Genomic DNA, 56,311 nt, shown 5'->3' with positions numbered 1-56,311 from the left:
CTTCCGTTCCTTCCCGTTCCTCCCACACGACCGCGAGACGCATACCACATGAGCACGGCCCCCCGATAACTGGAATCTAACATGTGGATTTAATGGCGTCGTGCGCCGCCGCCAGGAGCAAGGCCACTTCTCGCGCTTGTGGATCCACCGGATGCCGGTACAGTCGCCAGTGCCGCTAAATCGCGGGGCAGTTGAAGGGGGCGGCTTATGCGCGCGCTGGTGGGCGGCCGGTGAACCGAGCGCGATTATGGTGGCGCAGCCGCCGGGTCGCCGACGGTCTCGAACTGCCGAGCCCTTTCGACCCGGTCGCCTTCGTGGCGCTGCTGGCCGAGCGGCGGGGGCGCCCGATCGAACTGCTGCCGATCACCGTGCGCCATTCCCTGCCCTGCGGTCTGCTCGCGACCACCGACCGGGCCGACTACATCCTCTACGCGGCCGACACCACCGCCCTCCACCGGCAGCACATCGTGCTGCACGAGACCGCCCACCTTCTGTGGGGACACGAGGGCACGGCCGACCCTGCCTCGCTGGGCCTGCTGACGCCTCATCTGACGGGCTCCCTGGTGCGGCGGGTGCTCGGCCGGACCGTCTACACCCAGCCGCAGGAGCAGGAAGCCGAGTTCCTGGCCTCGCTGATTCTGCAGCGGGCCCTGCGCAACGACCGGGGTCCGAGCCCGTCGAGCCCCGGCCAGGCCCCGCTCGGCTCGCTCGTCGGGGCGCCGCCGGAACGGCCGGCGCCCCCGGGCGGACGGGCCGGGAAACCACCGGCTGCCGGCCGTGACCATGGGTGATCTGCTCGGCTACCTGCCCGCCGCCGCGGCGATGGCGGTGGGCTGGTACGAACTCCGGCTGGCGCGCAGACGCCGGTTCGCCCCGGGCACCCGCCAACTGTGTCTGTTCGGGGTGTGCATGGGGGCCGCGATGGCGGTTCTCGCCCCCGCGACGGTGACGGCCGCCGGCCGCGTACTGCCCGCCGCGGCGGAGGCCTGGCCCCATTGCGTCGGCCGTGAACTGGAGATGGCCGCGCTCGCCTGGCTGGCCCTGGCGGCGATGGCCCTCGACCTGCCCGACGCGCGGCACATCCCGGCGCGGTGGCATGTGCGGGTCACGGTGACCGTGTGCGCGGTGGCCGCGGTGTGCTTCCTGGCCTCGGGCGCGGTTGTCGAGGAGGGCGAGGTCGTCGCCCCCGGGGCGCAGGGCAGGGTCGGGCTGGTCGCGTTCGACGTGCTCTTCACGCTGTACAGCCTGTGGAGCCTGACCCTGTTCGCGCTGCCGGTCCACGCCCAGATCCGGCGCTCGGGCCCGGGCCCGTTCCGTACGGGGCTGCGGCTGGTCACCGCGAGCGCGTGTGTCGGCGGGCTGTGGGCGCTGTGGGGGCTGGCGGGCGTCGCGAACATGGCGCGGACCGGCCGTCAGGGCGCGGGCACGGACCCGGTCGCCATGGTGCTGGCCGCCTCCTGCCTGGTGCTGGCCTGCCTGGGCGCGACCGCCGCCTGGTGGCGCGGGGCCCTGACGGCGCCCGCCCGCTGGCTGCGCGCGTACCGCCGCTACCGCGCCCTGGAGCCGCTCTGGTCGGCGCTCCACGCCGCCGCCCCCGGGATCGCCCTGCGCGCCCGGACGCGCCGGCTGTCGTGGCTGCCGCCGCGCAGCGCGGAGTTCGCGCTGTACCGCCGGGTGATCGAGATCCGCGACGGCTACCTGGCGCTGCGCCCGTACGCCGCACCGGCGGGCCCGGCGGCCGAGGCCGGGACGGCGGACGGCGGGAACAGCGGCGAGGACGCGGGCGTGGTCGGCGAAACCGAGGTCGAGCAGGCCCGCGCCGCGGAGGCGGAGGCCGCCGCCGTCGCGGCGGCGATCGTGGCGGCGAGGAGCGGCGTACGCCACGGCGGGCCGGCCCCGGCCGGCGCCGCCACCAACTCCGCCACCACCTCCGCCGCCAACTCCGCCGCCAGCCCCACCTCCGGTCCTGCCGTTCGGCCGGTCCGGGGCACGGTGGAGGCCGAGGCGGCCTGGCTGGTACGGGTGGCCGACGCGTTCGCCCGGTCCGCGGCGGAGCGACCCGTACGCGCCGGGGTGCCCGCCGAGCTCCGGCTCAGCCGGGGGCGGGAGCGGGCACCGGCGTCGGCGCCGGGGCGGAAGGGCTGAGCGCGGAGGCGTCGGTCGTGTGGTGCACCCAGGTGGCGATCTCGACCCGTGAGGAACAGCCCAGCTTCCGCATGGTCTCCCTGATGTGATTCACCACCGTCCACTCCGATATCTGCAGCCGCCGGGCGATCTGCTTGTTGCTCAGACCGAGGGTGATCAGGGCGGAGACCTGGGACTGGCGGGGAGTGAGCGGGTCACCGCGCAGCGGGCCACCGCATCCGAGCACGGGCGGGGGCCGGTCGCCGTCGGGCGGCCCCGCGTACGCGCGGGCGGGGAGGTCCGGGCGGGAGCGGGGGGCGGCGGGTCCCCGGGGGCCGGGGCCGCCGGGGTCGGGGGTCGCGGCCGTGGAGCGGTCGTGGGCCGCGGGCCTCAAGGAGCTGCGGCTCATGCCCGGGTTACGGTCCGGGTCGGCGTCCGGGCCGGGGCGTAACAGTGCGCGACGGGCCGCGAACTCCTTGACCAGGTCGGGCAGCGGCGTCCCCGCCCCGTCCGACAGGGCGGCGAGAAAAGCGCGTTCGCCCAGGTGGCGCCGCATATGCCCCTCCAGCCGCCCCACGGTGAAGTCCGGGTACCCGGGCTCGTCGAGCAGCCCGTCGGCGCCGCGCGCCGCGTGGCAGCCGCCCAGGCATCTGACCACGTCGGCGGCGCGGGCCGCGGTCCTGGGCAGCAGGGGCGTGCCCAGCACCGCGAGCAGCGCGCCGAGCACGGCGGGGGCGCCGAGGGTCCGCAGACCGGCCACGGCCCGGTCGAAGTAGCCGTCCGCTTCGGCCTCCCGGCCCCGCGCGGCGGCGAAGACGCTCAGCTGGAGCAGAGCGGTGCCGGAGACCAGCGTGTCGCGGCGCCGGGTGGCTCCCGTCAGGGCCTCCACGGCCAGGGCCGTGGCCTGCGCCAGGCTGCCGTGAAGGAACTCCGCGAGCGAGGCGTCGAGCATGACGCGGTGGAGCGCGTGTCCTTCGCCGGTGTGCGACCGGTGGCCCGCCACCGCCGTGCGCAGGGCGGCCAGCGCCTCACCCGGCCGGTGCGGAGCCTCGGCGAGGCCTCTCAGGTGCAGCGACCGGGCCGCGAGCAGGGCGCCTTCGGGGTCCTCGGCGGCTCCGGCCATCTTCCCCCGCTGCCCCTCGGTGCCGAGGAGGGTGAGGGCCGCCTCCGGCTCCCCGGCCCGGATCGCCGCTTCGGCCAGCAGCAGGTTGAGCCGGGTACGGCGGGGCGTGCCGACCGGCGCCTCCGGCAGGGCGGTCAGCTGATCGGCCCAGGTGAACGGCGCGCCCGAGGCGTACCAGTACGTACGCGCATGGTCGACCAGGGCGATCGCCTCGTCCGCCGCGCCGAGGCCGATCAGCGTGTCCAGGGCGCAGCCGATGTTGCGCTCCTCGCTCCGGAAGGCCGTGATCCCGGCGTACTGGTCGCCTTCGGCGATGCGGCGTGCGGCGGTGCGCGCCAGCTCGGCGTAGTAACGGGCGTGCGCAAGGCGTGGGTTGTCGGGGGCGGTCGCGGAATCCGGTCCGGCGCCGTGGGCGGACGGCTCGAACGGGATGTGCAGCCGGGTGCGGGTGAAGCCGTCGAGACGGCCCGACGGAAGGGCGGACACGCTCAGCAGACGGCGGCCGAGCAGGGTCTCGAGCGCCGCCGGGAACGCGTTGAGGGGGACGCCGGCGATCCGGCGCAGCGCCTCGGGGCCGGCCCCGCCGCTGAAGATCCGGGAGCAGGCGAGCAGTCGGCGTTCGGCGTCGCCCAGTTCGGGGTGGTGCCGGTCCCGTACGGACGCGCCCGGGTCCGTGGCCGGGGCGCGGGGCGAGGGAGCGGCGGGGGCCGGGCCGCCGTACGCGTCGAGCAGCCGCGCGAGGCTGCCGCTGTCGCCTCCGGCGCCCGCGGGGCGCTCGGGCCCGGGGTCGAACCGCCCGTCCAGCGCGGCCCAGAGCACTTCGGGCCCCTCCAGGGCGGCGATCCGCGCCGCCAGCACCAGGGCACCGGGGATGCCTCGCAGTTCGGCGCAGGTACGGGCAACCGCCTCCTGGTTGTGGTGCTGGACGCGGAACGCGGGGTTCAGGGCACGTACGGAGGCGACGTACAGCCGCACGGACGGGATGCGGCACATGCTGTCGAGGTCGAGCGCCGAACAGTCGAGCGGGACGGGCAGCGGCCCGACCGTACGGTTCACAAAGCCCGCAGAGGCCGCGGCGGCCAGGGGCTCGCGGGCAGTAACGATCAGTCTGACGCCGGCGCGCGCCACCGCGGCCGGCACGCCCTCGTGGCCGGCCGGGGCCAGGCCCTCGGCCAGGACGAGCGGCGGCGCGCCCGCTCCGCCAAGACCCCCGTCCCTGGCGGCACTCGGGCGCTCGCGCAGGCGCTCGACGAGCCGGATGAGCTCCGCGCCGGGGTCCTCGTACGCGGAGCCGTCGAAGCGGAACGTCTCGGCCCCGCTCGCCGACGCGTACGCGGACGCGACCGCTCGGGCCAGCCGTGTCTTGCCGATGCCGGGCCCGCCGGAGAGCACCACGCCGGGCGGGGCCGTGTCCGTCAGGAGGGCCAGCAGTTCGGAGATCTCACGGTCCCGTCCGAAGATCTCGCGGTCGGGCGGATCGGTCATGGACGGCTCCACGAGTGTGTGAGCTGAGATGAATGTTGTGTGGAAAATCCTGCACAGCAGCTTGGCGGCCTGTCAACTAGAATGAATGGCGGCATGTTGAGGACCTATGTCTGCTGCCGCCCGCCGCGCAGCCGCGGCGGGCGCGAACGAGAGAGGTGCGCCGTGACAGGGGAGGAGCCCACGCCGTCGGCGCTGGCCGACAAGATCGACACTCTCTTCAAGGTCGTGCGCCGGCCCGACCGCCAGCAGTACAGCCATGAGGAAGTGGCCCGCGCCTGCCGCGAGGCCACCGGCGAGACCTTCTCGGCCACCTATCTGTGGCAGCTGCGCACCGGGCGGCGGGACAACCCGACCAAGCGCCATCTGGAGGCGCTGGCACAGTTCTTCCAGGTCCCCCCGGCCTACTTCTTCGACCACGAGCAGGGCGCGGAGATCGCCCGCGAGCTCGAACTGCTCGGCGCGCTGCGCGACGCGGGCGTGCGGGACGTGGCGCTGCGCGCGGTGAACCTCTCGCCCGAGGGGCTGGGCACGATCAGCGATGTCATCGACGCGATCGCCCGGCGCGAGGCGGAGGCCGCGGCGGAGGCGGAGAAGGGCGGAAGGCGCCGCCGCGACCGCGGTTGACGTCGGCGTGAGACGACCAGGGGCCCCGCCGACGCGAACGTCGGCGGGGCCCCTGGCTCTTCCGGTCTCGGCCTCCTGACCTTCTGGCCTCCTGGCCTCCTGGCCTCTTGGGTCAGTCGCCCTTGGTGATGGTGGTCAGCAGCGAGAGCGTGGTGGTGATGATGATGGTCGTGACGGCGGAGGCGTCCGGGTCGTGGACGGTGCGGGTGGTGGCGAGTTCCGCGACGGTGGCGTCGGGCGTGGTGTAGGCGGCGTAGCCGCCCATCAGGTCGATGGCGCTCATGACTGCTGACTCCTCGGGTCGTGATGTCGCGGGCGGTGTCGAGTACGCACGGACGGGCGCGGGTCCGCCCCCGGCCCGCCTCCCGTCCGTCCCCTCGATCCCAGCAGCCGTCGCCCGGCCCGGACACCCGCAGGAAACTGGCCCAACCCCGGGGGGCCGACGGCAGTCGGCGCGGCGGCGCCGGCCGGGGAGCCCCCGCCACCGCCCGAAACTGACAGGGTCCTGCCCCCTGGCACGGCTTCGCGGCCCTCGCGGGGGTCCACCGGCGGGGATCTGCCAGGCGAAGTCCTGCCACTTTCCGCCTCTTCGCAGCCATGCCTAGCGTTTCGGGCATGACAGCGACGATTCCGGAGGATGTGTACGGCGCACCGGACGCCTCACGGCACGATCTGGCACCCGTACCGCTCTCGGAGGCGCCCGAGGTGGCGCTCACGCTGACGCGGCTCGCCCTCCCGCCGCTGGTGCCGGACGGGCTCATCAGCCACCCGGGCCGCAACGACAACTGGGCGGGCCGCACCGAGGACGGCACGCGGGTCTTCGTCAAACGGCTGGACCGGCGGACGCACGACGCCACGGCACGCTTCGACCGGGCGTACGCCTTCCAGGTGGTGCGGGCCGCGGCCGGGCCGTTCAGCTGGAGCGCTCCGGCCTTCCTCGGCGGCGACCGCGAGGCGCTGGTCCTGGTCTACGCCCTGCTGGAGGGCGCGGTGTCCGGGGCGGTGCTGGCCGAGGAGAGCCGGTTCGACGCCGCACTGGCGCACCGGGCCGGGCGGGCGGTGGGAGAGCTGCACTGCTTCCACCCCGCCGGGGTGCCAGGGGCGGGAGCCGGTCAGGCGCGGGGCCTGGCCTCCCGGCTGTCCGCCCTGACCGTGGCGGAGTACACCCGCAGCAGCGCGGCCGAGCTCGCGTTCTGGGCGCTGCTGCAGCACGACGACGACCTCAAGGCCGCGCTGCACGCGCTCGGCCGGCGCTCGGGCGCCGCCGCGCCGACCCCCGCGCACGGCGATCTGAGGCTGGATCAGTTCCTGCTGCACGGCGACGAGCTGCATCTGTGCGACTGGGAGGAGTTCCGCCTCGCCGATCCGGCCCGCGATGTCGGGGGCTTCGTCGGGCAGTGGCTGTTCCGCGCGGCCACGCTGATGTTCACCGAGTTCGAGCCCAGCCCACCGGACAACGCAGCTGGCGCGGCCGACCCGTCCGGCGCCGACGGCGGTGTCCACGCGTCCCTGGTACGCGGCGGCGCCGACCGGCTCGATGCCGTACGGCCGCTGATCGCCGCGTTCTGGCGGGGGTACCGCGAGGCCCGGCCGACGGCCGACCCGGGCCTCGCGGAGCGAGCGGTGGCCTACGCCGGGTGGCATCTGTTCGACCGGGTGCTCGCCACCGCCACGCACAGCGCGCGGCTGACGGCCGTCCAGCGGGGGACGGCGGGCGTGGGGCGCGCCGCGCTGCTCGCGCCCGCGCGGTTCATCGACGTGCTCGGGCTGGGGGGCGACGCATGACGGACACCTCCGGGCGGGCCGGGACGGGCCCGCTGTCGCCCGCCCTGCGCGCCGCGCTGACCCATCTGCGCCTGCGCGGGATGCGACCTGACGGGGTGCCTGACGTATGGCTGGAGGAGCGCCGCATCCCGGGCGACACGGCGCGGGAGGTGCGGCTGGCCCTGGCCACCGCGCTGTACGAGCGGTGGCACGCGGGAACGGCGCTCGAGCCCGACGCGCCGGCCCGGCTGCCGCGCCGCGACCACGCCTTCGAAGCGCGGCTGATCGCCGCGACACCGCACGCGCACGCCCCCGTCGAGGCGGTGGTGCACACCGCCGCGCCGCCCGGCGGCGGTGCTCTCACGGCGGAGCTGGGGCGGGTGCGGGTGAGCCTGCCCCTGGACGCGGTGCGGGGCCCTGCCCGGGCGGACGACGAGGCCGCGACACCGACGGCTGTGGCACCGGGCGGGCGGGTGGTCGCGGACCTGCCCGCCGTACGACCGGCCCTCTCCCCGGGGTTCCTGCTGGTGGACGGGGCCGACGGACGGCCGGCGGACGGGGCGGACCGCGAGGTGCTGCGGATGTATGTCCATCTGCGGTACCCGGACGCCGCCCCGCGGGTGTGGGGTGCCCTGCTGACGGAGCTGGCCGCGCGGTCCGTGCCGTACCGGGCCAAGGTCCTCTCGCGCCCGTGGGCGTATCCGCGCCGCGACGCCCTCGTGGTCTACCTCGACGCGGACCGTGCGGACGTGGTGTTCCCGCTGACGGCGGCCGTGCGCCGGCTGCCGGGCATCGGCGCGGACACCTCCGTCTTCGCGCGGCGGCTGCTCCCGGGCATCGCCGTCGCCTGGGAGCCGCGGGACTCCCGGCCCGGGTGGCGGGGGCAGAGCTTCGGCCAGCACCGCGCGGCGGCGGTCGCCGAGGGCGTCGTACGACACGCGGTGGACCGCGAACGCACGGATCTGGCCCGGGAGATCGCGGTCTCGCTGGGCGGCGCGGCGGCGGACCCCGCCGAACCCGCCCGCAACCGCTCCTCCCCCGGCCTGCCCGCCGCCGCCCTGCTGACCCTGCGGTCGGCCTCCTGTCCGTCCTGAACCGAGGTGATGACCGCCCAACCCGCTCGGCGCCGCTCAGTCCCGGGTGTCGCCCAGCGACTCCAGGAGATTCCGGAGCGTGTCGGCCAGGGTGTCGTGGTCGGCCTTGCCGAGGGCGGCGAGCAACCGGCTCTCGGTGGCGAGGTGGTCGGGCAGGGCCCGGTCGATGAGCGCGCGGCCCTCGTCGGTGAGGGCGACATGCACCACCCGGCCGTCCGACTCGCTGGGCGTACGGGTCACCAGGCCACGGGCTTCGAGGCGGTCGAGGCGCTGGGTGACGGCGCCCGAGGTGACCATGGCCGCGCGCATCAGGGCGGCGGGGGTCAGCCGGTACGGCGGCCCGCTGCGGCGCAGGGTGGCGAGCACGTCGAAGGACGCGGGGTCGAGCCCATGGGCGCCGAACGTACGGCGCGTCTCGGCCTCGATCAGCCGTGAGAGCCGTTTCAGGCGCCCGATGACCGCCATCGGCGACACATCGAGATCGGGGCGCTCCGCGCCCCACTGCTCCAACACCAGGTCCACGTGGTCCGTCACACCCCCAGCCTAGTCAATTCCTTAGCACTGAGATACTTTGTCTTAGTGCTAAGAAATCGGATCGGGGTCGTCCTGCTGACCGCGCTCGCGCCGGGCGTCTGGGGGACCACCTACCTCGTCACAACGGAACTGCTGCCTCCGGGCCGCCCGCTGCTCGCCGCGGTGGTCCGCGCCCTGCCGGCCGGTCTGCTGCTCGTCCTGCTCACGCGGCGCCTGCCGCAGGGGATGTGGTGGTGGCGCGCGCTGGTGCTCGGAGCCCTCAACATCGGCGCGTTCTTCGCCCTCCTGTTCGTCGCCGCCTACCGGCTGCCCGGCGGGGTCGCCGCCACCGTCGGCGCCCTGCAGCCCCTCCTCGTCGCCGTCCTCGCCTCCGGCCTGCTCGGCGAGCGGCTGTCCCGGCGCACCGCGGTCGCCGGGGTGGCGGGCGTGGCCGGAGTCAGCCTGCTGGTCCTGCGGGCGGACGCCCGCCTGGACGCCCTGGGTGTCGCCGCCGCGGCAGGGGGCGCGCTCGTCATGGCCACCGGGGTCGTCCTCAGCAAGCGGTGGACCTCCCCCGCGCCCCTGCTGGCGACCACCGGCTGGCAACTGGTCGCCGGTGGCCTGCTGCTGCTCCCCGTCGCCCTCCTCGCCGAAGGGCCGCCCCCGACGACGCTGACCGCCGAGAACCTGGCCGGCTACGGCTATCTCTCGCTCGTCGGCGCCGCCCTCGCCTATGCCCTCTGGTTCCGCGGGATCCGCGCCCTGTCCCCCACCGACGTCACCTTCCTCGGGCTGCTCAGCCCGCTGGTCGCCACCGTGCTCGGCTGGCTCGCGCTCGGCCAGCGACTCACCGCGTGGCAGGCCCTGGGCGGGGCGGTGGTCCTCGCCGCCATGGTCATGGCCCAGATCCACCCGGCCCGCCGCGCCGATCGCGTCCGCGTACGGCCGGCCCTCCCCCTCAGCGATCTCGCCGTCCGCCGGACGGCCGAGCCGAAAGGAAACCGATGACCATGCGCATCACCGTCTTCGGAGCGGCCGGGAGCGTGGGCAGCCGTGTGGTGGCCGAGGCGCTGTCCCGGGGCCATGAGGTCACCGCGGTCGTACGGAACCCGGACCGGCTGGGCGCCCTGCCCGCCCGCGCCACGGCCCGGGTCGGCGACGCGGCCGACGTCGCGGACGTGGTCCGGCTGAGCACCGGCCAGGACCTCGTGATCACCGCCACCCGGCCCGCGCCCGGCAGCGAGGACGAGCTCGTCACCGCCACGAAGGCGCTGCTCGCCGGGGTGGCGAGCAGCGGCGTCCGGCTGCTGGTCGTCGGCGGGGCGGCCACCCTGACCGTGCCCGGCACCGGCGGCACGCCGGTCGTCGACGCCCCGGACTTCCCCGCCGCCTGGCGGGGCATCGCGCTGGCCTGCGCCGAACAACTCGAGGTGTGCCGCGCGGAGTCCGAGGCGGACTGGACCTATCTGAGCCCGGCCGCCCTGCTCGAACCGGGCGAGCGCACCGGCACCTACCGGCTGGGGGCCGACGAGCTCCTGGTCGACGCCGACGGCGTATCCCGTATCTCCATGGAAGACCTCGCGGTGGCCCTGCTGGACGAGGCCGAGCACCCCCGCCACCACCGGGTCCGGTTCACCGTCGCCCAGGCCTGAGCGCGCCCTCCGGCCCACGGGAGGACCTTACGCCGGGGCCCGCGCGGACCGGCCCCGGCGTAAGGTCTCTCCATGGGCGAGTTACTTCCGTTCCTGGTGGTCGTCGGCTGCCTCTCCGTGGTCATGGGCTTCTTCACCTGGCTGGCCGTTCTCGTCCGGCGCCGCGGCGTCGCCGGGTCGGCCGTCCGCTCCATCGTGGACGTCTACGACCAGGCATGGCACGCGACCGGACACGATTCCCACTACGAGATCCAGGTGCAGGCGGAACGCAAGCTGCCGATCCCGTCGCCGGACGACCCCTGGCGCCCCGACCGCGGCGTGGCCGCCCGGCCGGGAGAGCGGGGCGGGCGGCCGGTCCCGTCGCGCCCCCGCCCCGGACGCCGGGGGCCCGGCCGCCGGGGCCGGCGGCTGTGGCACCGCCGCTGACCGGACAACCGCCGCCGCCGCGGCTCAGCCGGCCTCGGGTCCGGTGGTGGTCCACCCCGGCGCCTCGACGCGGTGGGTGAGCGTGTCCCGGGACGCCCGCTGCCCGCAGGCTCCGCAGCACACGACGGGGTCCAACTCGGCGCCGCAGGAGTGCTCGAGCACCACCGGGGGCCGGTCGGCGAGATGCCGGTCGCCCCACTTCATCAGCATCAGCAGCACCGGTTCGAGCTCCCAGCCGGCCTGGGTGGGCCGGTACTCGAAGCGCCGGGGCCGCTCGCTGTAGGGGACCTTCTCCAGCACACCCGCCTCCACCAGGCGGCGCAGCCGCGCCGCGAGGATGTCGCGCGGCGCACCGATGTTGCGGACCATGGCGTCGAAGCGCCGCACCCCGAGGAACACCTCGCGGAGTACCAGCAGCGAGTGCTTCTCCCCCACCACGGCGAGCGAGTCGGCGATGGAGCAGGGCCGCGGATCCTTCATACGCGCAGCGTACGGGCGCTGCGTTTGGTTCTCAAACCAAGGGGTCGGGCCGGAACCCTCCGTCGCCTCAGCGGCGCCCAAGGGGGCTAACCGCTCGCTAACAGCCTCCTAACAGCCCGCCAACACGGCTCGCCCGGGTCTCGGGGACAATGGACACCGGCCCCGAGCACGGCATACGGCGGTGTTCCTCTCACGGCAGGAGATCAGGCACGTTGTCCCGCGAGCGCGAAACCCCCTCGGCCGCCACTCCCGCCGCCGGCCCCGACCGGCTCTCCCTGCGGGCCGACTGCGCGAACTGCTTCGGACTGTGCTGCGTCGCCCTGCCCTTCGCCGCCTCGGCGGACTTCGCGGTCGACAAGGCGGCCGGACGGCCGTGTACGAACCTTCAGGCGGACTTCCGCTGCGGCATCCACACACAGCTGCGCGAGCGCGGCTTCTCCGGCTGCACGGTCTTCGACTGCTTCGGGGCGGGCCAGAAGGTGTCCCAGACCACCTTCGGCGGCCGGGACTGGCGGCAGGCCCCCGACACCGCGCCCCGGATGTTCGAGGTGTTCCCCGTCATGCGGGCCCTGCACGAGTTGCTGTGGTACGTGACCGAGTCGCTGGCCCTGCCGGCGGCCCGCCCGGTCCACGCCGACCTCCGCCGGACGCTGACGGACCTCGAAGGCCTCACCCACGGCAGCGCCGAGTCCCTGGCCGGGCTGGATGTGGCGGCGCTGCGCCAGGAGGTGAACGCCCTGCTGCTGCGCGTCGGCGAGCTGGTGCGGGCCCGGGTCCCGGGCCGTAAGAAGAACCACCGGGGGGCCGATCTCATCGGCGCCCGTCTGAGGGGTGCCAATCTGCGCGGCGCCAACCTGCGCGGGGCCTGTCTCATCGCGGCCGATCTGACCGGCGCGGACCTGCGGTCGGCGGATCTGATCGGGGTGGACTTCCGCGACGCCGATCTGACCGGCGCCGACCTCACCGGAGCCGTCTTCCTCACCCAGGCCCAGCTCAACGCGGCCAAGGGTGACGCCACCACCAGGCTGCCCCGGGCGCTGAGCCACCCGGCCCACTGGCCGTCCTAGCGTTTTCGGACACCTTGACCCGGCAGGATCGGAGGAGACTGCTCCGCGACCGGTGAATGATGCACGGGAACGGCCCCTGGAGAGGTATAACCATTGCCAGAGCGGTGAGTTGACGTATCGACGAATCGAGACAGGGGCCGGGCTTGGGCCGAGGACCTCGGAGGTAACGGGTGCGGTATCGGGTCCTGGGCGCGCTTGAGCTGTGGGACGGCGGCCGATGGGTCTCCCTCGGCCCCGCCAAGTGGCGCATGCTGCTCGCGGTGCTGCTGTGCCACGCCAACCGGACCGTGCCCACCGAACGGCTCATGGACGAGCTGTGGGGCGAGGAGGGGCGTCCGCAGAGCGCGGGCAAGTTGCTGCAGACCTATGTGTCGCGGCTGCGGCAGACCCTGGGCGACGAATCCGGTGAGGTCCTGATCACCGACAAGCAGGGCTACAAGGCACACGGATACCGACTCGCGGTGGAGGCGGCCGAGTTCGACGCGCACCGGTTCGAGCAGCTGGTCGAGGAGGGTCGGCGCGGCCTGGACCGGGACGCGCCCGAGGCCGCCGCCGAGCGGCTGCGCGAGGCGCTGGGGCTGTGGCGCGGCGCGCCGTTCCAGGACGTGCCCCCGACCCCGGCCGTGGAGGCGGAGGCCGCGCGGCTGGAGGAGTGCCGCCTCGAGGCCGTGGACGCGCGGATCGAGGCGGATCTGCGGTGCGGCCGGCATGCCTCGGTGCTGGGCGAGCTGGAGGCCCTGACGGCCGAACACCCCTTCCGGGAGGACCTGCGCGGCCGCCAGATGCTGGCGCTGTACCGGTCCGGACGGCAGGCCGAAGCCCTGGCGGCGTACCGCGATCTGCGCGGGGCGCTGGCCGATGAGCTGGGCGTCGAGCCGACCCCGGCGCTGCAGCGACTGCACCAGCGGATCCTGACCGCCGACGAGACCCTGATGCCGCCGCCGGACCGCGCGGCGCAAGGGGCGGCGCCCGGCGCCGGCCCGGGGACACCCGCCGCGCCCCCTGGGGCCGCCCGCACCCCCCGCGGCCCCCGCCAGCTCCCGCCCGCCAGCCCCGCCTTCACCGGGCGCCATGGCGAGGTCGCGGTGATACGGACGCTGATCGAAGAGGCCGAGGAGCACGACGGCTCCGGGGCCGCCGCGGCCGAAGGCGGTGACGGGGGCGCGGGCGGACGGCCCGTGGTGATCGCGGCCATCGACGGCACCGGCGGGGTCGGCAAGTCGAGCCTGGTCATCCACGCCGCGCATCAGCTCGCCGACCGGTTTCCCGACGGTCAGCTCTATGTCGATCTGCACGGCGCCACCGCCGGGGTGACCGCCCTGGACCCCGGCGAAGTGCTCGGCCGGTTTCTGCGCGCGCTCGGGGTGGACGGCTCCAGCGTGCCCAGCTCCACCGACGAGGCGTCCGCCCAGTTCCGTTCGCTGGCGGCGGGCCGGCGGCTGCTGGTGATCCTGGACAACGCCGCCTCCGTGGAGCAGGTCCGCCCGCTGCTGCCCGCCGGGCCCGGCTGCACTGCGCTGGTCACCAGCCGCGAAATGCTCACCACCCTCGAAGGCGCCACCCATCTGCACCTGGACGTCCTCCCCCGCGACCAGGCCGTGGCGCTCCTGGAGCGGATCGTCGGCGCGGAGCGGGTCCGGGCCGAGCCCGAGGAGGCCGAGGCCATCACCCGGCTGTGCGGCGGTCTGCCGCTGGCGCTGCGGATCGCCGGGGCCCGGCTGGCCGCCCGCCCCGGCCGGCCGCTGCGCACCCTGGTGACCAAGCTGACCGACGTGCGCGGCCGGCTGGACGAGCTGAGCTTCGGCGACCTGGCCGTACGGACCAGCTTCCAGGTCAGCTACGACGGCTTCCGCGAGGGCCGGCGGTCCGACGACCAGGACGCGGCGCGGGCGTTCCGGCTGCTGGGCGCGTTGCCCGGGCCGGATGTGAGCCTGCCGGTGGCCACCGCCCTGCTGGGGCTGAGCGCGAGCCGGACCGAGAGCGCGCTGGAGCGGCTGGTGGACGCGCAGCTCCTGGAGAGCCCGGACTCGGTCCGCTACCACATGCACGACCTGCTCCGGCTGTTCGCCTCCGAGCGGGGGGAGCAGGAGGATTCCGAGGCCGAGCGGTCGGCGGCCGTGGCGCGCGGGCTGTCCTGCTATCTGGCCACCGCGCAGCACGCGGTCACCCTGCTCGATCCGCTCCGCCCGCGGCCCGGGCACCCTGTCGACGGCGCCGGCGACGGCTACGTGGTCCCGCTGGGCGACAGCGCGGAGGCGGATGCCTGGCTGAAGGCCGAACTCCGCAATCTGCTGGCCGCCGTCGCCCACGCCGTGGAGCGGCCGGAGCCGATCGCGCGCCTCGGTGTGCGACTGGCGGAGTCGCTGCAGTGGTTCCTCTATCCGCGGGCGCACGCCCAGGACCTGCAGTCGGTCAACGAGCTGGCTCTCCAGGCCGCCCGCCGCCTCGGCGATCTGGAGGGCGAGGCGTGGGCGCTGGACCACCTCGCGGGCGCGCACTGGCTGCTGCGCGCATACGACGACGTCCGGGAGTGTCTGGAGGCGGCGCTGGAGGTCTGGCGTGAACTGGGCCATCACGAGGGCGAGTTGCGGTCCCTGTGCAACCTCGCCGACGCGCTGTGCGAGCTGGGGCTCCACGAGGAGGCCATCGATGTGCAGAAGCGCCAGCTGGCCCTGGCCCGGGAGACCGGCGATCTGGCGGCCGAGGTGATCGGCCTGGGCAACCTCGGCCGGGCCCACCGGGGTCTCGGCCGCCCCGAGGAGGCCCTGGCCTGTTTCCGTGAGGCCCTGGAGGGCGCGCGGCGGACCGGCAACATTCACCACCAGGGGTTCGCCCTGTACGAGATGGGGATCACGTACATGGAGCAGGGGAGGTTCCCCGAGGGGCGGACGCATCTGGACCAGGCCCTGCCCGTGTGGAAGCGGCCGGGCACCTACGAGAGCTGGCGCGGGCACACCTGGAGCGGGCTCTTCCCCGCCTGTATGACGCTGCAGGTCGGCCCCGGCCCGCGCTGAGACCCGGCCCCCAGGCCCCTGCGCCCGGCCGGAGCGCCTGCGCCCGGCCGGGGTTCCTCAGGCCTGGTGGGGACGCGTGCCGTGGCGGATCCACACATTGGGTTCGACGTAGACCGCGCGGTCCTGGGCGGTGTCGCAGCGCACCGGCACCAGTCCTCCGGGCACCTCGACGTCGCCGTCGCGGTCGAAGGGCAGACCGGTCCACTGGCGCCACTGCGCCAGGGATCCGCTGACGGTCATCGAGGCGGGAGCGACCTTCTCGAGGGTGCCCCCCGCCTTGACGTGCACCCGTAGCCAGGGGTCGCTGGGCAGTCCGTCCGCCCGCCGTGCGCGGATGTACTCGGCCATGGGGACGTGCGGACTCAGGTGTTTGGCCGTCGGGCGCACCGGGGCCAGGAGCGTGTCGTGGCCCTGCCGCGCGGCCGTGGCGCGCAGCGCGCCCAGCATGCGGTAGGACAGCCCTCGGCCGAGGTAGTCGGTGTCCACCGTGATCTCGAGCGCGCTGGCCACGGTCGGCGGATGTCCGCCGCGCCGGTCGCGGAACGCCCATGTCACCACGCGGTCCCAGCCCTGGTCGGGCGTCTCCTCACGGCCGTCGAGCTCGGCGTTGAAGGGCACGGCGAGCCCTCGTGCCACCACCCGGTCGCCGTCGGTCGCCACCACGCAGTACTCGGGGAACTCCTCCACCACCCGGCTCAGGAGTGCGCTTGAGACCAGGTCATGGGTGATGAACTCGGGCCAGGTCTCGCTGATTTCGTACACGCGGCCGATCAGCGAGGGGCGGTCGGCGAGCGGGGTGATCCGGATGGTGTCGCTGTGTGTCACGACGGGCACGTTGCCATAGCCGCACCGCACGGGCCAGCCGATTTCGCGGTCACGGCCTGTGGGCGGTCACGGCTTGTGGGCGACCCCGCCGTAGGCCCAGACGCGGGACGGGTCGTCCTCGGCGCCGATGCCCGGCCGCCACAGCGGCAGCTGCACCAGTCCGGGGGCGAGGAAGTCGAGGCCGGTGAAGAAGTCCAGGATCTGTGACCGGTCGCGTGCCCCGGACACGACGGGACCGGTGAACCCGGACCAGTCACGGTACGGGTTCTGGGTGAAGTCGCCGGTGACATGGGACAGGATCAGACAGCTGCCCGGCGCGGCCCAGTCCATGAGCCGGGCGACGAGCCCCCAGGGGTCGTCCGCGTCGTCGATGTAGTCGAGGACGAACGCCAGCACGATCGCCACCGGCTGCTCGGGGTCGAGCAGCCGGCACAGTTCGTCGTGGTCCAGGATCTGCTCGGGGGCGCGCAGATCGGCCCTGAACGTCGTGGTGCCTGAGCCGGCCAGCAGCGCCCGTCCGTGGCTCACCGCGATCGGGTCGTTGTCGACGTAGACCACCCGGGCCCGTGGATTGACCGCCTGCGCGACCTCGTGCACATTCGGGCTCACCGGCAGGCCCGCGCCGATGTCCAGGAACTGGGCGATGCCGTCCTTGGCCACATGGCTCACGGCGCGGGCCAGGAAGCGGCGGTTGGACAGCGCGGTGTCCCTGACCTCGGGGGCGACGCTCAAAAAGCGCTGGGCCTGCTCGTAGTCGGCGAGGTAGTTGTCCTTGCCGCCGACGAGATAGTTGTAGACCCGGGCCGGATTCGCCTCACGCCCCTGGGGGCGGCCGTGTCCGGCGTGCTGCCGGATTCCCGGTGTCCTGAGCCCGATGCCGGCCCCGCTGCTGTTCATCCCGAATTCCCCTGCCACGAGCACTGCCACCGCCTCACCACATGCCGTTACGGGTCACTGTCCGTGCGGCGCGAGACCGGGCCGCCAGGTGACCGTCTCCCGCGGCCCCGGTTCCGCCCAGGCGAGCGGGGCTCGGGACCACAGATGGAAGGGCAGATCGACGTCGGCCCGCACCCGGCTGAGCTGCCCCCAGGAGTACACGTCCGAGTGGACCGCCGCGGCCTGCAGCGCCGCTTCGAGGCAGGCGCGTGCGGTCTTCTCCGCGCGGCAGGTGCCGCTCGGGCCGGATCCCTCCACTCCGCCGGAGACCTGGTAGGTGCTCCAGGCGTAGAGGGCATCGTGCTCGGTGTGCTGTTGCTGTTGCTCGTCGACGTTCACTGGCCCTCTCCAGACGCATCCCTACCGGGCGGCTGTAGCGATGTGCCCAGCATCGAAGAGGGCGGGGTAGCGGCGGTATAGCGGCGGTAAACCGGGCGGCGGGCCCGGTATACCGGGCCCGCCGCGCACGCCGCTGTCCACTCTTCCCCCGGTGGCCGGGGGATAACCGGGCCCCGGGTAAAGGGGGGTCTGCTCACTCGGCCAGCCAGGCCAGGACCTTCCTGTTGATGGCCTCGGGCCGCTCCAGGTGCAGGAAGTGTCCCGCCCCCTCGACCAGGTCGACGCGCGAGCCGGGCGGGAGGTGGTCCTTCGCGCTGCCGACCACGTCGGCGCCGATGCATCCGTCGGCCGCGCCGTGCAGATAGAGGGTGGGCCGCTCCCCGGTCCGGGTGATGGCCTCCTGCTCGGCGGCGTACTTCTCCAGGTGCCGCGAGGGGTCGAACAGGGCGCGGTAGTAGCCGATGGCGGCCTCGAGGTTGGCCGGCTCCCGCAGGCTCTCCTTGACGTGGGCGATGTCCTGCTCGGCGTGGTGGTAACCGGGCGACCAGTCGCGCCACAGGCCGTCGATGAGGGCCATGTCGTGGGCCGCGGCCCCCGCCTCGGCCAGCGGCGTCTGGAACAGGAAGATGTAGAACGAGCGCTTGAACTGGCCGTAGTCGAAGCCGAAGAAGTCGGCCAGCACCCCGCCCAGCGGGGGGACGGCCATGGTGACGGCCCGTCGCCAGCGCTGCGGGGCGTGGGCGGTGGCGCCGTAGGCGGCGATCGCGCCCCAGTCGTGTCCGATGAGTACGGCGTCGTCGCCGCCGCCGAGCGCGTCGTGCAGCGCGTTGGCGTCGGCGGCCAGCGCGCCGGCCTGGTAGGCGCCGTCGGCGGGTACACCGGTGGGCGCGTAGCCCCTCAGGAAGGGGGCGACCGCGTGGTAGCCCGCGTCGCCGAGGGCGGGCAGCAGATGGCGCCAGGTGTGTGCGGTGTCGGGGAAGCCGTGCAGGCACAGCGCCAATGGCGCATCTGCGGGGCCCGCTTCGAAGTAGCCGAACTCAAGTCCATTGGCGTTGACGTATTTCAGCTGTGTCACGCCGGGATGCTATGCCACCCCTCAAGGCGCGTCCATGTGCGCCGGGCGCACCTCCGCCGTCGCCCGGCCCGGTCCCGTCGTCGCGCAACGCCGTTGTGTTCAGGCATTGTTCAATGGTGAGGGCCCCCGTGCGCCGCACGGGCGAGGGTGGCAGACTGCGCATCACACCGTCCGGACTTCTTAAGTCGCGGACCCGTGTGCGATTTTCCGGCGCAGCGTGAGGGAGGCCCTATGTCCGGCCAGAGCAGTGGAGTGGCGGAGCACCGCGCCTCCATGGTGCACCGTGGATTCCTCTACCGCGGCGAGGAGGAGGTGGTCTCGGTGGGCGTGCCGTTCCTGCGCGCCGGGCTCGAGGCCGACGACGCCGTCGCCGTGGTCGCCTCCAAGTCGAATATCAGCGCGCTGCGCGACGCCCTGGGCCAGGACGCCTCCTCGGTGCAGTTCGAGGACGCGCTCCACTGGTACCAGCACCCGGTGCGCACCATCGCCGCGTACCACGCCTATGTCGAGGCCGAGAAGCCCCGCCGGGCCCGGCTGGTCGCCGAGCCGGTGTGGCAGGGGCGCACCCCGCTCGAGGTCGTGGAGTGGGCGCGCTACGAGTCCATCGTCAACGCCGCGTTCAGCGACTCGGGGGCGCGCGTGATCTGCTGCTACGACCAGCAGGCACTGCCCTCCGAGATCCTCGACTACGCGCGGCAGACCCACCCCGAGATGATCGACGGACACGGGCCGCGCAAGAGCGAGGAGTACACCGACCCGGGCCCGTTCATCGCCACCTGCGACCGCCGGCCGCTCCCCCGCGCCCCCCGGCTGGCCGAGACGATGCCGGTCAACACGGCCGATCTGGACGCCCTGCGCGTTTTCGCCACGGAGCGGGCCGATCGCCATGGGCTGGCGGGGGACGCGCTGCGCGACATGGTCGCCGCCGTGGTCGAGGTGGCCACCACCGCCGCCCGGCACGGGAGCGCGCCGGCCGCGCTGCGGATGTGGACCGACAACGGCGATCTGGTCAGCGAGATCTCCGGCCCCGGCCACTGGTACCCGGACGCGCTGTGGGGCTTCGCCCCGCCGGCCGACTCGGAGCCCGCGTTCGGGCTGTGGGGGGTGCGCATGCTGTGTGACGTGGTGCAGATGCAGACCGACGCGGACGGCACGGTCATCAGGCTGCGCACCCGTATCTGAGCGCCCCGGCGCCCGCCTTGCGGCCGGCCTGGTGAGGGCGACGGCGCGTGTTCCGGAGGTGTTCACGCACCGTCGCCTCCGTCGGTCCGGCCACGCCGCTACCGTGCCGGTCATGAACGGACTTCAGGTGTCACGCCGCGCCGTGCTCGGCGGGGTCTTGGGAGGGGCCGCGGGCCTGGTGCTCGGCGGTGCGGACGCGGCCGTGGCCGCCGGTCCCGTGCGCGGCAGGCCGCTTCGGGTGCTGGTGGCCACCAATGAGCCCTGGGGTACGTACCATGTCAAGCCGCTGCTCACGGAGGTGGCGCGGCGGCGCTGGCAACTGACCCAGCTGGTGCCGGACCACACCCGGATCACCCCGGGAGACCCGGTCCCGGTCGCCACACCGGCCGACGCGCCGGAGGCGGATCTGCTCGTCGTCACGGGCGCCGGGGACTGGCCGGCGGACTGCGCCGCCCGCCTGCGGCGGCTCCCGGCGGCCGCGAGCGCCCTGGCCTACCAGAAGCCGGTCGAGGCGCCCCGGGCGCGGGAGCTGCGGCCGCGGCTGCGGCTGCTGACCGCCTCCTCCCCCGCCGAGGCGCGGGCGTTCGCCCGGTATCTCGGGGTGCGGCGGCCGATCCGGGTGGTCGGTTCACCGCAGACCGACGGCCTCCCGCCGCGCCGCCCGGAGCCCGGTCTGGTGCTCGTCCTGACCAGCGTCACGCACCCGGACGCCACCGGGGACGCGGCCCCGGGCACGGAACTGCTGCTGGCCAGTGCGGAGAAGCTCGCAGCGGCGGGCAAGCGGATCCTGGTCGGGCTGCACCCGCGCGAGGACCGCCGCCTGTGGGACCGCTACGAGATCAGCGACGTCCCGTCGGTCATGGCCACCGCGCGCGCCGAGGCGGCCATCGGCATCCCCGGGACGGTGTTCCCGCTGGTCGCCGCGGTCGGCACACCGCTGGTGGGCTGCACCGACCCCGAGCTGACCGTGCCGGACTATCTGCTGGCGGTCTGCTCGGCCGCCATCGACGACGCGGGCGCGGCGGTCGCCGCCGTGAACGCGGCCCATCTGCCCGACGCCGCCACCCTCGCGGACGCCGTCGGGCCGGTGGGTGGCTCGGCCGCCCGGCTGCTCGACGCCTGGCAGCGGGTCGCTCACCTCTGAACACCCGGCTCCGGCGCCGCGTCAAGGAGGATCTTCAGCAGGTCGTCCGGCGCGTCCCGCATGAGGTTGTGCCTGCCCTCCACGGCGTGCACCGTCCACCGCGGGTCCTCGCGGAGCCGCTCGTAGGTGGGGGCGAACGGCGACGCGCCGTCCCACCCCGTCGCGTACACATAGTCCCGGCGCCGGAACCGCCCGAGGTCGCCGGTGAGCCGGATCCGCTGGAGGAGCGAGGCGAGCGGATGGGGCGTGGCGCGGGGGTCGAGGTGCGGCAGGGGCGGCACCGCGTAGCCGGTCTCCCCGACGTCCAGATACCACCCACGCAGTTCCTCGGAGGCGAGGGTCCAACAGGAGTCGCCGTCCTCGGGTACGAAGGCGTCCAGATACACCAGGGAATCCACCCGCTCCGGCACCCGGTCCGCGGCCCCCGTGATCACCATCCCTCCATAGCTGTGCCCGACCAGCACCGCGTCCTCGATCGATTCGGCCGTCAGCACATCGACCACGTCCTGGATGTTCGTGTCGAGGTTCACCGTGCCGCTCATCGGCCGTGCGTGGTCGCCGAAGCCGGTGAGCGTGAGGGCGTGCACGCGGTGGCCGTGTTGCTGCAACTGTCCGTCCAGCTGCTCATAGCACCAGCCGCCGTGCCAGCCGCCGGGGACGAGGACGAAAATGGCCATGTGGTACTCCTCAGTGACGGTGGTCGGCGCGAGTGGCGCGCCGGTAGGTGGTGGTGATGCGCGCGAGTTCTTCCGGGGAACGCGCGTCCCCCGAGCGCTGCATCTCGCGGTTGGCGGCGACGACGGCGGCGGTCGCCTCCCGTCGCGCCGACTCGTAGGCGGCCAGGCCCCGGGGAAAGTCGCGGGCGAGTTCCCGGGCCAGCACCCGGGCGTCGACGATGGCCTGCGATGCCCCGTTGGCCCCGACCGGGTACATGGGGTGCGCGGCGTCGCCGAGGAGGGTGACCCGCCCCTCGCCCCAGGCCGGCAGCGGGTCGCGGTCGACCATCGGGTATTCGAGGATCTGCGGGCTGTTGTTGATCAGCGCGGGTACGTCGAGCCAGCCCAGGTCCCAGGAGCGGAAGTGTCCCAGCACCTCCTCGGCGCGCCCCGGGGCGTTCCAGTTGGCGTCGCCTGGCAGCGGCCCCGGCTTGGCCACCGGCACCAGGGCCACCCAGTTGACCAGGGAGGGGCCGATCGGATAGATGACCAGTTCGGCGTTGCCCGCGCCGCGTGCGATGACCGCCGAGCGGCCGCCGAGGAACGGCGGGGCCTCGGCCGCTCCGCGCCACATCCGCACCCCCGACCACAGCAGCGGGCCCTGGTCCGGGTGCAGCCGTGCGCGCACCGCCGAGTGCAGACCGTCCGCGCCGACCAGCACCGCCGCCTCGATCTCGCCCCCGGGCACCCGGGCGCGGACCGCGTCGGCGTCCTGCTCGAAGTCCAGCAGCCGGGTGCCGGTGCGTACGGCGTGCGGGCCGAGCCGGTCGCGCACGGCGGCCAGCAGCAGCGACTGCAGCCGGCCGCGGTGCACGGAGTACTGCGGCCACCGGTAGCCCCCGGCGAGCCCGCGCTCCTCGGCGAAGAGCGTCTTCCCCCACTGGTCGCAGTACACGTTCTCGGCGGTGGCCACCGAGATCCGGGCGAGGTCGTCGCCGAGGCCGAGCTCGGTCAGCTCGCCCACGGCGTGCGGCAGCAGATTGATGCCCAGGCCCAGGGGGCGCAGTTCGCGGACGGCCTCGATCACGGTGACCTCGAACCCCGTGGCGTGCAGGCTCAAGGCCGCGGTCAGCCCGCCGATACCGGCCCCGGCGATCAGCACCCGCATGGTCAGTCCCTGATCTCGGGGCGGTCGATGACGCGCAGCCAGCTGCCGTCGGGCTGCCGCCGTACGACCTGGACCCGCCCGCCGGTGTTGTCGGCCGGCCGGGTCGAGGTGACGGCGAGGTCGCCGTTGCGGACGGTCGGCAGCGCCGGTTCCGGTTCGAAGTGGGACGTCCGCGCCAGCATCTGCTCGAACACCGCCCGGATCGCCTCGCGGCCGACCGTCCGGGACCCCGGCGGGAAGGCGAGCACGGCGTCGGGTTCGTACAGCTCGGCGAGGCCTTCGACGTCACCGGCGTTGGCCCGCTCCACGAACAGGCGGGTGAGGTCTTCGGGCTCGGTGGCGCGCTCGCGCGCGGTGGTCCGGTCGGTCATGGCTGCTCCTGCTGTCGCTCTGTCGTGTCCTTCTCTTGCTGACACCTCCACTCTGCGGCCTCGCGATCTAGAAGTCCAAGAGCTGGTTGTGCTGCACATCAGAAGTAATCGTTATAGCGTGGCGTCATGGAACTCAGGCAGCTCGCATACTTCGTGGCCGTGGTGGAGGAGGCCAACTTCACCAGGGCGGCCGAGCGGCTTCATGTGGCCCAGCCGGGCGTCAGCGCGCAGATCAGACGCCTTGAGCACGAGCTCGGACAGGAGCTGCTCGACCGCTCGGGGCGCTCGGTGCGGCCGACCGAGGTGGGCGCGGCGGTCCTCCCCTACGCCCGGGCCGCGCTCTCGGCGGTGTCCGGGGTGCGGCTGGCCGTGGAGGAGCTGACCGGGCTGGTCCGCGGGCATGTCGCCATCGGTACGGTGACCTCGCACAACGTCGATCTGCCCACGCTGCTGGCCGAGTTCCACGAGGACCATCCGGCGGTGGAGATCACCCTCACCACGGACAGCTCCGACCAGCTCGTCGACGCGCTGCGCGGCGGCCGGCTGGACGCGGCCATCATCGCCTACGGCACCACGCCGCCACCGGGCCTCGAGACCCACGTCGTCACCGAGGACGCGGTCGTCGCGGCGGTCAGCCCGGACCACGAACTGGCGAGGCGGTCCTCGATCCCGCTCGACGTGCTGCGCGACCGGGTGCTGATCAGCCTGCCCCGGGGCGCGGGCATCCGCTCGCTGCTCGACGAGGCCTGCGCGGCGGCCGGCTTCACCCCGCGGATCGCCTTCGAGGCCGGCACCCCCGCCGTGCTCGCCGAGCTCGCGGCGCGCGGGCTGGGCATCGCGATCGTGCCCTCGGGCGTCGTGGTGCGGCGTGCGGACCTGTGTGCCCTCACCATCACCCGGCCCGCGCTGCGCGGCGCCCTGGCGTTCGCCTGGCGCGCCGAGGGCCCCATCAGCCCCGCCGCGCGCGCCCTCATCGGGCGCGCCCGGCGGCTCATCGGGGGTTAGGGCAGCTCCAGGACCGCCTGCACCGGCAGGTGGTCGCTGGGGAACTGGCCGTTCCGGGAGTAGGGGTTGATGGCGGCGTAGTGGGTGCGCACGGCCGGTGAGGTGAGGATCCAGTCGATCCGGTCGCCGTCCGGGACCAGCGGCCGGTAGCCGTGGAAGGTCGCGTACTGCGCGCTGCGCCGCTCGGCGGCGTCCCAGGAGTCGACGAGGGAGCCGCCGTCGAGCATGGCGTCATGGACCGGGTTGCCGTGGGCGGCGACGTTGAAGTCGCCGGTGACGATGCGGGGAAGGGCCGGGTCGAGGCCGTGGAGCCGTTCGGTGATCAGGGCGGCGGCGCGTTCGCGGGCGGGCTGGCTGCGGTGGTCGAGGTGGGTGTTGAGGGCGTAGAACTGGCCGCCGGTGCGCAGGTCATGGAAGCGGACCCAGGTGACCATCCGGACCACGGCCCCGCCCCAGGTGTTGGACCCGATCGCATACGGGGTGTCGGACAGCCAGAAGTGGTCGTACTCGAGCGGTTCGAGCCGATGGGTGTCATAGAAGACGGCCATGAACTCATCGCGGCTGCCGCCCGCCCGTCCCGTGCCCAGCCAGTCGTAGCGCGGCCCGAGATCGTGGGCGATGTCGCGCAGCTGGCCGTACAGCCCCTCCTGGGTGCCCAGCAGCTGGGGCGCCTCGCGGCGCAGCAGCTCCCGCATCGCGGGGCGGCGCTGCGCCCAGGAGTTGGGCTCGGCGTCGGAGGCGAAGCGGAGGTTGAAGGTCATGACGCGCAGCCGCGCGTCGGGCTCCGGGCCTGAGTCGGCCTCGGCGGCGCCCTCGGAGTGGACGGCGAGTGGCATGGCCAGGGCCGCGGCGGCCGCGGCGCGCATGCCGTGGCGACGGCTGAACACAGGTGCGGGCATGGCTCCTCCGTAAGGTCCGGCGATGGCCTTGAGTCTCGGGCCTCGCGGTGTGGGCGAAGTGACCTGCGGTGACCGTGGTTCGAAACGTAGGACTACCCGCGGATTGCCGCCGGGGCACCCAGCGCACCTCACCTCGTGGTGAATTCCGCGTGGCGCATTCCTCACGGCGATCAGTCATGGAGGCGGCCGAGCCGGGCAGGCGCCCCCGGTCCAATGACATTCGACCAGAGGTTGCCGGGAGACCCAGTGCTGCAGGACACCCCCACGCGCGCGCAAACGCCGCCGGCCGCCGCTCCGCCTCGGGGCGGCGGGGCCCGGAGCCGCAGGCGCGACCCGTACTTCGACAACGCGAAGTACCTCACCATCGTGCTGGTGGCCTGCGGCCACGCCTGGGAACCGCTCACCTACGGCAGCCGGGCCGTCACCGCGGTGTATCTCACGGTGTACGCCTTCCACATGCCGGCCTTCGCGCTGATATCGGGCTATTTCTCGCGCGGTTTCGACCTGGGGCCCGGGCGGGTGCGGCGGCTCCTGACGGGGGTCGCCGTGCCGTACCTCGTCTTCGAGGTGGCGTACACCCTCTTCTACCGCTGGGCACAGGACGACCCGGGTTATCCGATCAGCCTGCTCGACCCCTGGTATGTGATGTGGTTCCTGGTCGCGCTGTTCATCTGGCGGCTCACCACGCCCCTGTGGCTGGCGCTGCGCCACCCGGTGCCGATCGCGCTGGCCCTGGCCGTGCTCGCCTCGGTCTCGCCGGATGTGGGCGGCGATCTCGCCCTGCAGCGGGTGCTGGCGTTTCTGCCCTGTTTCGTCCTGGGGCTGACGCTGCGGCCCGAGCACTTCACGCGGCTGCGCACCCGCCGGGTCCGGCTGGCGGCGCTGCCGGTCGGCGCCGGGGCGCTGGTCGCCGCGTACGCGCTGGCGCCCCGGCTCGACGCGGGGTGGTTCTACCACCGCGGGAGCGTGACGGGCCTGGGGGTGCCGGCCTGGGCCGGGGTGTTCACCACACCCGCGCTGTTCGCGCTGGCGCTGCTGCTGACGGCCGCCTTCCTGGCCTGGGTGCCCGGGCGGCAGCTGTGGATCACCGCGCTCGGCACGGGGACGATGTACGGCTATCTGCTGCACGGCTTTGTGATCAAGTCCTCCCGGTTCTGGAGCTGGTACGACCATCCGTGGCTGCACACCCCCGTCGGCGAGCTGGCGGTCACGGCCGCCGCGATCGCCATGATCACCCTGCTGTGCACCGCCCCCGTACGCCGCCTCTTCCGTCCCCTGGTCGAACCCCGGATGACCTGGGCCTTCCGGCGCGAGACCAAGGCCACCGCCCCGGATGCCACCAAGAACACCGCGAACAAGACACAACACATCAAAACAACGCAAGACACTTATTAGAGTGGGTGATATCGGCATGAAGCGGGCACTGAGGAGGTGCCGACGATGTCCGAGGCAACCACCACCGACCTCTACGAGGTCACGATGGCGATGTCCTATCTGCGCGAGGGGATGACCGGCCCCGCCACCTTCAGTCTCTTCGTCCGGGATCTGCCACCCGACCGCGGTTTCCTGGTCGACGCGGGCCTGGAGTCCGCGCTGGACTTCCTCTCCGGCTTCCGCGTCGGCCCCGAGGACGTCGAGGACTTCGCCGTGGTGCTCGGGCGGCCGGTCGACGAACTGCGTCCGCTGCTCGGCCTCGCGTTCACCGGCCAGGTGCGGGCGGTGCCCGAGGGCCGGGTCGTGCTGGCCGGTGAGCCCCTGCTGGAGGTCACCGCGCCGCTGCCGGAGGCCCAGCTGATCGAGACGTATCTGCTCAACCGGCTCAACCATCAGACGACGGTCGCCTCCAAGGCCGCCCGGTGTGTCCTGGCGGCGGCGGGGCACCCCGTCGTGGACTTCTCGCTGCGCCGCACCCATGGGCCCGAGGCCGGTTACCACGCGGCGCGGCTCGGCGGGGTGGTGGGATTCACCGCGACGAGCAATGTGGCGGCCGCCCGCGCCGAGGGGATGCCCGCCGTGGGCACGATGGCCCACTCGTTCGTGGAGGCCTTCGACTCGGAGGAGGCGGCCTTCCGGGCCTTCGCCCGGACCCACCCCGGACCGATGACGCTGCTGGTGGACACCTACGACACCGAATCGGGGGTCCACACGGCCGCACGTGTGCTGCGCGACCTGGACGGGGGCGCCCGGGTCCCCGGCTCGGCCATCCGGCTCGACAGCGGGGACCTCGGCCTGCTGTCCCGGCGGGCGCGCGGCATCCTGGACGCCGCCGGTCTCCAGGAGGTGCGGATCGTGGTCAGCGGCGGTCTGGACGAGTACGCCGTGGAGGATCTGGTGCGCTCCGCGGCGCCCATCGACATCTACGCGGTCGGCACCCGCGTCGGGGTCTCCGCCGACGCCCCGTATCTGGACTCGGCCTACAAGCTGGTCGCGTACGACGGGCGGCCGGTGATGAAGCTCTCCTCGGCGAAGGTCACGGCCCCCGGCCCCAAGCAGGTCTTCCGCCGCGCCGGGCAGCCCGACGTGATCGGCCTCGCCGACGAGGACCCCGCCCCGTACGGCGGGCCGGTGCTGGAGACGGTGATGCGCGGCGGCGAGCGCACCCGCGAACGCGCCACCGTCGCGGAGAGCCACCAGCGGTTCCTCGCCGACCTGGCGGACCTTCCGCACCCGGCCCGCCGCATCCGCGCCCCCGCCGCCCAGCGGCCCGTCGTCTCCGAGCGTCTGGCCGCGCTCACCGAGGAGGTGCGCGGCCGCATCGACCGCGAGCTCGGCGCCACCGCCCGGCCGGGGAGCCGCGAACAAGCCGCGTCCGGATCACGCCGGACCACCATCAGGTGAGACATCAGGTGAGGAGTCGGCCATGCCGCAGACAGTGGAGTGGAAGGTCCACCTCTACCTCTACGAGGACCAGGGAACGACCAAGGCGCGCGTGGTGCTCGACACGGAGGAAACCTCGTTCACCGGCCGGGGCGTCGCCCGCTGCAGCCCCGACGACCGCGATGTGCCGGAGATCGGCGACGAGCTCGCGGCCGGGCGGGCCATGCACGACCTGGGCGAACAGCTGCTGATCGCCGCGGAGCGCGACATCGAGGGCGAGATCGCCTCGCACCGGCCGCGGATCCGTCCGGCGCCGGGGTGGGCCCTGTGAGCGGTGGGCCCCTGGAGCGGTGGGCCCCGGGAGCGGTGCGCCCGCGCCGGGTGGCGCTCCGCACCGCACCGTCACGGGGGCGGGCGGCCCCTCCCCGCGCCCTGCCCGGCGGCCCACGGGCCGGGGCACCCCGGCACCAGGGCGCGGATCGGGGAAGACCTCACGGGGAAGACCTCACCCCCACCGCGTCGAGTAGCCCCTGTACCCGCGACGGCCCGGCCGGATGAGCAGGGTGGCGAGGAACCCGAGGAGTCCCGCGCCGATGAGCGCCAGCCCGGGGCCGAGGCTCTGTGCGTACGCGACGACCCCGGCGAGCGTCGAGGTGTCGCCCTCGGTGCCCGGGATGATCGGGCCCGCCTGGCTGCCCTGGCCCCCCGTACCGCCCGCGCCGCCCGCCGCGCCCTGGGCGGCCGTGCCCGAGCCGTCGTCCGGGGTGGTGGGCGCCGTGCCCGCCGCGTCGCCGTCGCTGGCGGGGGCGTTCGGGAGGGTGACGCCGAGGGCGGTCAGCGCCTTGGTCACCGGCTGGAAGAAGGTCACGCCTCCGCTGGTGCAGTCGCCGGTGCCGCCGGAGGTCACTCCGAGCGCCACGTTCTGGGCGAAGAGCGGGCCCCCGCTGTCGCCCGGCTCGGCGCACACATCGGTCTGGATCAGCCCGCTGACCGTGCCCTCGGGGTAGTTCACCGTCGCGTTCAGCGCGGTCACCGAGCCGGAGCGCAGTCCCGAGGTGCTGCCGCTGCGGAACACCTTCTGGCCGACGACCGGGTCGGCGGCGCCGGTGATCCGTACGGTCTGTCCGTTCCCGACGTTCAGCACGCTGCTCTGGTCCAAGGAGGTGTTCTGGTACTGCACCAGGGAGAAGTCGCTGCCGGGGAAGTCGCTTCTGACGGTCGTGCCGACGGTGGTGTTCCCCTGGGTGTCCGCGAACCAGGCGGTGCCGTTCGGACCGCAGTGGCCCGCGGTCAGGATGAACCCGGCCTGGCCGTTGGTGACGTTGAACCCCGCCGAGCAGCGCCCGCCCTGGGTGAAGATCGGCTCGGCGCCCAGGGTCCGGGTGGTGAAGGAGCCGGTGGTCCGCTCCATGCGCACCTCGCCGCCGATCCCCGCGGCCACGCCCTTCATCCGTGACCACTGGTCGGCGGAGACCGTGCTGTCGCCGAGCACCACCACCTCGTTGGACATGGCGTCCACCGCCCACGCGGTCCCGGCCACCCGGGGCGCCTCCCGCAGCGTCTCGGTCGCGGAGCGCAGCTGCCGCATGCTGTAGCGCACCTGCTTGGCCCGCGCCCCCGCCCGGTTGACCTGGTCCGCCGCCTCCGCGTCGGTCACCGCGACCACCGCCCGGCCGTCGGAGCCGATCCAGCTGCCCGCCGTACGGGAGGTGCCGAGCTTGTCCACCAGGTCCCCGGCCAGCTCGGCGTCGCGGGTGTCTCTCGTCCCCAGGATCCGGGTGGGATCGCCGCCGGACCTTTGGGCGGGCGATCCGTCCGCCGCGGCCTGAGAGACCATCACGCCGCCGCACACCACGGCCCCGATGGCCACGAGGCGCGCGACACGGTGCGCCCTGCGCCGCGTGTGTCCCACCACCCTGCCTCCTTCACGTCGTTCCAGCACGGCGCCGCCCCGGCCGCCGGGGCCTGGACGGCATGGCCTCCCTTCCATACGCACCGCGGAGCCGTTCCGCTCACCCACGGCGTCAACTGACCCCGGAGATGACGGAATCCGGCGTGAAGGACACCCCGCGACCGCTGAAGGAGGGCCCTCCCGCTCGGCCTCGCCCGCGCCGGCGCGCCTGTCGCTCCCGCGCCTGGCGGACAGGCGGCCTACGATCGTGAGAATGAACAGCGCAGATGTCCTGGCCGACGCCTTCGGCCGCGTTCAGGAGACGGTTCACGAGGCGGTGAAGGGGCTGACGGTGGAGCAGCTGGCCACGCGCCTCGATGACAAGGCCAACTCCGTCGCCTGGTTGGTGTGGCACCTGACACGGGTTCAGGACGACCATGTCTCCGAGGTCGCGGAGGCCGAACAGGTCTGGACCGAGCAGGGCTGGTACGAGCGGTTCGAGCTGCCCTTCTCGGCGGCGGCGACGGGCTACGGGCACCGGTCCAAGGACGTGGCCGCCGTCCGGGTGCCCCCGAAGCTGCTCCTCGGGTACCACGACGCCGTCCACGAGCGCACGGTCGGCTTCGTCCGGGGGCTGCGCGACGCCGATCTGGACGCCGTCGTCGATGAGGCATGGACCCCGCCGGTGACGCTGGGCGTCCGGCTGGTGAGCGTCATCTCCGACGATCTGCTCCACGCCGGGCAGGCGTCCTTCATCCGCGGCGTGCTGCGGCGGCGTTAGCGCGACGGGCGTGCCGCGGGGGGGCGCGCACGCCGGGGCGCGGGCGTGATCACCGTGATCGGGCCACTCCTCACGACCCCTGGGCACCGCCCAACCACCCTTGTACCGGGCGAACGCCGACACCACTGTTGCCTGCAGGGATTCACCCACTGAGCCCGCGCCACCACGGGACACCGGCCGTGGCGCGGGCCTCCTCTCCCCCGGCATCAGGAGGACCGTCGTGAGGATCGAGCACCCGCTCCACAGAAGCGGCCCGGCGAGCCGCCCCGCCCGCGCGGCGACACGCCTGCGCACGGCGACACGCCTGCGGGCGGCGGCCCTCATAGCCGGGCTGGCCGCCGTGTTCGCGCTGACCGCGCCGGGGGCCGCCCTCGCGGCCCCCGGGCAGACCTACAGCGCCTCGGAGCTCAGGGCGGCGAGCGAGGCGATGCTCGCCGCGGACGTCGGCGGCACCGCGTGGGCCGTCGACGAGGACAGCGGCTCCGTCCGCGTCGACGTCGACAGCACCGTCTCGGCCTCCGAGCTCGCCACGCTCAAGAAGGCGGCGGGCGCGAGCAGCGGCGCCCTGCACATCCAGCGCACCCGGGGCAGGATCACCCAGCTGCTCTCCGGCGGAGAGCCGATCTACTCGTCCAACGGCTTCCGCTGCTCCGCCGGTTTCAACGTGCACATCGGCGCCTCGTACTACATCCTGACCGCCGGCCACTGCACCAACGGCTACCCGAACTGGTCCGCCGGGCTCGGCGTGCCCATCGGCCCGACGGCCTACTCCAGCTTCCCCGTCAACGACTACGGCTACGTCTCGTACACGAACCCGCTGTTGGTCCACCCCAGCAACGTGTACCTCTACAACGGCACCTACCGCGCCATCACCGGTGCCGGCAACGCCTTCGTGGGCATGCTCGTCCAGCGCAGCGGGAGCACCACGGGCCTGCGCGGCGGCACCGTCACCGGGCTCAACTACACGGTCAACTACGGCAACGGCAACGTCGTCTACCAGATGATCAGGACCAATGTGTGCGCCGAGCCCGGGGACAGCGGCGGGCCGCTCTTCTCCGGCAACACCGCCATCGGCCTGACCTCCGGCGGCTCCGGCAACTGCCAGACCGGCGGCGTCACGTACTACCAGCCGGTGGTCGAGGCGCTCGCCAACCACGGGGCGACGCTGCCCTGAGCCCGGCCCACCGCCACCGACCGGCCGCCGCCCCGGCGGCCGGTCACCGCCGCGCGGCGGCGCGGCGGCGGTGGCTGGTGTCGCACCACGGATAGCGGCCGCTGCGGCGACAGGTGCACACGGCCACCACCACCCGGTCGGAGCGCGCCGTGGTGCCGTCCTCCAGGACGACCTCCACCGGCCCCTCGACGAGCAGCGGGCCCTGCGGGTCGACGATCACACGCCGTGCCGTGGCCCGGCCGGCGGGCGGCTCGAATGTCTCATGCGGTGTCGGCGGTACGGACGGCACGGATCACCACCAGCTCTTCCTTCTCCTCCCCCGGGGCGATCAGCCGCCGGGAGACCAGCCATGCGCTGCGCCCCCGCAGTACGGGCCCGAACGGGACCACCCGCCGGATGGTCACCTCCGCCCGCAGCCCCTGTGCCCGCAGCTGTTCCAGCGTGGGTCCGACTCCGCTGAGCGCGGACTGCACGAGCAGCAGCACGCCCCCGGGCCGCAGCAGGGACGGCGCCCGCGCGCACAGGTCGTCGAGCACCGCCCGGCCGTCGGGCCCCGCGTCCCAGGAGCGGCCGCGGACACGCCGTGGCAACCTGGAGGGGGGCGCGGGGACGTACGGGGGATTGGCCAGGATCAGGTCGTAGCGACGTCCGCCGACCGGGTCCGGCAGGCCGCCCAGGCGCACACGCACCGGCGCGCGGCGCATCCGGACGTTCAGCCAGGCCGTCGCCACCGCGCCCGGCGAGATGTCGACGGCGTCGACCTCGGCGGCCCGGCAGCGAGCGGCGACCAGCGCCAGGGCGCCGGTCCCGGTCCCCACGTCCAGGACGCGCCCGCCCGCCGCCCCGGGCTCGCGGCACGCCGCCCCGGCCAGCAGCGTGGTGTCGTCCTGCGGCGCGTACACTCCGGGCGCTCTGATCAACCGCATACGCCCGAGTACCTTCGGACCGGGCCCTTCAAACGGCGGCGCGCCTGCCGGAACGTTCCAAAAGCGTCCCCAGAGGGCGATCGAAGCGGACGGCCCGGGGCACTCGCCGACGGGAGAGGAGTTGCCCATGACGAGTCTTCCCACCGGGTTCGCGCCCTCCTCGTACTGGATGGAGTCGGCGCCCGGACCCGAGTACCCCACCCTGGAGCCCGGACCCGGGCCGGCCGTTCCGGACGTCGACGTCGCCGTCGTCGGCGGAGGAATGGCGGGCATCTGTACGGCGTGGGAGCTGACCCGCGCCGGGCGCCATGTCGCGCTGGTGGAGGCCGGCCGGCTGGCCGCCGGGGTGAGCGGCCACACGACCGCCAAGCTCTCGGCCCTGCAGGGGCTGGTCCACCAGAGCGTGCGCTCCGCGCGCGGCGAGGAGGCGGCACGGCTGTACGCGACGTCCCAGACCGACGCGGTGGACCGGGTCGTCGAGGTCGCCGCCGACCTGGGCGTCGACTGCGACCTGGAGAACGTCCCGGCGTACACCTACGCCGAGTCCGAGGAGACCCTGCGGGCGGTACGCACCGAGGCCGAGGCCGCCGAGGGGGCGGGTCTCGATGCCTCGTTCGTGACCGAGACGGGTCTGCCGTTCCCCGTGGCGGGCGCGGTCAAGGTGAGGGGCCAGGCACAGTTCCACCCCCGGAAGTACCTGCTGGCCCTCGCCGAGGACCTGGCCGCGCGCGGTGCCCTCGTCTTCGAGAACTCGCGGGTCGTGGCCCTCAAGGAGGGCGATCCGTGCCGGCTGACCACGGATCGCGGGGCGTCGCTCCGCGCCCGGGACGTCGTGGTCGCCACGCACTACCCGATCTTCGACCGCTCGCTGCTGTTCGCCCGGCTGAAGCCGATGCGCGAGTTGGTCGTCGCGGGCGTGCTCCCTGCCGACCACGACCCTATGGGCATGTACCTGACGCCAGAGGACGACACCCGCTCGGTCCGTACCGCGCCCTACGGCCAGGGGCAACGGCTGCTCATCGTCACCGGGGAGAAGTTCACCCCCGGCGCGGGCAGTGTCCGCGGGCGCTACGAGCGGCTGGTCTCCTGGACCCGGCGGCGCTTCCCCGGTGTCGAGCCCGCTTTCCGATGGGCGGCGCAGGACAACTGGACCACCGACCACGTGCCGTTCGTGGGGCGGCTGCACCCGGCCTCCCGGCACGCCTATGTGGCGACCGGCTTCGCCGGTTGGGGCCTGAGCGGCGGGGTGTGCGCGGGCCGCCTGCTGGCGGGGCGGATCACAGGTTCGCCACCGCCGTGGACCGGCCTGTACGACCCGTGGCGGATCAGCCCGCTGCACGAGACCCCGGCGCTGCTCAGGCTTCAGGCGCACACCGCCCGCCACTTCGTCGGCGACCGGCTGTCGGCCGCGGGCGCCGAGGCGGTCCGGGACATCGCTCCGGGGGGCGGCGCGGTCGTCCGCGTCGGCGGCCGGCAGCGCGCCGTCCACCGCGACGAGCGGGGCGTGCTGCACACGCTGGCCGCGCGCTGCACCCACCTGGGCTGTCTGGTGCGGTTCAACGACGCCGAGCGGGCCTGGGAGTGCCCGTGCCACGGGTCACGGTTCGCGCCGGACGGAAGCGTGCTCCAAGGTCCCGCGGTGCGTCCGCTGGCGCGCCACGACGACGTGCCCGACCCCGGCAGCTCCGATGCCTCCGGTTCCGGTGGCCCCGGTTCCGGTGGCTCCGGCGCGGCCGGGGGTGATCAGCCGTGACCGTCGGCGCTCACGGCACCGTGACGGGCGGGCCCCCCGGCACACCCGAGGGCACGCCCCCGGCGGGGCCGCCGCTGCCCCGGCCGCGCGGCCCGATCTCCGCCGCCGTCCGCGGCGCGCTGACCCAGGCGCCACCCCCGGCGCCTTCGGCGCTCGCGCCCCAGTGGGCCCGTGCCGCCGATCCGCTCGGCGAGGACCTCCAGCTCTCGCTGTACCTCTGCTACGAGCTGCACTACCGCGGCTTCGCGGGGGTCGCCGAGGACTGGGAGTGGCAGCCGGATCTGCTGCGGCTGCGCGAGGCGCTGGAGGGCCGGTTCCTCGCCGCGCTGCGCGAGGCGGTGCCGGGCGGTGCGGACGTGGCCGGTGAACTCGACGCGCTGCTGGTCGAGCCGGCCCGGGGCGCGGGGGTCACCCACCGCCTGCAGAGCCACGGCACCTGGGAGCGGATGCGGGAGTACCTGGTACACCGCTCGCTCTACCAGCTCAAGGAGGCCGATCCGCAGGCCTGGTTGATCCCCCGGCTGGTGGGACAGGCCAAGGCATCGCTGGTGGCGGTGGAGTTCGACGAGTTCGGGGCGGGCCACGGCGAGAGGGTGCACGCCCGCCTCTTCGCCGAGCTCATGGCCGGCGCCGGGCTGGACCCGGCCTACGGCCGCTATGTGGACCACGCGCCCGCCGCGACACTCGCCACCGTGAACCTGATGTCGCTGCTGGGCCTGCACCGCTCGCTGCGCGGCGCCATGGCCGGCCATTTCGCCGTCCTCGAGATCACCTCGTCGCCCGGCTCACAGCGGCTGGCCCGGGCCCTGGAGCGACTGGGCGCCGAGCCCCGGTGTGTCCGCTTCTTCACCGAGCACATCGAAGCCGACGCGGTGCACGAGCAGTTGATGCGCCGCTGCGTGATCGGCGACTTCCTCGCCCGCGAGCCGGACCAGGCCGCGGCCGTCGCCTTCGGCGTCCAGGTCACCAACTACCTGGAGGCGCGCTGGTCGGACCGCTTGCTCACGGCATGGGACGCCGACCGCTCGTCGCTGCGGCTCCCGCTGGACGCCTGAGGGCGCGCCGGGCGCCGGGCCCGGCGGCGCAGCGCCCGGCGCTCCTCCTCCCCCGTGCCGCCCCATACGCCGTGGGTCACCCCCACGTTCAGCGCGTACTCCAGGCACTCGTCACTCACCGGGCAGCGGCCGCAGACCTCCTTGGCCCGCGCCTGCTGCTCCTGGGCCGCCGGACCGGACACGCCGACGGGGAAGAACACCTCCGGGTCCTCGTCCACACACGCGGCGTACCGCCACCACTCCATGACCACTCCTCAGCTACTGATCGCCGTACGGGGTCCCGCTCCCGGGCCGGCAGCCGGCAGCCGGCGGGCTCGGCGGGGCTGACCGGTGGCGAGTCCCCCGGCGCCGGGGCGGCAAACGGCCGTGGGGGCGGCGCGTCTGAGCCCGGCGGCCGGCACGGCCATGACGGGGCGTCAGCGCTGCGGTCGCCCGGGTATCCGGAAGACCAGATCGCACGGCTCCTCGAACCACGCGGCCCCGCCGTCCAGCCTGATGCCCGTGAGCGCGGAGGCCATCGCCAGCGCCCTGGCCATCCAGCCGGACGGATGCCCGTCGCCGAAGCGGTGGAGCCACGCCTCCTCGGGGGCGCCCTCCACCGGGTCGCGCATCACCTCGTCCCCCGGGCACACCTCGCCGTCCCGGAACACCTCGGGGTAGATGAACGCGTTCGGGTGGTCGAAGACCGAGACGGCCACCGTGCCGCGCGACAGGGCCCGCAGCACGCCCCCGTCGAGGAGTTCGATGCCCGCGTCGAGCACATCCGCCGCGTCCCGGCCCGCCACGAAGGCCACGCACAGCCCCCCGTGCCCGTCGTCGCTCTGCGGGTCGAAGGAGGCGATCAGCGCATCGGCCGCCTCCTGCGCGGCCCTCTCCTCCGGCGTCGGCTCCACGGCCCCGGGGAGGCCCGCCACCAGGTCGGCGAGCGGTGTCGGCCAGGCGATCCGGCCGGGGCTGCGCCCGTCGGCGCTGCGACGCCACGGGTCGGCACCGGCCGCGATGAGCGCCGACGCCTTCTCCCGGTCCCAGCTGCGCACCGCGTACCACAGGGGTGTGCGGTCCGCCCAGTCCGGCCGGTCCACGTCCTTGACGACGGCGAGCAGTTCGGCGAGCGACTCCGCGCTGCCCACGTCGGCGGCGAGGTGCAGCGGTGTCGTCTGGCCGCTCGGGTCGCGGTCGGGGTCGGCGCCGGCCGCGAGGGCGGCCCGGATGTCCTGCGGGTCGGCCCAGTCGCCGATGTTGTTCCCGTGCATGCGCCTCATCTGACATCCGCCACCGACAACCCCGCCGAAGAAGCACCGGCCGGCGCTTCAGTCGGGCGGCGGCCCGTAGCCGCCGCCTCCCGGAGTGTGGACGACGAGCACGTCCCCCGCCCCGACCTCGGCCGCGTCGCAGCCGCCGAGCCGGTCCACCGAGCCGTCGGCGCGCTCGATCAGGTTCGCGCCGCACGCGCCCGGTTCGCCGCCCGCCATGCCGTACGGAGGCACCCGCCGATGGCCGGTCAGCAGCGCCACGGTCATCGGCTCCAGGAAGCGGATGCGCCGGGTGACGCCGTGGCCGCCGCGCCAGCGGCCACGGCCGCCGCTGCCGCGCCGCACTTCAAAGGCGTCCACGCGCACCGGGTAGCGCCACTCCAGGACCTCGGGGTCCGTCAGCCGGGAGTTGGTCATATGGGTCTGCACGGCGTCCGTGCCGTCGAAGCCGTCCCCGGCGCCCGAGCCGCTGGCGACGGTCTCGTAGTACTGCACACGGTCGTTGCCGAACGTCACGTTGTTCATCGTGCCGGAGCCCTCGGCCTGCACGCCCAGCGCCGCGTACAGCGCGCCGGTGACGGCCTGTGAGGTCTCCACGTTGCCCGCGACCGTCGCGGCCGGGTGGGCGGGCGCGAGCATCGAACCCTCGGGGATGCGGACTTCCAGGGGCTTGAGGCAGCCGCTGTTGAGCGGGATGTCCTCGGCCACCAGCGTCCGGAAGACGTAGAGCACCGCCGCCATCACCACCGAGCTCGGCGCGTTGGCGTTGCCCGGCTGCTGCGGTGAGGTGCCGGTGAAGTCCAGCACGGCCCCGCGCGCCGCGCGGTCCACCCGCAGGGCCACCTCGATGACCGCGCCGCTGTCCGTCTCGTAGCGGTACGAGCCGTCCTTCAGACGCCCGACGATGCGGCGCACGGACTCCTCGGCGTTGTCCTGCACGTGTCCCATGTAGGCGTGCACGACGTCCAGACCGAACTGCCCGATCATCCGGCGCAGTTCATGGATGCCCTTCTCGTTGGCGGCGATCTGGGCCCGCAGATCGGCGAGGTTGGCGTCGGGGGCGCGCGAGGGATACGGCCCGGAGGTCAGCAGTTCGCGGGTCTCGCGCTCGCGCAGCCGGCCGTCCCGCACCAGCAGCCAGTTGTCGAACAGCACGCCCTCCTCCTCGATCCGGCGGCTGAAGGCGGGCATCGAGCCGGGGGTGACGCCGCCGATCTCGGCGTGGTGGCCGCGCGAGGCGACGAGGAACAGCAGCTCCGCCCCCTTCTCGTCGAAGACCGGGGTGACGACGGTGACGTCCGGCAGGTGGGTGCCGCCGTGGTACGGGTCGTTGATGGCGTACACATCACCAGGCCGCATCGCGTCCCCGTTGCGCCGCAGCACCTCCTTGATGGACTCGCCCATGGACCCGAGGTGCACGGGGATGTGCGGGGCGTTGGCGATCAGATTTCCCCCGGCGTCGAAGAGGGCGCAGGAGAAGTCCAGCCGCTCCTTGATGTTCACGGAGTGGGCGGTGTTCTCCAGGCGCAGGCCCATCTGCTCGGCGATCGCCATGAAGAGGCTGTTGAACACCTCCAGCATCACCGGGTCCACCTCGGTGCCCACCGCCACGGTGCGCGGCCGCGGCCGCACCCGGGTGAGCAGCAGATGGCCGAGCTCGCCGACGGCCGCCCGCCATCCGGGGTCGACGACAGTGGTGGCGTCCGCCTCGGCGATGACCGCCGGACCGGTGACGGCGTCCCCGGGGCGCAGCTCGGCGCGCTCGTACAGCAGGGTGTCCCGCCACGCGCCCTCGGTGAACATCCGCACCGTCGCGGCCGGGCGCGCCCCGCCCACGCGCGCCGGCCGCCCGTCCGCGTATCCGCCCGCGGGGGCCGTGGGACCGGCCGCGCCGACGGCCTCGACCGACACCGCCTCGGCGACGAGCGGCTTGTCCATGGTGAAGGCGTAGCGCGCGCGATGGGCCCGTACGAACTCCCCGGCCATCGCCTCGGCGGTGTCCAGGGGGACGGAGATGGTGGAGTCGGTGCCCGCGTACCGCAGATGGACCCGGGCCGAGGTGGTCACGGTCTCCTCGGGGACGCCGTCCGCGCGCAGCTCGGCGCGCGTCCGCTTCTCCAGTCGCGCGCAGGTCTCGCGCACCCGCGCCAGGCCGGTCTCGCCGAGCTCCGTCTCGACGGCCTGTTCGCGCATGGCGGTGGCGTCGGCCACGCCGATGCCGTACGCGGAGAGCACACCCGCGAGCGGCGGCACGATCACGGTGCCCACACCGAGGGCGTCGGCGACCGCGCACGCGTGCTGGCCGCCCGCGCCGCCGAAGCTGGTGAGCGCGTAGCGGGTGATGTCGTGGCCGCGCTGCACGGAGATCTTCTTGACCGCGTTGGCCATATTGAGCACCGCGATGTCCAGGAAACCGGCCGCCACCTCCTCCGGCCCGCGCCGGTCGCCCGTCGCCTCCGCGATCCGGCCGGCGAGCGCGGCGAAGCGGGCGCGCACCGTGTCGGCATCCAGGGGCTGGTCGCCTTCGGGGCCGAAGACCGCCGGGAAGTGGCCGGGCTGGACACGGCCCAGCATCACGTTCGCGTCGGTCACGGTCAGCGGGCCGCCGCGCCGGTAGCAGGCCGGGCCGGGGACGGCCCCGGCGGAGTCGGGCCCCACGCGGTAGCGCCGCCCGTCGAAGTGGAGCACCGAGCCGCCGCCCGCCGCGACGGTGTGGATGTTCATCATCGGGGCGCGCATCCGCACCCCCGCCACCTCGGTGCCGAAGACGCGCTCGAACTCGCCCGCGTAGTGGGACACATCGGTCGAGGTGCCGCCCATGTCGAAGCCGATGACCCGGTCGTGGCCCGCCTCGCCGGAGGCGCGCACCATGCCGACCACCCCGCCCGCGGGCCCGGACAGCACCGCGTCCTTGCCCCGGAAGTGCGAGGCCTCGCGCAAGCCTCCGTTGGACTGCATGAACATCAGCCGGATGCCGCGCAGCTCGGCCGCCACGTCCTCGACATAGCGGCGCAGGATCGGGGAGAGATACGCGTCGACGACGGTTGTATCGCCGCGGGGCACCAGTTTCATCAGCGGGCTCACCTCATGTGAGCAGCTGACCTGGGTGAAACCCAGCCCGCGGGCCACCGCCCCGACGGCCTGCTCGTGCGCGGGGTGGCGGTAGCCGTGCAGCAGCACGACGGCGGCGCTGCGGAAGCCGTCCCGGTACGCGGCGCGCAGCGCGTGCGCGGTGGCGTCCAGGTCCGGCTCGCGGACCACGCCCCCGTGGGCGTCCACCCGCTCGCGCACCTCGACGACCCGGTCGTACAGCGCCTCGGGCAGCAGGATGCGGCGGTCGAACAGGCGCGGGCGGTTCTGATACGCGATGCGCAGGGCGTCCCGGAAGCCTTCGGTGACGACCAGGACGGTCGGCTCGCCCGTGCGCTCCAGCAGGGCGTTGGTGGCGACGGTGGTGCCCATCTTGACGACGGCGATCCGGTCGGCCGGGACGGGCTCGTCGGGGGCAAGGCCGAGCGTCAGCCGGATACCGGCGACGGCCGCGTCCCGGTATCGCTCGGGGTGGTGCGAGAGCAGCTTACGGGCCACCAGACGGCCGTCGGGGCGCTTGCCCACGATGTCCGTGAAGGTCCCGCCACGGTCGATCCAGAACTCCCAGCGTCCTGTCGTCACCCCGCCATTGTCGCCCCATTTGTCCAAACGGCCCGGTCGGCGTGGACGGCCCGGTCGGCGTGGCCGGCCCGGTCGGCGTGGCCGGCCCGGTCGGCGTGGCGGGGCTGGTCGACGTGGCCGGTCTGGTGGGCCCCGTGGGCCGTCCGGTCGCGGACGATCGCCGCGAGGGCGGCGCGGGTCTCCCGGAGGTCCCGGGCGTCGAGCTGGTGGCCGGTGCCCTGTACGGCGTGGCGGCACTCGATCGCCGCCAGCTTGAGCAGGTCGGGCAGCAGGTCGGTGCAGCGGTCGGCGACCCAGCGGGTGCCGCGTGTCGCCATCCACCAGGCGCCGGAGAGAAGCGAGGGCGGCGGGCCGTCGAGCGCTTCGGCGGGCGGGGGGCCGGTGGCCAGCCCGCGTGCGGTGAGGGCCGCGTGGAACTCCCGCGCCAGCAACCGGTGTCCGAGCTCGCTCGGATGCAGCCGGTCCACGCTCCACGCCGCCCGCTCGGCGACCCAGGCGTGCTCCGCGAGGTGTATGTGCACGGCCTCGTACCGCCGGGACAGCGTGTGCACGACGGTGTTCACGGCGCGCATCCGGCGGGCCAGGGGCCGGGCGAGGGGCGCCGGCAGCCCCAGCATCCGGCCGGGGTCGGGGAGACACGCGGTGAGCACCACGGCCCCCTCGGCGCGCAGCGTGCCGATGACCGTGTCGAGCGCCTCGGCGACCCGCCGGATGTCGAAGGCGGCCCGGAGGGTGTCGTTCGCGCCGGCCACGACCGAGGCGAGATGCGGCCGGGCGGCACGGGCCGCGGCCAGCTGCCCGTCCATGACGTCGGTGGAGAGCGCGCCGCTCCGGGAGACGTTGACGAGCTCCACGGCCCCCGCCCGGGGCGCGAGCCCGCCCGCCAGGTGCACGGCCCAGCCGCGCCACCCCCCGCCGGGCGCGGGGTCACCCATCCCCTCGGTCAGCGAATCGCCGAGCGCGGCGAAGCGCAGCACATGGGCTGAGCGGTCGGCGGGCAGGACCGGGGGCCGCGGCCGCTGGGCGGGCGGGGCGCACAGCGTGCCGTCGGGCGCGGCATCGGACTCCGCGACGACGGCCGAGGCGGCCGCAACCGACGGCCGTGGACAGCGCCCCGGTACCGGAGCGCCGGGGCCCCGTACCGCGGTCACCGCCGCCGTCCCGCGCGGCGCGACACCGCCGATGCGGCCGCGTGAGACGCGGGGCGGTCGGCGGCGGCCGAGGGTGCCCCCAGCGGTCGCCGGGGGCACCGTGGCCCGCGTGGCGGCCCCGAGAAGACCGCCCGGACAGAGGCTGTCCCGCGGACGGCCGAAAGCCGGGCGGCGCCGATGCGCCCCGCGCTCATCGCGCGGCCCCGTCGCCCGGGCCGACCGGCAGACCGTCCGCGTGCGCCCCCTGCCCCGGGGAAGCGGCGTCACCGGTACGGCCGTCACCGCCGGAGGCATCACCGCCGACGAGCGACCCACCGCACACAGGCGGCGCGTCATGGGCCGCGAGGAACGCGGCCACCGCCTTGGGCCAGCTGTAGCGCTCGGCGCGGGCGCGGGCCGTCGCGCGGCGGGTGGGCTCGGGGCGGGCGAGAACGTGTTCGACGGCGTCCGCGAACGCGGCGCCGTGGTCGGCCGCCGTCGCACCCGCGTGGCCGACAATGGCCGGGAGGGCGGACAGCTCGCTCACGACGACGGGCGTACCGCACGCCAGCGCCTCGAGCGCGGCCAGCCCGAAGGTCTCCGCCGGCCCCGGGGCGAGCACGACGTCCGCACTGGCCTGGAGCGCGGCGAGCGCGCCCCGGTCGGCGACATGGCCCAGGAACGCGGCCCTGAGCCCCTCCTCGCGGGCGCGGGCCTCGAGGCGGGGCCGCAGCGGGCCGTCGCCCGCGACCACGAGCGCCGCGCCGACGCCCCGCCGGCCCAGCTCGGCGAGCGCGTCGAGCGCGCGGCCGGGCCGCTTCTCGGGCGACAGGCGCGAGCACATCACCAGGAGCACCGCGGCCCCGTCCCGGTGCCGGTCGCGCAGCGCCGGGTCGCGGTGGGCCGGGCGGAAGTGGTCCAGGTCGACGCCCAGGGGGGCGCGTACGACATTGCGCGCGCCGATCCGTACAAACTCGCGCGCCGCCCACTCCGTGGTGCAGACGATGCGCGAATACGCCCGGGCGGTGCGCCGGTTCAGCCCGTCGGCGGCGCGTCGGGCGGCGGCCTCGGGGACGCCCCAGGTGCGCAGCACGCCGTCGGCGCTCTCGTGGGAGACCATCACGGAGGGCACACGGGCCCGGCGGGCCCACTCCCCCGTCCACCTCAGGGTGGTCCGGTCGGACACCTCGAGCCGGTCGGGCGCGAGCCCGTCCAGCAGCCGGGCCAGGCGTCGGCGGTCGGTCAGCACGCGGTAGCCGCCGGTGCCGGGCACCTGGGGCCCCGGGACGGTGATCACCCTCCCTTGGGGGGTGAGCTCGTCCGAGGCGTGTGCGCCGGGCACGACCAGGACCGGTTCGTGCCCGGCCGCACGGTAGCCGGCGCCGAGCTCGCGCAGCGCGGTGCGCAGCCCGCCCGAGGAGGGGGTGACGAAGTTGGCGAGCCTGACGATCCGCAGGGGGGCGCGTATGTCGTCGGGGGTGTGGTCGGAGGCGCCCGCGCGCCGCTGGGGCGCGCTCATGCGGCGGCCACCGCCGTACGGGCCCCGAGCACCTCGGTGTAGTGCTCGATCAGCTGGTCGCCGACCGCCTCCCAGGTGCGGCCCTGGACCGCTTCGCGCCCCGCGCGGCCGAGCGCCGAGCGCCGCCGCGGGTCGGCCGCGAGGAGGGAGACGGCGTCGGCGATCGCGGTCCCGTCATGGGGCGGCACCAGCAGGCCGGTGCGGCCGTGGTCGACCAGGTCGAGCGGGCCGCCGGCCGCGGGGGCGATCACGGCTACGCCGCCGGCCTGGGCCTCCTGCACCGTCTGGCAGAAGGTCTCCTGCGGGCCGGTGTGCGCGAAGACGTCCAGGGAGGCGAAGATCCGGGCGAGGTCGTTGCCGGTGCGGCGCCCCAGGAAGCGGGCGCCGGGCAGCGCGGCGCGCAGCCCTGGCTCGCTGGGGCCGTCGCCGACGATGACCACCCGGACGCCGGGGAGCGCGCAGACGGGGGCCAGGAGCTCGACGTTCTTCTCGGGCGCGAGCCGGCCGACATAGCCGACGATCAGCTCGCCGCCGGGGGCGAGGGCGCGGCGCAGCTCGGTGTCGCGGCGCTCGGGGGTGAAGCGTTCGGTGTCGACGCCGCGCGCCCACAGCCGCACCCGCGGCACACCGTGCTCGTCGAGGTCGCGGGCGGCCGCGGTGGACGGCGCGAGGGTGCGGTCGGCCGCGGTGTGCACGGCGCGTATCCGGCGCCAGGCGGCGTTCTCGCCCGCGCCGAAGTACGTACGGGCGTAGCCGCCCAGGTCGGTCTGGTAGACGGCGACGGCGGGGATGCGCAGCCGCAGCGCGGCGGTCATGCCGCGGGCGCCGAGGACGAAGGGGCTGGCGAGGTGGACGACGTCGGCGCGGTGGGCGGTCAGGGCGGCGGCGAGCCGTCGGCTGGGGAGGGCGACGCGCACCTGCGGGTAGCCGGGGAGGGGCAGGGACGCGATGCGCAGGACGGGGTAGGGGCGGGAGGCGTCGGGGTCCGCCGGGCCGTCGTGCGGTACGGCGGGCGCGATGACGAGCGGATGGTGGCCGCGGCGGTGCAGATGCCGGGCGGTCTGCAGGGCGCAGTGAGCGACGCCGTTGACGTCGGGCGGGAAGGATTCGGTGACGATGGCGACACGCATACCCGTGTTGTCGGCGTACGAAGGGTGGCCCCGGCATCGTGAAGCTTTCGGGACGTGGAACGTCCCATGAGCGTTAGTCCTCGGGGCCGATGCGGCTGCGGACCGCCGTCTGGACCTCCGCCTCCTCCGCCGGGTCGGCGGCGAGTCTGCGGAGCTGATCGACGACGCGGGCGTCCGCGGTGGTGGCGTGCCGGGCGGCCAGTTCGCGGGTGCTCTCCTCGCAGTCCCAGAGGCATTCGACCGCGAAGCCCGCACCGAAGGACGGGTCGGTGGCGGCCAGGGCGCGCGCCGCGCGGCCGCGGAGGTGGGAGGAGGCGGTCTCGCGGTAGACATGGCGCAGCACGGGGGCCGCGCAGGCGATCCTCAGCCTCCCCGCGCCGTCGACGAGGGTCCACAGCGCCTGGGCGTCGGGGCCTTCGGTCCGGACCGTGGAGCGCAGGGCGGAGAGTACGAGGGGCGCGTCGTACTGGCCGCCCCGGGAGGCGAGCATGGCGGCGGCCGCGGCGCCGAGGGCGTCGGGGCGCTGGGCCCAGAGCCGGGCCCGGTCGAGGGCGACGATGCTGCGCATCCGCTCGAAGGCGGCGAGGGCTGACTGGGAGACCAGCTCGGAGGCGGAGGGGTCGGTGGCGGCGGCTTCGATCAGGTCGAGCACCTCGGGGTCGCCGGTCTCGGCGAGGTGCCGCAGCGCCGCGGCGCGGGCCGCGTCGGGCGCGGCTTCGGCGGCGGCGAGGAGTTCGGGCCGGTCCTCGGGGCCGGCGACGGCGGCCAGGCAGCGGGCCGCGGCCTCGGGGCGGCGGGCGCCGGGCCTCAGGTCGTCCTCCTGCTGGGCCCACAGGAGCACGTCATGGACGCTCCAGCCGGGGCGCGGGCCCATGGGGCGCAGCTGGCGCTGCCAGCGGTCGAAGGAGCCCTGTTCCTGGGCGGCGCGCACCCGGGTCCCGTGCCGGGGGTCGTCGGCCCACAGCCGCCACGGCCGGGGTTCATAGGCGCCGCGCACGGCGGCGGCGAGTTCGGCGTCCCCTTCGGAGGTCTCGGGGTATCTGGCGAGGACGGCGGGGGCGAGGGCGCGCAACTCGGTGTCCTCGTCGCGCAGGGCCAGCTCGTCCAGCGCCCACTGCCAGTTGCCGCCGGTCGCGGCGTAGCGGCGGAGCAGACGGAGGGCGTCCTCGCGGCCGTACGAGGCGAGGTGGCCGAGGACGGCGAGGGCGAGGCCGGTGCGCTCCTCGGCGGTGTCGATGAGGTCGTCGGGGTCGAAGAGGTGCTGTTCGATCTCGTCGAGCCCGGCGTCGAGGTCGAGGCAGAGTCGGGCGTAGTACAAGGAGCGGTTCTCGACCTGCCAGTCGCGCCGGGGGTCGCGCAGCACACAGTGGTGCAGTGCCGCGAGCGCCTCGGCCCGCGGCGCCGCGAGGGCGTGCAGGGTCCCGTCGCCGCGGCCTCTCTGGAGGAGGCCGAGCAGGGTGCCGCTGGGCGCTATGTCTGGATCGAACATGAGGTCAGCATCCGGTGCGGGGGGTTCGCTGGCAACGGGATTTCCGTCGTCCGGCATTCTTGCCGGTGTCCGGGCGTGATATGCGCGATGAACGTGGATCAACGCCTTGGACCATGAGATCCCGAGCGCCGCAGCCTACCCGGAACAGTTCGCTCCGGGTAACCGTGCCGACTTGGCCAGGACGGCCACTGGCATATGCCAAAAGCACCACCGTATCGGGTATTGCCAAACCGCTTACGCAACGTCGCCGCCTGTGCAAGAGTCGTTACCGGTCCTTCCCTCACGACCCGGCCACGCCGTGCCCTTATCGGAGAACGTCATGCCGTCCCCCCGCTCCGCGGACCATTCCGCAGCCCAGCCCCCCCAGCCGCCCAGGGACACGGTCGACGCGCTCATCTCACAGACCCGCCGGCTGCGCGGCGGCGTCGACGCCGTCCGCCGGGACACCACGGCGGACATCGACCACGCGGACGACCCCCAGCTGCGCTGGCAGCGGGCGCTGTGCGACCTCGCGGTCCACCATCTGGACGACCTGGGCCGGAATCTGGACCAGCTGCGCGAGGGGCTGCCCGCCGACCCGGCCGAGGCCGAAGCGCCCTCGGAGACGGAGACGGAGACAACGGAGGCAACGGGGACAGGGCGATGGCCCGGCACCGGTTACGCCGCCGAGCCGCCCCCGCCACCGGGCTCCGCCTACGCCACATCCGCGCGGGAGGCCGGGCCCGGGGAGCACGGCTCGCTGGTGAGCCGCGTCGGCAGCGCCGAGTGGAACCTCCTCACCGACGCCGTGACCTGGTCCGACGAGCTGTACCAGATCTTCGGCCGGGCCCGTGAGGAGGGCGGGCTGACCCTGGACGAGCTGCCCTCCTGGGTGTTCTCCGAGGACCAGCCGACCCTGACCGCGCTGGTCACCGACTGTCTCGTCGACGGCAAGCCGATCGACGGGGAATTCCGCGTCGTGCGCGCCGACGGCGTGGTGCGCACCGTCCATATGTCGGGCGAGCCCGTGCTCGACGACGACGGCAGCACGGCGTCCATGTGGGCCGTGCTGCGGGACGTCAGCGAGCTGCGGCGCAGTGAGCGCGCGGTGCGCGAGACCCGTGACTCGCTGCGGCAGCAGCGGCATATCGCGCAGACCGAGCGCCGGGTCGCGGTCGAGCTGCAGCAGGCCGTGCTGCCCGTGTGGCGCGGCTCCCCGCGGCCGGCCCCGGGAGGCGCCGCCGCCCTGGACCTCGCCGCCCACTACTTCCCCGCCTCGACCAGCGCACAGATCGGCGGCGACTGGTACGACGCGCTGGAGCTGCCCGACGGCCGGACCCTGCTCAGCGTCGGCGATCTCACCGGCCACGGCGTGGCGGCCACGTCCGGTGTGGCGATGCTGCTCGGCGCGGTGCGCGGGATGGCGGTGGCCGGGGTGGAGCCGGGCGCCTTGATGGGCTGGCTCAACCAACTGCTCGACGCCTCCGCCCAGCCCGCCCTGGGCAGCGCCGTATGCGGCCGGTACGACCCCGTCACCCGCACCCTGGTGTGGGCTCAGGCCGCGCACCCCGCCCCGCTGCTCTTCCGCAACGGGACGGGGCGCGCCCTGCGGCCACCGGAGGGCGTACTGCTCGGCGCCACGCCGGGCGCGGCGTACACCCAGCACGGCGCTCGGCTCGAGCCCGGCGATCTGCTGGTGCTGCACACCGGAGGACTCTGGCCGTTCGGCGCGGACGCCGACGGTGATGCGGGGGCCGAGCGGCTGCTCGGGCTGGCACCGCGGTTCGCCACCGCGCGCAGCGCACAGGAGTGCGTACGGGCCGTGGTGGAGGCTTTCGACGACGAGCGGCGCGAGGACGACGCGTGCGTGCTGGTCGCGCGGGTCACCTCATAGCGCGTCAGCCCATCACACCACGGCCGTCTTTCCGGTTTCCCTCGTCGCCCCGTCGCCCGGTGTCTTCGGGGCCGAACCCCTGGGCCCCAGCCCTCTCGGCGCCCGGTGCTCGATCTCCTCGCGCAGTCTCTGGATGTCGGGGCTGGTGGAGTACCGGCCGGTGAGCCGGTACATCTCGCGCAGCCGGTCCCAGGTGCGGTGGGAGGAGTTGTGCTCGATGGTCAGCAGCGCCAGCCGCGCGTACTTGTCGGCCTGCTCCGGATCGTCGCCGATGAAGCACGCCGAGGCCATGGAGATGTGGTCGAAGATCTGCGACCGGTCGCGGCCCTCCTCCCGCATCCGCAGCCCCTCCTTGGCATGCTGCTGGGCGATCGCCGCGGCACCGGGCTCATGCTCCGCGAGCGTGCGGTAGACCAGCCCCTCCATGCCGTGCAGATCCGCCTCGTTGAACAGCTGCATCCAACTCGGCGGCGGCACATCCCCCTTGTCCGAGACGAACAGCTCCTCCGCCTGGCCCAGGGTGCGGCGCACCGCCTGGCCGTGGCCCATCGACGCCTGCGCCCAGGCCTCGATGGTGCAGAACATGGCGCGGGTGCGGGGCAGTGTCTCCTCGCCCGCCCCGGACTTGGCGAGTTTCATCAGATCGAGTGCGTCGTCCGGCCGGCCCAGGTGGACCATCTGCCGGGCTGCACGGGACAGCGCCTCGCTCGCCCGGGGGCGGTCGCCGCCCTCGCGGGCCGCGTGCGCGGCGATGACGAAGTACTTCTGAGCGGTGGGCTCCAGGCCCACGTCATGGGACATCCAGCCGGCGAGCACGGCCAGGTTGGCCGCGACGCCCCACAACCGGCGCTGCAGCGCCGGGGGGTGGCGATAGGCGAGCATCCCGCCCACCTCGTTGAGCTGGCCCACCACGGCCTTGCGCTGCAGCCCCCCACCGCGGGCGGCGTCCCAGGCGCGGAAGACGTCGACCGAGTGTTCCAGCGCGTCGATCTCCTGGGAGCCCACGGGGGCCGCCTCGTAGCGGTCGAAGCCGGCGAAGTCCGCGGACAGCGGATCGTCGGTCCGGGGGGCGTCGGTGGCCAGCGTCGGGTCACTGTGCAGCCAGTCGTGCATGGCACCGGTGATGGCTGATCCTGCGGCGAGCGCGGCGCCCGCACCCACCAAGCCGCGTCGGTTGAACATAAGGTCCATTCCCGTGAATTCGGTGAGGACCGCGGCCGTGGACTCGGGCGCCCAGAGCAGCCCGTCCGCGGACTGCCCCTTCCCCGCGCGCCCCTGCCGTGCGAACCCGAGGTCCTCGATGGTCACGACTCGACCGAGGCGCTCGGTGAACAGGGCGGCCAAAACCTTGGGCACGGGATCGCGCGGCATCTCGCCGGTGTCGATCCAACGCCGCACCCGCGAGGTGTCGGTCGCCAGCTGCGGATGGCCCATGGCCGCCGCCTTCCGGTTCACGAGCCTCGCGAGTTCCCCCTTGGACCAGCCGGCGAGGCCGAACAGGTCCGCGAGACGGGTGTTGGGTTCCCTCGTCACGTCAAGCCCCCAGGTTCTCGGCTGACTTGACAGTAACCGTCCTGTCACGGCCCGTGCGACTATTCGCCAGGGTTCGCCAGGGTCCGCCAGATGGTGTGCCACCCGCGGGCGGGTGTGGTGTAGGACCGCGCCACCCGGCCCGGCGGACCGCATTCCCCAGGGTGCGGCCTCACCCGGGGCCGGGAGGCGCGCGACTCGTCGGAACACGAAGGGATCTGTATTGTCCATGTACGCAGCATCGTCCTCCGTGTCCGCCCCGCCCCGGCCCTACCGTCGGCAGCCACCCGGCGCCGGGCCGTTCCTGGATCCCGCCCCCGGCGGGCGAGCGAGGCGGGCCCCGGGCCCCGGCCCGCTGAGCGGGAGACTCGACATGTCCGGCCCGCAAGGAGCGCAGCTGCGCACGGCGATCGCGTCGGTCCACCGCATCTGTCCGGAGTTCAACCCCGTCCAGGTGCTCCGGCGCAGCGGGCGGTCCGTGCTCCTGGTCGGCACCACCGGCCGCAGCACCGCGGTCGCCAAGTGCCTGCTGGACCACTCCCCGGCCTGGGCCGAGCGGTTCCGGCGGGAAATAGCGATGTACCGGGCGTTCGTACGCCACCGCCCGCCGGTCCGGGTGCCCCGGCTGATCGCGGCGGATCCGGACAACTGCACCCTGGTCATCGAGCGGATGCCCGGGCGGGTGGCGGCGTCCCAGCGCCATCCCTCCGAGCCGCCGCCGCGCGCCGACGTGCGGGCCGCGCTGGGCGCCATCTGCCGGATCAATCTGTGGCGGCCGCCCGCCGATCTGTTCGACGCGCCGATCGACTACGCCGCCCGGCTGGCGCGCTACCACGAGCTCGGGCTGCTCACCGACCGGGACATGGGCGATCTGCGGAAGCTGCTGCGCGGCCTCGCGCACACCTCCGCCCGCCAGAGCCAGTTCTGCCACGGCGACGCGTTACTGAACAACATCCTGCTCTCGCCCGCCGGGGCGGCTCTCATCGACTGGGACCACGCGGGCTGGTATCTGCCCGGGTACGACCTGGCCACGCTGTGGACCGCGCTCGGGGACGCCCCGGGGCCGCGGCGCCAGATCAGCCAGCTGGCGCAGGCGGCGGGGCCCGACGCGCGGGACGCCTTCCTGGTGAATCTGATGCTCGTACTGACGCGGGAGATCCGCCAGTACGAAACCGCCGTGCAGCGCACCATGCACGACCCCGCCCCCTTGGCTCCGGGCGCGGTCGGGGCCGGTGAGGAGCAGCGTCTGCTGCTGCGCCGCCTGCACGACGACTGCTCCCTCGCGCGGCGTGCCGTGCGGGCCGCGGTCGGAACCCGTTGAGCCGCGGGGCGCGTCATCGGTCTGGACCAGTGACGCGCCGCAGGCCCGCACGCCCATGCCGGGCGGGGACACTCCCAGCGGTAGCCGGGGGCGCCTCGGCATGGGCGTTGACGTGCGAACACCCAAGCGGTCGAACATGATTGACGGATCGCCCGGCAGCGGATACCTCTAGGTGGGCTCGGCCCGCACGCATGACCAGCGCACGCTCGGCCCGCCTTGGAGGAGGCTGTAATGCGAGGATCCGCACAGGACAGCGCGCACGACCCGAACAGACCGGCGCCCGGCCCCACGCGACGGACCGCCCTGCGGACGGCCGGCGCCGCCGCGTCGGCCGCCTTTCTGCTCCCCCTCGCGGCCCAGGCCCCGGCCGCCCTGGCCGATGAGCCCCGCTCCGGGGGCGACGCCCTGCAGCGGGCCTTCGCCGCCGCGGCGAAGGAGTACGGCGTCCCGCTGAGCGTGCTGCTGGGCGTGTCATACCTGCAGTCGCGCTGGGACGGCCACGGCGGCGCGCCCAGCGTCACCGGCGGCTACGGCCCCATGCACCTCACCGACGCGACCACCGCCCTGACCCGCACCCCGCACCACAGCCACGGCGCGGAGGACGCGCGCGGCGACCTGGCGCGCGCCCGTCGGGTGCCCGACACCGAGGTGCCCGAGCCGCGGCAGTTGCCCGCGCGGCTGCGGACGCTGGAGCGGGCCGCCGAGCTGACCGGGCTGTCCGCCGAGGCGCTGCGCTCCGACGAGGCGGCCAATGTGCGCGGTGGCGCGGCCCTGCTGGCCGCCGAGCAGAAGAAGCTGGGGCTGGAGTCGAGCGAGGACCCGGCCGACTGGTACGCGGCGGTGGCGGCCTACTCCGGCTCCGACAACGCCACGGCCGCCGCTGTCTTCGCCGACGACGTCTTCGAGGTGATCCGCGACGGCGCGGCGCGCACCACGGCCTCGGGCGAGGCGGTCTCGCTCCCGGCCGCGCCCGGGGTGTCCCCCGACACCCGGCAGCTGCGGACACTGGGACTTCCGTCCGTCGCGCGGGATCCGAACGTCGACGCCCCCAAGGGCGTCTCCTGCGAGTGGATCCCGGCGCCGTACGAGCAGTTCGGCGACAACGACTACGGCAACCACGACCTGGGCAACCGCCCCGAGTCCCAGAAGATCGACTACATCGTCATCCACGACACCGAAGGCACCTGGGACGTCTGCCTCAAGCTGATCCAGGACCCCACGTATGTGTCCTGGCAGTACACCCTGCGCTCCGCCGACGGGCACATCGCCCAGCACCTGGCGCTCAAGGACGTCGGCTGGCACGCGGGCAACTGGTACGTCAACGCCAAGTCGATCGGCCTGGAGCACGAGGGGTTCCTGACCGCCCCCGACGCCTGGTACACGGAGGCGATGTACCGCGCCTCGGCCCGGCTGGTGCGCTATCTCGCGCGGAAGTACGACATCCCGCTGGACCGCCAGCACATCCTGGGCCATGACAACGTCCCCGGCACCACCACCCCGAACATCAAGGGGATGCACACCGACCCCGGCCCCTACTGGGACTGGGCGCACTACTTCACCCTCCTCGGCGCGCCCTTCCGCGCCACCGCGGGCCCGGGTGGCGGGCTCGTCACCATCCGCCCCGACTACGACACCCACCAGCCCGTGTACACCGACTGCGACACCGCCGGGCAGCCGTGCGCCCCGCACGGCTCGGGCGCGGTGCGGCTGCACACCGCGCCGAGCGCGGACGCCCCGCTGGTCAAGGACATCGGGCTGCGCCCCGGCGGGGCGGACTCCACGACCGGCGTCAACGACACCGGAGCCCGCGCGTCGACCGGCCAGCAGTTCGCGGTCGCGGAGCGCCAGGGCGACTGGACGGCCATCTGGTACCTGGGGCAGAAGGCCTGGTTCGAGAACCCCAAGCGCCGGCCGACCGCGGTGAACGGCAAGGGCCTGGTCATCACCCCGAAGGAGGGGGCGGCGGAGGTGCCGGTGTACGGCCGCGCCTACCCGGAGAAGGAGGCGTACCCGGAGGGGGTGCCGGTGCAGGCCGTCTCGCCGCTGCCGTACAAGCTGCTCGCGGGGCAGCGGTACGCGCTGGGGCTGAAGACCCAGGGCGAGTATCTGTGGGCGACCACCTTCGACCCGGCGGGCCACAAGGTGGTGCGCGGCCAGGACACGTACTACCAGATCCAGTTCGGGCACCGGGTGGCGTTCGTCCGGGCAGCCGATGTGCGGATCGAGCACTCCGACCGGTAGCCGCGGGCTCGCCCCGGGCGCGGTTCAGCCGCGTGCGGTGAAGGTGTAGGTGTGGCCGCGGAGGGCCGCGAGCGTGACCGTGTCGGCTTCGTGCCGGACGGCCACCTCGCGACCCTCCGTGGCGTCTGCCGCGCGAACAGCCGCCGGTGGTGGCGGACATGGCGTGCGACAATCACCCGATCGGGGTACGAGGTGAAGAACTCCCGTCGCCGTTCTCGTCGATGCGCCGCTGGACCTCCTCCAGCGCGCCGGGCCTGGGCTCGCGCCAGTGGTGCCGGGCCTCAGCCCTGCTGGAACATCTCCGCGGGCAGTGGCTTGAGCAGCCGGTAGAGGTCGTCGGTGATGGGCCGGTCCCAGCTGGCGATGGTGACCAGGACACCGTCGCTGCGGTCGAACTGGGAGCAGGAGATCCGGCCCTCGGAGAGCTTGATGCGGCGCACGATGAGGAGGTTGTCCTCGTGCATGACCGGGGTGTCCTCGGTGTCCACCACATGGACCGGCTCATCGTTCCCGAGGGCCGCCAGCAGCTGCGTCACCTCGAACGGCACCTGCCCTTCGGCCAGCTCGCGGGCCGGGGACCCCTCGGGCAGATTCCCGATGATCATCGCGGGGCCGCGCCCTCCGAACAGGTCGTAGCGCAGGAAGACGCCCTGGCAGCTGCCGTCGGCCGCGGGCAGCAGCCCGGCACCGAGATCGCCGGGCCAGTCCCCCGGGTCCATGGCCAGGACGTCGAAGTCCGGACCGGTGGGCGTGGCGGGGCTGCGGCGGCGGAGGAACGACATGCGGACATGGTACGTGCCCCGGCGCCGGAATCAGCCTCGGGGAGCGGCGAGGCGACGGCCCCGCACGGCGCGCCGCCGGGCCCCGCCGCGGGGCGGCCGGGCCCGGGTCAGCGTCCGGAGACCGGACGCGGGAGACGGGCGCCGATGGCGAGGTCGGCCGGGGCGCCCAGGACCTTGGCCAGCCCGGTGCGGTCGGTGCCCACCTTGCGGTACACGCCGGACAGCACCTGGGCCACCTCGCGCTCCGCCAGGCCCAGCTCATCGCCGATCCGGTCGTCGTCCCAGCCGAGGGCGGCCCGCTCTGCGGCGGCCTGCTCCTGGGAGGTGAGCGGGGAGCCGTGGTCGGCGCGCAGCTGCAGCGGGCGCAGCCCGGTGGCGGACAGCTCGTCGCGGGCCCGCACCGCGAGCGCGTCGGCCCCGCACTGCACCGCGCCCTCCAGCCCGCGGTAGAGCCGCTCCCCGGCCTCCTGCGGCAGCCCGATCCGGCGCAGGGCGGTGCCGTGGTCGACCAGGGCGACGGCCAGGTCGTAGCCGGACGGCGAGCGTTCGAGGTGGTCGACGGCCTCGGCCAGCAGCCTCAGCCGCTCCGGCCCCTGGGCCACGAGCCCGGCGGTGTGCAGCGCCCGGCCGATCATGGAGTGGGCGCCGAACTGGCGGGCGCGGCGCACCGCGTCCCGGGCCACGTCGGCGGCCTGCCGCGGCTCGGTCAGCGCCAGGGCCTGGGCCAGGTGCAGCTGCCAGGGACACCAGGCGGGGTTGCGCATACCGCGCCGGTCCATCCGGTGGCCGACCTCGGTGAGCCGCTGCCGGGCCTCGCTGTGCATGTTGCGGGCCAGCAGCAGTTCGCCGCGCACGGTCGGCACGTCCGGGCACAGCAGGGCCTGGAGGGTGTTTCCGCCGCAGGAGTGCCGGGCGGCGAACTCCTGGGCCTCCTCGACGCGGCCGCGGCTGAGCAGGGTCTCGATGAGCGTGCCGACGGCGGTCCAGTGGGCGGGCGTCTCCGGCCCGACCAGGTCGGCGATCCGCAGCCCCTCGCGGGCGAGTTCCTCGGCCTCGGCGAGCGCCCCGCGGCGGTAGCGGACATGGCCGAGGAGGGTCAGGCCGAACGCCAGGTGCGCGCCGCGCCAGCCCTTGCGCTCGCACTCCGCGACACCGTCCGCGAACAGCTCCTCGGCGCGCCCCGGCTGGTCGCAGTGGAGGAAGGTCAGGGCGACCAGGATGGGCACCTCGAAGCCCCACTCCTCGTCGGTCCAGCTCAGGCCGTCGCCCAGGGCCTCGTCGGCGTAGCGCAGGGCGGTGGCGGCCGGTTCGCCGCGGGTCATCGCGTCGAAGGCGCGCAGACCCCGCAGATAGCGCTCGGCCATGCCGTGGCCGGAGAGCCGGTCGACCAGCCGGGCCAGTCGGCGGGAGCGGGCGGGCGAGTCCTGGCCGTCGGCGCGGAACATGTTCCACATGATCTGCTCGGACTGCATCCGCAGCCGGGTGCGGGCGCTGGTGGCCCGCCCGGCCTCGGCGGCCACGACCTGCGCGGCCTCCTCCATACGGCCGCTGTGGCCGTACGCCTAGGCCAGCCGGTAGGTGACCGACTCGCGCAGCTCCGGGCCGAGCGCGGGCTCCTCCAGGGCGGCCCGCAGGTGGTTGACGGTGACTGCGGGCTCGCTGAGCTGGGCGGCGCAGCCCAGTTCGTAGAGCACGGCGGGCCGCTCCTGCAGCGAGGGCGGTTCGCGCAGCGCCCGGGCCAGGCAGCGGCGCGCGGTGTCGGGCGCGCCGGCCCGCAGGTACTCCCGGGCGGCCGCGCGCAGATGGCGCACCACCCAGGGGTCGGCCTCCGGGTGCAGCTCCAGCAGATGGCGGCCGGCGGCCCCGGAGCCGCGGCCCGCGGACAGGACCGTGGCGGCGGCGCTGCCGTGCATGGCCACGCGCAGGGCGCCGGGGATCGCTCGGTAGACGGCGGTGGCGATCAGCGGGTGGAGGAATTCGAGAGGCCGCTCCGCCGGTACCGGGCGCGGCGGGGCGAAGATACGGGCGTCGGCCAGGCGCAGGATCAGTTCCGCGGTGTCGGTGGTGGACAGGCCCGCGACCTCCGCGGCCAGGGCCGGGGTGGCCTCGCTGCCGAGGACCGCGACGGCCCAGGCGAGCCGGACGGCGGAGGTGCCGAGCCGGTTCAGCCGGTCGTTGAGGCCGCTTTCCTTGGCGGTGGAGACCAGCTCGCGCAAGTGGGCGAGGTTGACCGACTGCGGTTTCAGATCGCGCTCACGGACCTTGGCGGTGAGCTCGAGGACCTCGAAGGGGTTGCCGCCGGTGACCGCCCAGCACTCGCGGCAGAAGGACTCGTCCGCCTCCGCGCCCAGCACCTCGCGCACGATCCGGCCGACCGCGCCCGGGGTGAGCGGCGCCAGCAGCCGCGGCCGCGAGCCCTGGCGCTCGGTGAGCCCGCGCAGCGCCGCCGAGTCGGCGGACAGCTCCTCGGGGCGGTAGCCGACCGCGAGCAGCATGGGCAGATCCACGGCGCGGGGCGCGAACCGGGTGAGCCAGTCGAGGGATTCGGCGTCGGCCCAGTGGGCGTCGTCCAGGATCATGACGACCGGGGCCTGCTGGACGGCGAAGCGGGTCACCAGCCAGTCCAGGCCGTCGCGCACCCCGTGCGGGTCGGGCGAGCCGCCGTCGGCCGAGACCACCAGGCCCACGGCGGGCGCGACGATGTCGTACCAGCCGCCGAGGATCCTGCGGTGGGTCTCCTCTCCGGTCGCCGCGAGCACGGGCTGGAAGAGCTGGCGCACGACATGGAAGGCGACGCCCTGCTCCTGCTCCCCGGCGCGCGCCGAGAGCACCGTGCAGCCACGGGCGGCGGCCCGCCGCCGTACCTCGCCCAGCAGCGCGGTCTTGCCGGCGCCGCCCGGCCCGGCGAACGCGATCACCCCGCCGGCGCGCGGCCCGGCCGGGTCCTCGGCCGGATCCCCGCACAGCTCGGTCAACGCGAGATCCACGGCGCTGAGTTCGGACTCCCG

47 protein-coding genes and 1 pseudogene (1 of these 48 running past the window's edge) are annotated in these 56,311 nt (G+C 74.4%); 23 read left to right on the top strand and 25 right to left on the bottom strand.

Features of this window, described 5'->3' with window-relative positions:
* The first annotated feature begins 230 nt into the window (after positions 1 to 230).
* Together ACFZDL_RS29340 and ACFZDL_RS29335 are read left to right on the top strand one after the other, a co-directional pair.
* A complete protein-coding gene (locus tag ACFZDL_RS29340; RefSeq protein WP_353594248.1) occupies positions 231 to 791 on the top strand; it encodes a ParH-like protein in 561 nt (186 codons plus the stop codon).
* Positions 784 to 2,145 (top strand): MAB_1171c family putative transporter, encoded by a 1,362-nt coding sequence (locus tag ACFZDL_RS29335; RefSeq protein ID WP_353594282.1) that lies wholly within the window; start codon positions 784 to 786, stop codon positions 2,143 to 2,145. Before ACFZDL_RS29340 ends, ACFZDL_RS29335 begins: the two co-directional genes overlap by 8 nt.
* Here ACFZDL_RS29335 and ACFZDL_RS29330 read toward each other — a convergent pair.
* Positions 2,093 to 4,732 carry a LuxR C-terminal-related transcriptional regulator gene (locus ACFZDL_RS29330; RefSeq protein ID WP_353594247.1) on the bottom strand — a complete coding sequence of 880 codons (2,640 nt, stop codon included), beginning with the start codon at positions 4,730 to 4,732 and terminating at the stop codon, positions 2,093 to 2,095. The two genes, ACFZDL_RS29335 and ACFZDL_RS29330, sit on opposite strands and share 53 nt — an antisense overlap.
* Positions 4,733 to 4,894: 162 nt before the next feature.
* Here ACFZDL_RS29330 and ACFZDL_RS29325 point away from each other — a divergent pair, with 162 nt between their 5' ends.
* Positions 4,895 to 5,356, top strand: a complete 462-nt coding sequence (locus tag ACFZDL_RS29325; protein ID WP_353594246.1) for a helix-turn-helix domain-containing protein — start codon at positions 4,895 to 4,897, stop codon at positions 5,354 to 5,356.
* A 112-nt stretch (positions 5,357 to 5,468) separates the two neighbouring features.
* Here the strand turns inward: ACFZDL_RS29325 and ACFZDL_RS29320 are convergent, their stop codons facing one another.
* Complete coding sequence (locus tag ACFZDL_RS29320; RefSeq protein ID WP_353594245.1) at positions 5,469 to 5,639, bottom strand: hypothetical protein; 171 nt, start codon at positions 5,637 to 5,639, stop codon at positions 5,469 to 5,471.
* Positions 5,640 to 5,971: 332 nt separating this feature from the next.
* Here ACFZDL_RS29320 and lxmK point away from each other — a divergent pair, with 332 nt between their 5' ends.
* Positions 5,972 to 7,141 carry a class V lanthionine synthetase subunit LxmK gene (lxmK, locus tag ACFZDL_RS29315; RefSeq protein ID WP_353594244.1) on the top strand — a complete coding sequence of 390 codons (1,170 nt, stop codon included), beginning with the start codon at positions 5,972 to 5,974 and terminating at the stop codon, positions 7,139 to 7,141.
* Entirely contained in the window at positions 7,138 to 8,214 is a 1,077-nt protein-coding gene (locus ACFZDL_RS29310) for a T3SS effector HopA1 family protein (RefSeq protein ID WP_353594243.1), read from the top strand. The genes lxmK and ACFZDL_RS29310 overlap by 4 nt, the downstream gene beginning before the upstream one ends.
* 36 nt (positions 8,215 to 8,250) lie before the next feature.
* Here the strand turns inward: ACFZDL_RS29310 and ACFZDL_RS29305 are convergent, their stop codons facing one another.
* Complete coding sequence (locus ACFZDL_RS29305; protein ID WP_353594242.1) at positions 8,251 to 8,748, bottom strand: MarR family transcriptional regulator; 498 nt, start codon at positions 8,746 to 8,748, stop codon at positions 8,251 to 8,253.
* Positions 8,749 to 8,793: 45 nt separating this feature from the next.
* On the opposite strand from ACFZDL_RS29305, the gene ACFZDL_RS29300 reads away from it, so the two are divergent.
* The 3 genes from ACFZDL_RS29300 to ACFZDL_RS29290 all read left to right on the top strand — a co-directional run bounded on the left by ACFZDL_RS29300 (position 8,794) and on the right by ACFZDL_RS29290 (position 10,805).
* Entirely contained in the window at positions 8,794 to 9,735 is a 942-nt protein-coding gene (locus ACFZDL_RS29300; RefSeq protein ID WP_353594241.1) for an EamA family transporter, read from the top strand.
* A gap of 2 nt (positions 9,736 to 9,737) precedes the next feature.
* Entirely contained in the window at positions 9,738 to 10,379 is a 642-nt protein-coding gene (locus ACFZDL_RS29295) for an NAD(P)H-binding protein (RefSeq protein ID WP_353594281.1), read from the top strand.
* A gap of 72 nt (positions 10,380 to 10,451) precedes the next feature.
* Positions 10,452 to 10,805 carry a hypothetical protein gene (locus ACFZDL_RS29290; RefSeq protein ID WP_353594240.1) on the top strand — a complete coding sequence of 118 codons (354 nt, stop codon included), beginning with the start codon at positions 10,452 to 10,454 and terminating at the stop codon, positions 10,803 to 10,805.
* A 24-nt stretch (positions 10,806 to 10,829) separates the two neighbouring features.
* Here ACFZDL_RS29290 and ACFZDL_RS29285 read toward each other — a convergent pair whose 3' ends face one another.
* Complete coding sequence (locus ACFZDL_RS29285; protein WP_353594239.1) at positions 10,830 to 11,285, bottom strand: helix-turn-helix domain-containing protein; 456 nt, start codon at positions 11,283 to 11,285, stop codon at positions 10,830 to 10,832.
* A 212-nt stretch (positions 11,286 to 11,497) separates the two neighbouring features.
* Here ACFZDL_RS29285 and ACFZDL_RS29280 point away from each other — a divergent pair, with 212 nt between their 5' ends.
* Together ACFZDL_RS29280 and ACFZDL_RS29275 are read left to right on the top strand one after the other, a co-directional pair.
* A complete protein-coding gene (locus ACFZDL_RS29280; protein WP_353594238.1) occupies positions 11,498 to 12,352 on the top strand; it encodes a pentapeptide repeat-containing protein in 855 nt (284 codons plus the stop codon).
* A gap of 170 nt (positions 12,353 to 12,522) precedes the next feature.
* Positions 12,523 to 15,366, top strand: a complete 2,844-nt coding sequence (locus ACFZDL_RS29275) for a BTAD domain-containing putative transcriptional regulator (RefSeq protein WP_353594237.1) — start codon at positions 12,523 to 12,525, stop codon at positions 15,364 to 15,366.
* Positions 15,367 to 15,423: 57 nt separating this feature from the next.
* On the opposite strand, the gene ACFZDL_RS29270 is transcribed toward ACFZDL_RS29275, so the two are convergent.
* The 4 genes from ACFZDL_RS29270 to ACFZDL_RS29255 all read right to left on the bottom strand — a co-directional run bounded on the left by ACFZDL_RS29270 (position 15,424) and on the right by ACFZDL_RS29255 (position 18,541).
* Positions 15,424 to 16,191 carry an N-acetyltransferase gene (locus ACFZDL_RS29270; protein ID WP_353594235.1) on the bottom strand — a complete coding sequence of 256 codons (768 nt, stop codon included), beginning with the start codon at positions 16,189 to 16,191 and terminating at the stop codon, positions 15,424 to 15,426.
* Positions 16,192 to 16,257: 66 nt separating this feature from the next.
* Entirely contained in the window at positions 16,258 to 17,088 is an 831-nt protein-coding gene (locus ACFZDL_RS29265) for an SAM-dependent methyltransferase (protein WP_353594234.1), read from the bottom strand.
* A 54-nt stretch (positions 17,089 to 17,142) separates the two neighbouring features.
* Positions 17,143 to 17,466, bottom strand: a complete 324-nt coding sequence (locus tag ACFZDL_RS29260; RefSeq protein ID WP_353594233.1) for a hypothetical protein — start codon at positions 17,464 to 17,466, stop codon at positions 17,143 to 17,145.
* Between the two features lie 193 nt (positions 17,467 to 17,659).
* Positions 17,660 to 18,541 (bottom strand): alpha/beta hydrolase, encoded by an 882-nt coding sequence (locus tag ACFZDL_RS29255; protein WP_353594232.1) that lies wholly within the window; start codon positions 18,539 to 18,541, stop codon positions 17,660 to 17,662.
* Positions 18,542 to 18,772: 231 nt separating this feature from the next.
* Here ACFZDL_RS29255 and ACFZDL_RS29250 point away from each other — a divergent pair, with 231 nt between their 5' ends.
* The gene (locus tag ACFZDL_RS29250; protein WP_353594231.1) at positions 18,773 to 19,723 is read left to right on the top strand and encodes a sensor histidine kinase; all 951 of its coding nucleotides are present in this window, start codon (positions 18,773 to 18,775) and stop codon (positions 19,721 to 19,723) included.
* 112 nt (positions 19,724 to 19,835) lie between these two features.
* Positions 19,836 to 20,867 (top strand): hypothetical protein, encoded by a 1,032-nt coding sequence (locus ACFZDL_RS29245; protein ID WP_353594230.1) that lies wholly within the window; start codon positions 19,836 to 19,838, stop codon positions 20,865 to 20,867.
* On the opposite strand, the gene ACFZDL_RS29240 is transcribed toward ACFZDL_RS29245, so the two are convergent.
* From ACFZDL_RS29240 to ACFZDL_RS29230, 3 genes are read right to left on the bottom strand one after another with little or no spacing between them, the layout of a single operon-like run.
* Positions 20,858 to 21,544 (bottom strand): alpha/beta fold hydrolase, encoded by a 687-nt coding sequence (locus ACFZDL_RS29240; protein WP_353594229.1) that lies wholly within the window; start codon positions 21,542 to 21,544, stop codon positions 20,858 to 20,860. The genes ACFZDL_RS29245 and ACFZDL_RS29240 overlap by 10 nt on opposite strands.
* A gap of 10 nt (positions 21,545 to 21,554) precedes the next feature.
* Complete coding sequence (locus tag ACFZDL_RS29235) at positions 21,555 to 22,691, bottom strand: flavin-dependent oxidoreductase (protein ID WP_353594228.1); 1,137 nt, start codon at positions 22,689 to 22,691, stop codon at positions 21,555 to 21,557.
* A gap of 2 nt (positions 22,692 to 22,693) precedes the next feature.
* The gene (locus ACFZDL_RS29230) at positions 22,694 to 23,062 is read right to left on the bottom strand and encodes an SgcJ/EcaC family oxidoreductase (protein ID WP_353594227.1); all 369 of its coding nucleotides are present in this window, start codon (positions 23,060 to 23,062) and stop codon (positions 22,694 to 22,696) included.
* A 126-nt stretch (positions 23,063 to 23,188) separates the two neighbouring features.
* On the opposite strand from ACFZDL_RS29230, the gene ACFZDL_RS29225 reads away from it, so the two are divergent.
* On the top strand, positions 23,189 to 24,067 hold the full coding sequence (locus ACFZDL_RS29225; RefSeq protein ID WP_353594226.1) for a LysR family transcriptional regulator: 879 nt from the start codon (positions 23,189 to 23,191) through the stop codon (positions 24,065 to 24,067).
* On the opposite strand, the gene ACFZDL_RS29220 is transcribed toward ACFZDL_RS29225, so the two are convergent.
* Positions 24,064 to 24,966, bottom strand: coding sequence for an endonuclease/exonuclease/phosphatase family protein (locus tag ACFZDL_RS29220; protein ID WP_353594225.1), 903 nt, complete (start codon positions 24,964 to 24,966; stop codon positions 24,064 to 24,066). The genes ACFZDL_RS29225 and ACFZDL_RS29220 overlap by 4 nt on opposite strands.
* 246 nt (positions 24,967 to 25,212) lie before the next feature.
* Between ACFZDL_RS29220 and ACFZDL_RS29215 the strand changes: the two genes are divergently transcribed.
* The 3 genes from ACFZDL_RS29215 to ACFZDL_RS29205 are packed head-to-tail and all read left to right on the top strand — an operon-like array spanning position 25,213 to position 28,114.
* Complete coding sequence (locus ACFZDL_RS29215) at positions 25,213 to 26,361, top strand: acyltransferase family protein (RefSeq protein WP_353594224.1); 1,149 nt, start codon at positions 25,213 to 25,215, stop codon at positions 26,359 to 26,361.
* A 45-nt stretch (positions 26,362 to 26,406) separates the two neighbouring features.
* A complete protein-coding gene (locus tag ACFZDL_RS29210) occupies positions 26,407 to 27,804 on the top strand; it encodes a nicotinate phosphoribosyltransferase (RefSeq protein WP_353594223.1) in 1,398 nt (465 codons plus the stop codon).
* Between the two features lie 22 nt (positions 27,805 to 27,826).
* Entirely contained in the window at positions 27,827 to 28,114 is a 288-nt protein-coding gene (locus tag ACFZDL_RS29205; protein ID WP_353594222.1) for a DUF1876 domain-containing protein, read from the top strand.
* 174 nt (positions 28,115 to 28,288) lie between these two features.
* Here ACFZDL_RS29205 and ACFZDL_RS29200 read toward each other — a convergent pair whose 3' ends face one another.
* Entirely contained in the window at positions 28,289 to 29,695 is a 1,407-nt protein-coding gene (locus ACFZDL_RS29200) for a S1 family peptidase (RefSeq protein WP_353594280.1), read from the bottom strand.
* A gap of 253 nt (positions 29,696 to 29,948) precedes the next feature.
* Between ACFZDL_RS29200 and ACFZDL_RS29195 the strand changes: the two genes are divergently transcribed.
* Positions 29,949 to 30,455 carry a DUF664 domain-containing protein gene (locus tag ACFZDL_RS29195; protein WP_353594221.1) on the top strand — a complete coding sequence of 169 codons (507 nt, stop codon included), beginning with the start codon at positions 29,949 to 29,951 and terminating at the stop codon, positions 30,453 to 30,455.
* A 220-nt stretch (positions 30,456 to 30,675) separates the two neighbouring features.
* A complete protein-coding gene (locus ACFZDL_RS29190) occupies positions 30,676 to 31,629 on the top strand; it encodes an alpha-lytic protease prodomain-containing protein (RefSeq protein ID WP_391192844.1) in 954 nt (317 codons plus the stop codon).
* 43 nt (positions 31,630 to 31,672) lie between these two features.
* Here ACFZDL_RS29190 and ACFZDL_RS29185 read toward each other — a convergent pair whose 3' ends face one another.
* A complete protein-coding gene (locus ACFZDL_RS29185) occupies positions 31,673 to 31,918 on the bottom strand; it encodes a CDGSH iron-sulfur domain-containing protein (protein WP_391192842.1) in 246 nt (81 codons plus the stop codon).
* Positions 31,890 to 32,555 carry a HemK2/MTQ2 family protein methyltransferase gene (locus tag ACFZDL_RS29180; protein ID WP_353594219.1) on the bottom strand — a complete coding sequence of 222 codons (666 nt, stop codon included), beginning with the start codon at positions 32,553 to 32,555 and terminating at the stop codon, positions 31,890 to 31,892. Before ACFZDL_RS29180 ends, ACFZDL_RS29185 begins: the two co-directional genes overlap by 29 nt.
* Positions 32,556 to 32,682: 127 nt before the next feature.
* Here ACFZDL_RS29180 and ACFZDL_RS29175 point away from each other — a divergent pair, with 127 nt between their 5' ends.
* Together ACFZDL_RS29175 and ACFZDL_RS29170 are read left to right on the top strand one after the other, a co-directional pair.
* Entirely contained in the window at positions 32,683 to 34,308 is a 1,626-nt protein-coding gene (locus ACFZDL_RS29175) for an FAD-dependent oxidoreductase (protein WP_353594218.1), read from the top strand.
* 20 nt (positions 34,309 to 34,328) lie between these two features.
* Positions 34,329 to 35,363 carry an iron-containing redox enzyme family protein gene (locus tag ACFZDL_RS29170; RefSeq protein WP_391192887.1) on the top strand — a complete coding sequence of 345 codons (1,035 nt, stop codon included), beginning with the start codon at positions 34,329 to 34,331 and terminating at the stop codon, positions 35,361 to 35,363.
* Here the strand turns inward: ACFZDL_RS29170 and ACFZDL_RS29165 are convergent.
* The 7 genes from ACFZDL_RS29165 to ACFZDL_RS29135 form a co-directional block, all read right to left on the bottom strand.
* Positions 35,279 to 35,608, bottom strand: a complete 330-nt coding sequence (locus ACFZDL_RS29165; protein WP_353594217.1) for a WhiB family transcriptional regulator — start codon at positions 35,606 to 35,608, stop codon at positions 35,279 to 35,281. The two genes, ACFZDL_RS29170 and ACFZDL_RS29165, sit on opposite strands and share 85 nt — an antisense overlap.
* Positions 35,609 to 35,779: 171 nt before the next feature.
* The gene (locus ACFZDL_RS29160; RefSeq protein WP_353594216.1) at positions 35,780 to 36,616 is read right to left on the bottom strand and encodes an ankyrin repeat domain-containing protein; all 837 of its coding nucleotides are present in this window, start codon (positions 36,614 to 36,616) and stop codon (positions 35,780 to 35,782) included.
* A gap of 57 nt (positions 36,617 to 36,673) precedes the next feature.
* Entirely contained in the window at positions 36,674 to 40,288 is a 3,615-nt protein-coding gene (locus ACFZDL_RS29155) for a hydantoinase B/oxoprolinase family protein (RefSeq protein ID WP_353594215.1), read from the bottom strand.
* Positions 40,285 to 41,223 (bottom strand): GDSL-type esterase/lipase family protein, encoded by a 939-nt coding sequence (locus ACFZDL_RS29150; RefSeq protein ID WP_391192885.1) that lies wholly within the window; start codon positions 41,221 to 41,223, stop codon positions 40,285 to 40,287. The genes ACFZDL_RS29155 and ACFZDL_RS29150 overlap by 4 nt, the downstream gene beginning before the upstream one ends.
* 406 nt (positions 41,224 to 41,629) lie before the next feature.
* Positions 41,630 to 42,937, bottom strand: coding sequence for a glycosyltransferase (locus ACFZDL_RS29145; protein ID WP_353594213.1), 1,308 nt, complete (start codon positions 42,935 to 42,937; stop codon positions 41,630 to 41,632).
* The gene (locus tag ACFZDL_RS29140; protein ID WP_353594212.1) at positions 42,934 to 44,067 is read right to left on the bottom strand and encodes a glycosyltransferase family 1 protein; all 1,134 of its coding nucleotides are present in this window, start codon (positions 44,065 to 44,067) and stop codon (positions 42,934 to 42,936) included. Before ACFZDL_RS29140 ends, ACFZDL_RS29145 begins: the two co-directional genes overlap by 4 nt.
* A gap of 73 nt (positions 44,068 to 44,140) precedes the next feature.
* Positions 44,141 to 45,556 carry a HEAT repeat domain-containing protein gene (locus tag ACFZDL_RS29135; RefSeq protein ID WP_353594210.1) on the bottom strand — a complete coding sequence of 472 codons (1,416 nt, stop codon included), beginning with the start codon at positions 45,554 to 45,556 and terminating at the stop codon, positions 44,141 to 44,143.
* A gap of 319 nt (positions 45,557 to 45,875) precedes the next feature.
* Here ACFZDL_RS29135 and ACFZDL_RS29130 point away from each other — a divergent pair, with 319 nt between their 5' ends.
* Complete coding sequence (locus ACFZDL_RS29130) at positions 45,876 to 47,429, top strand: SpoIIE family protein phosphatase (protein WP_353594209.1); 1,554 nt, start codon at positions 45,876 to 45,878, stop codon at positions 47,427 to 47,429.
* A 12-nt stretch (positions 47,430 to 47,441) separates the two neighbouring features.
* Here ACFZDL_RS29130 and ACFZDL_RS29125 read toward each other — a convergent pair whose 3' ends face one another.
* Positions 47,442 to 48,962 (bottom strand): hypothetical protein, encoded by a 1,521-nt coding sequence (locus tag ACFZDL_RS29125; protein WP_353594208.1) that lies wholly within the window; start codon positions 48,960 to 48,962, stop codon positions 47,442 to 47,444.
* A gap of 226 nt (positions 48,963 to 49,188) precedes the next feature.
* Here ACFZDL_RS29125 and ACFZDL_RS29120 point away from each other — a divergent pair, with 226 nt between their 5' ends.
* Complete coding sequence (locus ACFZDL_RS29120; protein WP_353594207.1) at positions 49,189 to 50,280, top strand: aminoglycoside phosphotransferase family protein; 1,092 nt, start codon at positions 49,189 to 49,191, stop codon at positions 50,278 to 50,280.
* Between the two features lie 231 nt (positions 50,281 to 50,511).
* Positions 50,512 to 52,521 carry an N-acetylmuramoyl-L-alanine amidase gene (locus tag ACFZDL_RS29115; protein WP_353594206.1) on the top strand — a complete coding sequence of 670 codons (2,010 nt, stop codon included), beginning with the start codon at positions 50,512 to 50,514 and terminating at the stop codon, positions 52,519 to 52,521.
* Between the two features lie 281 nt (positions 52,522 to 52,802).
* Here the strand turns inward: ACFZDL_RS29115 and ACFZDL_RS29110 are convergent, their stop codons facing one another.
* Both ACFZDL_RS29110 and ACFZDL_RS29105 read right to left on the bottom strand, forming a co-directional pair.
* The gene (locus ACFZDL_RS29110; RefSeq protein WP_353594205.1) at positions 52,803 to 53,303 is read right to left on the bottom strand and encodes a hypothetical protein; all 501 of its coding nucleotides are present in this window, start codon (positions 53,301 to 53,303) and stop codon (positions 52,803 to 52,805) included.
* Positions 53,304 to 53,410: 107 nt separating this feature from the next.
* Positions 53,411 to 56,311, bottom strand: a pseudogene (locus tag ACFZDL_RS29105) (ATP-binding protein); it runs 39 nt beyond the window's last position.

It is taken from the genome of Streptomyces sp. NPDC007917 (assembly GCF_042959105.1).
Taxonomy (GTDB): Bacteria; Actinomycetota; Actinomycetes; order Streptomycetales; family Streptomycetaceae; genus Streptomyces.
This window is presented reverse-complemented; position numbering and strand designations above follow the sequence as displayed.

Excerpts from the sequence above, each read along its gene's own strand:
- ACFZDL_RS29245 (WP_353594230.1), top strand. The coding sequence starts at position 19,836 with ATGAACGGACTTCAGGTGTCACGCCGCGCCGTGCTCGGCGGGGTCTTG.
- ACFZDL_RS29295 (WP_353594281.1), top strand. The coding sequence starts at position 9,738 with ATGCGCATCACCGTCTTCGGAGCGGCCGGGAGCGTGGGCAGCCGTGTG.
- ACFZDL_RS29285 (WP_353594239.1), bottom strand. The coding sequence starts at position 11,285 with ATGAAGGATCCGCGGCCCTGCTCCATCGCCGACTCGCTCGCCGTGGTG.
- ACFZDL_RS29235 (WP_353594228.1), bottom strand. The coding sequence starts at position 22,691 with ATGCGGGTGCTGATCGCCGGGGCCGGTATCGGCGGGCTGACCGCGGCC.
- ACFZDL_RS29195 (WP_353594221.1), top strand. The coding sequence starts at position 29,949 with ATGAACAGCGCAGATGTCCTGGCCGACGCCTTCGGCCGCGTTCAGGAG.
- ACFZDL_RS29130 (WP_353594209.1), top strand. The coding sequence starts at position 45,876 with ATGCCGTCCCCCCGCTCCGCGGACCATTCCGCAGCCCAGCCCCCCCAG.
- ACFZDL_RS29145 (WP_353594213.1), bottom strand. The coding sequence starts at position 42,937 with ATGAGCGCGCCCCAGCGGCGCGCGGGCGCCTCCGACCACACCCCCGAC.
- ACFZDL_RS29335 (WP_353594282.1), top strand. The coding sequence starts at position 784 with ATGGGTGATCTGCTCGGCTACCTGCCCGCCGCCGCGGCGATGGCGGTG.
- ACFZDL_RS29110 (WP_353594205.1), bottom strand. The coding sequence starts at position 53,303 with ATGTCGTTCCTCCGCCGCCGCAGCCCCGCCACGCCCACCGGTCCGGAC.
- ACFZDL_RS29205 (WP_353594222.1), top strand. The coding sequence starts at position 27,827 with ATGCCGCAGACAGTGGAGTGGAAGGTCCACCTCTACCTCTACGAGGAC.
- ACFZDL_RS29240 (WP_353594229.1), bottom strand. The coding sequence starts at position 21,544 with ATGGCCATTTTCGTCCTCGTCCCCGGCGGCTGGCACGGCGGCTGGTGC.
- ACFZDL_RS29180 (WP_353594219.1), bottom strand. The coding sequence starts at position 32,555 with ATGCGGTTGATCAGAGCGCCCGGAGTGTACGCGCCGCAGGACGACACC.
- ACFZDL_RS29165 (WP_353594217.1), bottom strand. The coding sequence starts at position 35,608 with ATGGAGTGGTGGCGGTACGCCGCGTGTGTGGACGAGGACCCGGAGGTG.
- ACFZDL_RS29175 (WP_353594218.1), top strand. The coding sequence starts at position 32,683 with ATGACGAGTCTTCCCACCGGGTTCGCGCCCTCCTCGTACTGGATGGAG.
- ACFZDL_RS29250 (WP_353594231.1), top strand. The coding sequence starts at position 18,773 with ATGTCCGGCCAGAGCAGTGGAGTGGCGGAGCACCGCGCCTCCATGGTG.
- ACFZDL_RS29135 (WP_353594210.1), bottom strand. The coding sequence starts at position 45,556 with ATGTTCGATCCAGACATAGCGCCCAGCGGCACCCTGCTCGGCCTCCTC.
- ACFZDL_RS29310 (WP_353594243.1), top strand. The coding sequence starts at position 7,138 with ATGACGGACACCTCCGGGCGGGCCGGGACGGGCCCGCTGTCGCCCGCC.
- ACFZDL_RS29225 (WP_353594226.1), top strand. The coding sequence starts at position 23,189 with ATGGAACTCAGGCAGCTCGCATACTTCGTGGCCGTGGTGGAGGAGGCC.
- ACFZDL_RS29330 (WP_353594247.1), bottom strand. The coding sequence starts at position 4,732 with ATGACCGATCCGCCCGACCGCGAGATCTTCGGACGGGACCGTGAGATC.
- ACFZDL_RS29120 (WP_353594207.1), top strand. The coding sequence starts at position 49,189 with ATGTACGCAGCATCGTCCTCCGTGTCCGCCCCGCCCCGGCCCTACCGT.
- ACFZDL_RS29265 (WP_353594234.1), bottom strand. The coding sequence starts at position 17,088 with ATGAACAGCAGCGGGGCCGGCATCGGGCTCAGGACACCGGGAATCCGG.
- ACFZDL_RS29230 (WP_353594227.1), bottom strand. The coding sequence starts at position 23,062 with ATGACCGACCGGACCACCGCGCGCGAGCGCGCCACCGAGCCCGAAGAC.
- ACFZDL_RS29140 (WP_353594212.1), bottom strand. The coding sequence starts at position 44,067 with ATGCGTGTCGCCATCGTCACCGAATCCTTCCCGCCCGACGTCAACGGC.
- ACFZDL_RS29290 (WP_353594240.1), top strand. The coding sequence starts at position 10,452 with ATGGGCGAGTTACTTCCGTTCCTGGTGGTCGTCGGCTGCCTCTCCGTG.
- ACFZDL_RS29320 (WP_353594245.1), bottom strand. The coding sequence starts at position 5,639 with ATGAGCGCCATCGACCTGATGGGCGGCTACGCCGCCTACACCACGCCC.
- ACFZDL_RS29150 (WP_391192885.1), bottom strand. The coding sequence starts at position 41,223 with ATGGGTGACCCCGCGCCCGGCGGGGGGTGGCGCGGCTGGGCCGTGCAC.
- lxmK (WP_353594244.1), top strand. The coding sequence starts at position 5,972 with ATGACAGCGACGATTCCGGAGGATGTGTACGGCGCACCGGACGCCTCA.
- ACFZDL_RS29220 (WP_353594225.1), bottom strand. The coding sequence starts at position 24,966 with ATGCCCGCACCTGTGTTCAGCCGTCGCCACGGCATGCGCGCCGCGGCC.
- ACFZDL_RS29115 (WP_353594206.1), top strand. The coding sequence starts at position 50,512 with ATGCGAGGATCCGCACAGGACAGCGCGCACGACCCGAACAGACCGGCG.
- ACFZDL_RS29210 (WP_353594223.1), top strand. The coding sequence starts at position 26,407 with ATGTCCGAGGCAACCACCACCGACCTCTACGAGGTCACGATGGCGATG.
- ACFZDL_RS29160 (WP_353594216.1), bottom strand. The coding sequence starts at position 36,616 with ATGCACGGGAACAACATCGGCGACTGGGCCGACCCGCAGGACATCCGG.